We start from the raw sequence: 57,671 nt of genomic DNA, 5'->3' as shown, positions 1-57,671 counted from the left end.
TGATATATAAAAACGCACGAACACTGATCAATCGTTCGGAAGCGATGCCCTTCCGGGCCAGTTCGTGATCATTAAAACTGCGAAAAAGCATCAGGTTAGACTTTCTGACTAACACAAATTCTTCTGCAAAGCTTTCCAATGACCGTTCATTGAACCGGGCGTTGGCCACAAAATCCTCGGGCTCGAACCCGATCAATTCCTTGGTGTCATTCCGTGCGAAACGCAGCGCACGGTAGGCCATGATCCGTTCGGTATCAATGACATGCCCCACAACCTCCTTGATGGTCCATTTCCCCTCCATATAGGCGTATTCGGATTTGCCCGGGGGGATACTTGCCAGAAATTCGGGAAAAGCGGTAATTTGCTCACTGAGCAATTCCATCACGTCGCCCGTGATGGTTTCAATGTAATCGGAATAAATCGCGGGGTATTCATCAGATTTGAGCGGGTTCATACGTTTGACTACTTGGTAATACGATTCTAAATGTGGTTCCTTTATCTATTTCTGACTCCTTCACATAAATGTGCCCTTTGTGGTATTCGATCATCCGTTTGGTGAGGCTCAACCCCAGCCCCCAGCCTCGCTTTCGTGTGGTGAAACCCGGTTGGAAGACCGCATCAAACTGTGCGCGCGGTATCCCTTTTCCGGTATCGCTAATGTCTATAAAAATTTGCTCTTTTGCAATATTTTCTAGAATAACGATGTCTATCCTTCCAGCAGATTCAATCGCATTTGCGGCATTCTTCAGAAGATTTTCAAGTACCCAATCGAATAAAGGCACATTAAGCATGGCTTGCGCTTTCGTTTCGCCGGAGACATTAAACACAATTTTGTCACTGGTTCTAACCTTAAAATAGTTCACAAAATCGACCACCACTTTATACACAGTATAGTTGTGCAATACCGGAGTTGAACCGATTTTCGAGAAACGGTCCGCGACAACTTCCAGGCGTTTGACATCGCTTTCCATTTCTATGAGCAACGGATCTTTCTCGGCGTCAAACTTCGCACGGACCAATTCCAGCCAGGCCATCAGCGATGATATAGGCGTTCCTAGCTGATGGGCGGCCTCCTTTGCCAAACCTACCCACACCAGGTTTTGTTCGGACTTGCGGATGGAATTAAATACGGTATAGGCAATGGCAAGAAAAATCGCGATCAGGGTAAGTTGCACATATGGAAAGACACGGAGCTGGGTGAGTAACAGGGAATCTTTATAATACACGAACCATTGCCCCCCATTGGGCAAGTTGATGATGATGGGCGAATGGCTTTTTTTCATAATCATCAGTTGCCTGTTAAAGTATGTGGGGTCGTATAACAGGTTTTCATCCTGGTCGTCCGACAAGATATTGGTTTTCGTTGAATCCAAATCCCGCCAGTAGATAATACTGTCACGGGCGTCAGCGATGATAGCGGGCATCGACAGACTGTCGCGTACGGCAGAAATAAAGGTGATCATTTCATCATCGAAATCCGGCATGGTGATGATGCTCCGCATACTCATTGCCCATACCTCAGCTTTGGTCCGCTCGGATTTGGAAAGGTTCCTTACCAAATAGTTGGTGTACAGCAACGATGCGGCCGCAATAAGTACTGCGAGAATCAACAAGGCAAATTTCCATCGTTGCTGGTTATATTGATAAGGGTTCATTCGGCCAAAATACATAATTCCTCCAATAATGATATTTTGGCAGTCGTATTTTTTACAGCGGTTCCGTTTTTAAACATTTTGTCGGGCACTTTGGTACGCAACGCAACTGGAAGACTCACTTCACTCATCCTCCCAAGGTTGCTTATGTGCAGCCAAGGCCGCCTTGGCGTGGGATAATGGAAGTCCTGTATTAAACCGAACAACGGGAGTTCACCGAAGGTAATCCTGGTACTTTTTATCTTTCCGCCACAAAAAAACTGGCCAATTTAGCTAAGTTTGCAACATGGATCAAGATAGGAAAGTAAGGGTACGTTTTGCACCGAGTCCCACCGGTGGATTGCACTTAGGTGGTGTACGTACGGCATTGTTCAACTACTTGTTTGCCCGGCACCACAACGGAACGTTTGTATTGCGCATCGAGGATACGGACCAAACGCGGTTTGTCCAAGGTGCCGAGGAATACATTCAGGACTGCCTCCAGTGGTGCGGGATTGAGCCGGATGAGAGTCCGCTTCACGGAGGGGCGTATGGCCCTTATCGGCAAAGCGAACGCAAGGCAAATTATCAAGCCTATGCGGAACAGCTGGTAGCCGACGGCTATGCATATTACGCTTTTGACACCGCGGAAGAATTGGACGCTCAGCGCAAGCTGCATCCCAACTTTAAATACAGCCACGAAAACCGTTCGCAACTGCGCAACTCGCTCAGCCTTCCGGAAACCGAAGTGCAGCGGCTGATCGCCGAAGGGCACCCTTATGTCATCCGCATCAAAATGCCTGTCGGTGAAACCATCGGGTTTGACGACATGATCCGCGGCGTGGTCAGTTTCGACTCATCACTGGTGGACGACAAAGTGCTGTTAAAAGCCGATGGCATGCCCACTTACCACCTTGCGGTAGTCGTGGATGATTACCTAATGGGTATCACCCATGCATTCCGGGGCGAAGAATGGCTGCCTTCTGCTCCGGTGCACATCCTGCTCTGGGAATACCTGGGCTGGCGGAACAGCATGCCCCATTGGGCTCACCTGCCCCTGATCCTTAAACCGGATGGCAATGGCAAACTGAGCAAGCGTGACGGTGACCGATTAGGATTCCCGGTGTATGCCATGAATTGGCAAGACCCCAAAACCGGCGATCTCACCCGGGGGTTTCGGGAAATGGGGTTCCTTCCCGAGGCATTCGTCAACATGTTGGCGTTGTTAGGCTGGAATGACGGAAGTGATCAGGAGCTTTTTTCACTTGATGAATTGATTGCTAAGTTTTCGGTGGACCGCATCAGCAAAGCAGGCGCAAAATTTGATTTTGAAAAAGCGAAATGGTTCAACCACGAATGGATCAAACAAAGCAAGGACGAAGCACTCCTTCCCGAACTCCGTAATGTGTTGGCTGAGCAGGGCGTTCTGGACGTTGACCCCACATACCTTGCCGAGGTGCTGCCGCTGGTGAAAGAACGCCTGACGTTTCTTTCCGATTTCTGGGAACAGGCTTCCTATTTTTTCAAACGGCCTGAAGGCTATGATTTAGCGGCCGTACAACCTAAGTGGACGGCTGAAAAAACCGATTTCTTCGCAGACATGATTACCAAGCTGGAGAATTTCGATCCTTGGCACAGCGCTGAATTGGAGAGCTTTTACAAATTGGCTATCCAAGCTTCCGGCATGAAGGTGGGCGAATTGATGCTACCGTTCCGCATCATGCTCGTCGGAGGGAAATTTGGCCCCCACGTCTTTGACATTGCCGCGCTCTTAGGCCGCGAAGAAACGATAGCAAGGATGAAAAGCGGGCTGGAGGCGTTTATTACCCCAGCAGCTCTCTGATGTCTTCCTGCGTGAGCGATTTGATAAAGCTTTCTTCGGTGGTGATGAGCGTATCGGCAATGCTTTTCTTACGGTTCTGCAGTGCCAGTATTTTTTCCTCGACCGTGTCTTTGGTGATAAATTTGTAGATAAACACGTTGCGCGTTTGACCGATGCGGTGCGTACGGTCGATAGCCTGTTGTTCAACAGCGGGATTCCACCAAGGATCCAGTATGAACACATAGTCTGCCTCCACCAAGTTAAGTCCCACCCCACCGGCTTTGATCGAAATCAGAAACAGCCGCGTATCTTGATTTTCACGGAATTGTTTAACCACTTCCTCCCGGTTTTTGGTCGCCCCGTCAAGATAGGCATAGCCAACGTTGTGTTTGTCGAAGTATTGCTTAAAAATAACCAGTTGTTTGACAAATTGCGAAAACACAAGCACCTTATTGCCCCGCTGAAGTACCGTTTCAAGGGTATGGATGACACTCTCGAATTTCCCGGACTCGCCCCGGAATGCGCTGTCTACCATTCGTGGGTGATTGGCCAATTGGCGCAACTTGGTAAGTCCTTGTAACAACGCAATTTGTGGAGTTCTGGCTTTCTCGTCGCCTAAATTTTCTAATATCGCATTCCGGTATTCCGATTTCACGCGTTCATATTGTTCAGCTTGTTGTTCACCCATGGTACAATAGAATACCTGTTCCGATTTAGGCGGGAGCTCCGTAGCCACTTGACTTTTGGTCCGCCGCAGAACAAAGGGCTTAATGATCGCCTGTAACCGTCGCGCCTTTTCTTCGTCTTTCTTTTTTTCGATAGGCTGCACAAATTCCTGCTGGAAATAGTGGTAACTACCCAATAGCCCTGGGTTAAGGAAAGCCATCTGCGACCATAGATCGGCCACCGAATTTTCCACCGGCGTACCGCTCAGCACCAAACGGTGCTTGCTTTTTAGGCTTTTTACGGCCTTGAACGATTTTGAAGCCGGATTCTTGATGATCTGGCTTTCGTCGAGAATAACATAATTGAAGTAAAAGGCACTCAATAACTCCTCGTCACTGCGGGCGATGCCATAGGTGGTAATTACCAAGTCGTAGGGCTCAAAGGCCGCCGGTTCTTTTGCCCTATTGATACCGGTATGCACCAAGATTCGCAACTCAGGCACGAATTTGTCCGCTTCGTTCTGCCAGTTATAAATCAATGAGGTAGGCATGATGATGAGCGAGGTCATCGGTCCTTCACCCTGCACTGCCAGCTCCTTTTGCTTTTGCAGAAATGCCAGGGTCTGAATGGTTTTTCCGAGTCCCATATCATCGGCCAAACAGCCGCCAAACCGGTATTGCTGAAGAAAATGAAACCAATTGTACCCCGCCTTCTGATAGGGCCGTAACGAGCCGTTAAACTGCCGGGGAGCTTCGATTTCATCGATGGCCTCAAAATGTGTCAATTGCTCCAACTTGCGGCCTATCGTCAATGCCGTGTGTTCCGAAATGTCACTGAGCAGGCCTACATGGTACTTACTGAGCCGGATTGACTTTTTATCTTCAGAAAACTGGAACAAGTGATTGTACTGCGCGAACCACTCTTCGGGAATCACCGCTATTTCTCCATTGGGCAGCACAAACTCCTTGATGTTATTTAATATGTGGTTGCGCAATTGGATAAAAGGTACTTCATAATTTCCAAAACGAGCGACGGCTTGCACGTCAAACCAATCATTGCTTTCCTTGACCGCGAGATCAAGCTCCGTACGTCCGAAGAAGAAACGTTTGTGTGGATCTTCCTGAACAATTTCGTAGCCCAATTGGCTAAGTTCGTCGTTCTTTTCACGAAGCCAATCCATTACAGATATCCGCTCATCGCCATTCACGACCGGTTCGAGGTTACTGAAGAGCGTACTGGTTTTATGCAACCCTCTATCCAGAAGCTCCTGCATGCGCTTTTCCTCCCACTGCAGAGACCGTTTGATCCGATGAAACGTATACTGATCCGAGGCCTCATCGTAGTGCATTCTTACCGTCACCTTATTTTCCCCACCGGACGCAAAAAGGTACGGACCGTAGCGAAAATTCAGCTGGAGTTGCGAGGTACCGTTTTCAACATACAACAATTTGATAACCGGCACGGCATCGTGTTGGTGTGTCTCAATCGAAAAGCCTTCGGCATAGACGTGATGCTTCTCGATCAGTCCACGTACGAAGGTTTCAAAATATTTCCGTTCTGTCGCCCGCGCAACCGCTATGTAGCGCTTTTGCAAAAAGGGTGATAACTTCTTTCCCTCAAGCGGTTGATCAAAATGATAAAGCACATGTTCCAACAGCAGCCAAGCCTGCTGATTGACGATTACCTGGGCATCTTTGTACATAAATTCGATGCGCTGCCCGCCATATTTGATGGTAGGGAAATAGCGGGTTTCCTCACCGTTGCGCCGAAAATGAAACAGGACAGACGCAGGCTCGGGAGCGATCTCGATCCGTTGGTCGGCCGCATACCCATCTTTGCTCATCAAAAACAAAGGCTTTTTCTTCAACAATTCCAAGGCTTGCAGTAGCCGTCGTTCAATTTTCGGCCGGATGAACTCGTAAAATTTAGGGTCAAAGATCTTGGAGAAAAAATCAGCAGGTCGAACCGGCTTTTTATGATACCGCTTGATAATATTTGTCTGCTCGATTTCTTCCAGCAGTTTAATCAATTTGTAATCCACATCGTCCAATACCGCTGCATACTCGGTTGCCGTATGGCTGAAAATGCGCCGATGTGTCAGGGAATACCCGCCGTTGGGATTGAGCTGCACAATATGGGGCTCAATTAAGCATCCCAGATAGGGGTGCTCACAAAGGGAATAGACCAATTCATACGGTTGTGTAGTATCGACTTGCTGCATTTAGAGGGTAGTATCCTAAAAAAATAAAGGTGCTAAAGATACGAAATCTTCGGACAATTACGGTGCGTTTAGCAAGACCTATGCCAGTTACGATGCGTTTGCAGCTCAAGGGCACCCTGCACTTCCCGTTACCTTGGCACGTATGAACGATTTATTCGGGTTTGGATTTCAACCACTGAAAGCAGTACACTACAAATCTCCCTGAATGACAGAATATAGCGAGGGATACATCATCGGGCCAACGACGCCTGTGCAATCCGTATTTCGGTATACTCCACGTCGGCGCCCAACATTGCTTTGAGAACAGATGACGGTTTGCCGGGATTTTTACGCAACACCTCCTGGACAGATTCCAGTTTGGCCATATCCATTAACTGATGGGCCTCTACCCCCTGACCAATGAAATCAATGAGGTGTCCGATGATGGTATTTTTAGTCAAGCCACGTTCCGTTGCAATGTCATCGATGGATTTTCCGGCCTGAAACAAGTCAAAACTAATGCGCTTGGTCGCGCCCTTGACGGGCTTCTGCTTGCCGGTATTCCCAGGAAGTACCTCGTCGGCTGCGATTTCGATGGTATGCATACGTTCAGCTTTGCCCATCACCTCCTGCAAAGCATCGCCTTTGGCGAGTGCCTCTGAAATCATCAGGCATTGGGTCAATTGCTCTCTTTTCCGTTTGAAGTCGATATGCAACGCTTTTAACTCCTCCACGTATTTCTTTGTTCGCTTTTTTATCGCCCATGCAGCCATGTGCGCATCCAGCGCAACAATCAATTCTTCTTCAATCCGCGGCAGAAACCACTCCACAGCCCTCGCTGTACGCTCATGAATTCTGGCATAGTCGCTTTCCCCGTCTGTATTCAACAGCCCATTTAACTGGTTGCGAAATTTATCGGCCACTTCCCGCTGCGCCCGACAGGCGATCGTCAATGCCTGAAGAAACTGGTAGGCGGTCGCTTGGTCGGCAATGTTTCGGCTTTCCAGATCGGTCATTATGCCTTGGCTGGCCTCTACCAACCGATCCCACTTAAAACCCTGAAGCAAAATATGTCCCAAGTAGTTCCGTTGGGAGGCCTCCAGGATTTTGGACATATCTTCCTCGGCAGGCGTCGCTTTTGAAAAGTCGGCCACCTGTCGATCTGTGCGAATGCTGTGCGGCGGGATCCGCGAATAAAGCACCAATCCATCCAATTTTCGCAATCGGCTTAACGCTACATAGACCTGACCAGCGGCAAAAGAGGCGCCAGCGTCAACGATGGCCTTATCAAAAGTAAGTCCCTGGCTTTTGTGGATCGTGATGGCCCACGCTAACCGGAGCGGGAATTGGGCGAAGGTACCCAATACCTCTTCTTCGACTCTATCTTGTGCTTTATCGTAGCGATACCGGATGTTTTCCCATTCCTCGCGTTTTACTTCCACCGCTTCGCTTCCATCTTTAAACTCGACGATCAGCCGATCTCCTGTGGAATCCATGTGTTTCACATAACCGATCTTTCCATTGTAATACCGTCGTTCATCGCCGCTGTCATTGCGGATAAACATCACCTGGGCACCGATCTTTAGTGTCAGCTCCATCTCTGCGGGATACAGTGTTTCTGGAAAATCTTTCGAAATCTTTGCCTCCAGCGTTATCACTTGTCCCCGCAGCGCATCCAGTTCCCGCCTATTGATCGCATCCGCCCGGTGATTATGCGTGGTAAGGGTAACGTAAGGGTCGTCCTTTGCCGGCACAAAATCCGGCCGGTAATAAGTATTCAACAGGTCAAGCTGCTCGGAAGTACAGCAATTGTTGCGGATATCATTAAGTATATCGATGAATGTCTGTTCGCTCTGCCGGTAGATTTTTTTAAGCTCTAACAACACAGGCGGATGCTCGCGCAGCACCTTGGCGTGGAAAAAGAACGGGCTTGGATAATAGCGGCTCATGATCTCCCACTCCTGCTCCTTGACGACCGGCGGCAACTGGTACATATCGCCGATAAACAACACCTGCAGGCCGCCGAACGGGCGAGCATCGCGTCGTACGGATTTCAGGATTGCGTCAATAGCATCCAGGGTGTCGGCGCGTAGCATAGAAACTTCATCGATGACCAATAGGTCAATTTCCTGCAATAAGGCACGTCTTTGCTTCGTCAGTTTTACTTTGCCAAAGAGGCGACGGCGATTGTAAATATGGCTATCGTGGTCATTCCACGCCAATTCGTAATCTTCAATGTACATGCCGAATGGCAGCCAAAAGAGCGAGTGAAGGGTAGTTCCTCCCGCATTCATCGCAGCCACACCGGTGGGTGCGGCGACTGCCATCCTTTTATAGCTGTGCTGTTGAATGTATTTCAGAAAGGTGGTTTTTCCCGTTCCGGCTTTGCCTGTTAGGAAGAGGTTGCGGTTGGTATGGTTCACAAACGATACCGCCTGCATAAAAGCCGCGTTTTGTACATCTAGTGATGCCATAGTGGTATTGAAGGTTTAAATTTAAATGCCAGCTGGCAAGGTAAACGACAAATATACTCAAAAATAAGGCGAATCAAAATCATTCGCTCTTTTACCCTGAGGTTCTTCAAATTTCCCCATTTAGATTCATTTTAAATTAGTACTTTTGGAACTTGATAGTAAATGAGCGAGCAATGTCCCAGCATAAATCCATTAATCAACTGCAAAACGGAGAAACCGCTACAATCGTAGGATACCGGTCGGATGAAGTGCCCATTAAAATCTATGAAATGGGACTATTGCCCGGGGTGACGTTGACCAAGAAGCAACAACTTCCCTTCAATGGCCCGGTATACCTCCGTATCCAAGACAATCCCAATGCGATTGCCTTGCGGAAATCCGAAGCAGATCTTATCATAATCGAATCGTTACTATAGAGCATGACGGAAATCAAAATTGCCTTGGTGGGCAACCCCAATGTTGGAAAATCGACAGTATTCAATCGGCTGACCGGATTGCGGCAGAAGGTAGGCAACTACCCGGGGATCACCGTAGAAAAGAAAACAGGCAGTTTCACTCATCAACATACCCGCTATCATGTCATTGACTTACCCGGTGCGTATGGCATCCACCCATCGTCTTTGGATGAAGAAATCGTTTACGACGTACTGATCGACAAAACGAATCCCAATCATCCGGAGCTGGTCGTGGTGATCGGAGATCCGTTCAATCTGAAACGGGCGGTTTTTCTGTACCAGCAGGTTCGCGAAATGGGATTGCCTGCCCTTTTTGTGGTCAATATGATTGATGAAGCCGAGCGGTCAGGAACATCCATCGACGTGGAAAGACTCGAAAAGGTGTTATCGACAAAAGTGGTGCTCACCGACGCGCGCTCAGGTAAGGGCATCGATCAATTGAAAGATGCGCTGACCTTTAAGCCCAATGGGTATGCCCCTTCATTTGTAATCCCGGAAGAATTTACCGCCGCCACTCAATATGTGAAGGAACATACCGGACCGTCCAATGCGTATATCGCCTGGCTGTACTTGTCACAGAAACAGAATAAACACCTAACAGACAACCAGGTTAACGAAATAAGGAACGCGCGGCAGACACACGGCCTAAACTATCACCGTCTCCAGATCCAGGAAACCCTGGCTAGACACACGTCGCTCGAGAAACAACTGGCCGGCGTTGTCAAAGACCCCGCAAAGAAAAAGCAGTATGCAACCGAGCGCGCAGATCACCTGCTTACTCATCCGATTTGGGGGTACGTGATCTTTTTCGCATTGCTGCTGTTGATTTTCCAGGCCATATATACCTGGTCAGGACCCTTTATGGACGCCATAGACAATGCCTTTGCATGGCTGGCTTCCAGCGCAGGCGAATGGTTGCCGGCAGGTCCGATCAACGGACTGATTACCGACGGCATCATTGCAGGTATCGGAGGCATCGTTATTTTCATTCCGCAGATTGCTATTCTCTTTGTCTTTATCTCGTTGATGGAAGAATCGGGGTATATGAGCCGTGTAGTATACCTCATGGACCGTTGGCTCCGTCCTTTCGGGCTCAGCGGCAAGAGCGCGGTTCCGTTAATGTCGGGCGCAGCCTGTGCCATTCCGGCCGTGATGTCTGCAAGAACCATTGAAAACGACAAAGAGCGACTGATTACAATCTTAGTGACGCCTTTCATGACGTGTTCCGCCCGCTTACCGATCTACATTGTCATCATCGGATTGGTCATTCCGCAGCAAAAGGTAATCGGTCTCGACTTGCAGGGGCTGGTTTTATTCGGTATGTATGCATTGGGTATTGTAGCCGCTTTAGGAAGCGCATGGGTACTTAAACAACTGATGAAATCGAAGTACAAAAGCTACCTGATTTTGGAAATGCCCACTTATAAATATCCCGTAGTACGTAACGTGTTGCTAAATGTATGGGATAAAACCAAAGGGTTCGTACTCGGTGCAGGGAAAATCATTCTTGCCATCAGCATCATACTCTGGGTGTTGGGCTCGTTTGGCGTAAGCGAACGATTTACGAATGCCGAAGAAATTGTGCGGGCTGAAAATCCGGGCATCGATGAAACCGCGTTTGAAAACGAAGTGCAATCCCAGAAACTTGAATATTCCTTCCTGGGCACTATTGGCCGCGTGATTGAACCTGTAATTGAACCGCTGGGCTACGATTGGAAGATGGGTATCGGATTGGTTTCTTCGTTTGCTGCCCGTGAAGTTTTCGTGAGTACCATGGCTACAGTGTATAGTTTGGGCGGTACAGACGATGAGCTGACCATCCGTGAACGCATGGCCGCAGAAATTAATCCCAATACCGGCAAACCGGCATATAATTTCGCCTCGGGCATATCGCTGCTTCTGTTTTACGCGTTTGCTATGCAATGCATGAGTACCATAGCGATTGTCAGAAAAGAAACAAATTCCTGGAAATGGACGCTTATTCAGCTGGCATTTATGACCGGTTTTGCGTATATTGCCGCTTTAGTGGCCTACCAACTGTTGAAGTAATATGGATGCAATTACCATTCAGTACATCGTTATAGGTGCGCTCTTCTTGATCGCCGCTGCATTTTTGATCAGGCGGACCCGTCGGTCGTTCGGGAACAAGGGCGGTTGTTCGAAGGGCTGCGGATGTGAGTTTACCGAAACCAGCATGAGCTACCGCTCCAAAAAAGCCTGAGTAGCCTACCATGGCCGGCTTCATCGCCTTAAAGGGCAGTTTTGTTAATGAAAAACCAAAAAAAGCAATATATTAGCCGCTTTAAAAGATAAGCCAATGACTTACCAAGTAAAGGAAGAATTATTCAAAGAGATAGAGGGAATTCTGACCAACCAGGGATTCCAGGTGGTAAAACAAGACCAAACCCGTCCCTGGGGTGGCTTTTTTGTGATCGAGGAATCTCAGGCACAACAGTTTGCGAACACCTATTTTAACGGACTGGATGTGCAGGAGCTTAAGATATCCGGAAAGCTCAGCCCAAAAATCCTTGTCGTCGCACCTGGAAAACGTCTTTCCTGGCAATACCATCATCGCCGTGCTGAAATCTGGCAGGTAGTGCGTGGCGTGGTAGGTGTGGTAACCAGCGATACCGATGAAGAACACGAATTGCAGATTTTGAATCCCGGAGATGTGATTCGTCTCAACCAAGGCGAGCGTCACCGCTTGGTAGGGCTCGATGAATGGGGCGTGCTCGCCGAAATCTGGCAGCATACCGATGCGGAAAATCCGTCGGATGAAGATGATATCGTAAGGGTGCAGGATGATTTCGGAAGATAGCGACGCTACCGAAGGTTATTAATCCTACCTATCCGGGCGTACATTTCGACTACCGCAGCTTGATCGAGTAACCATTTACGGGATCCGTGTTTAACACCCTTCCAGTCTTGGCCGAACAGTCCATCCGCTGATCTAGCGTGTTTCCAGGCATAATCGAGGCTCGCCGAAAATGCGTCCAGATAGGATCTGTTGCCGTCTACGCCGAAAAGTTCCACATACCCCCGGAGCATCACGGCAATGAACCAATTGTTGCTTCGCTTTAACAATCGGTACGATTTTCCATCCGTATCTGTAAAATCTTCGAAAAAGAAGTGGTACCCGCTTTCCGCCATTCGCTGGGCATCGGAAAGGTAATCCGGATTTCCTGTGATGCGGTATAGCAGTACAGCTGCCTGCAGCATTTGTCCGCTGTTGTATGGATACTTACGTTTATTGATCTTACCATCAAGGTTCACATGGTCCCAATACAGGCCATCGTCTGGATCTTGCAGCCACTTCTTTGTCCAAGCATACCATTCCTTGCCTTGCTCAAGATACACGCTGTCAGTGGTTGCCTCAAACAAACGCAACCCGAAAACGGCAGCAGGGGCATTGGAGCAGGTGTTTTTCGATTCCTTTTTCTGCTCACACCAGTAAACGCCGCCACCTAATAAGGCGTCCTGGCCACTGGTCACAAATGCCCAAATTTCTTTCGCTTTATCGAGGTATTCAGGACGGCCGGTGCAGAGGTATAGTTCGGTAAAATCGATCCCTAACCAGATGTTGTCGTCATAAAACCGGTCCGAATGCCCATTTGAACGGATATAGGACGCATAGCCCGCGGGCTTCCGGCTATCGTCGTAATATTCCTGCAATCCGGGCAGTATCTGGTTATCGATCCAATGGAGATAAGCCGTATCACCCGTACTGTTCAAAAGTGCGGTAGCGGCGGAAAGTGTTCCGGAAAACGGCCATAAATAGGCGTAGGGATTTGTCGACGAACTTCCTCCGTCTGCCAAATAATCTGCTTGGTACGTATCGTCATAGGGATAATTTTCGCGAAGCAAAGCGGTTTTGCTTGCTGAATACTTCGCATAAATCGTATCAAATACAACCTTTGCACGACGGAGCTGAACATTATCAACAGCGCCGTGTTCCTGACCGATCCCTTGTATCGGTAGAAGTAGGATTACCAGAATCGCACATATACGCATTATAGATTTCCCTTTTTCATTTCATCCATCGCGTAATTCGCCGCTCTTGCGGTAAATGCCATGTATGTCAGTGTCGGATTCTGCGTGGATGTGGAAGTCATGCAGGCCCCGTCCGTGACGAACACATTCTGGCAGGCGTGCAACTGGTGCCATTTATTCAATAGGGATGTCTTCGGATCGTGTCCCATACGCACCCCACCCATTTCATGAATATCATTGCCCGGTCTCCGGTTGTCATCGCGGGTCTGAATATTGGTAAAACCCGCCCTTTCGTACATTTCGGTCATTTGCTCGTAGTAATCTTGCCGCATCTTCCGATCGTTTTCGTCATAATCAATCGAAATACGCAACAAAGGCACACCCCAAGCATCTTTTTGTTCGGTATCCAAGCTTACGAAATTTTCCTCTTTGGGTATGGTCTCTGCCATCATATGCGAATGCACACGCCACGGCCCGAGTTCCGCATTCAGTATACCGTCTTTTAACGCGGTACCTACACCCGACGTATCGCGTATTTCTGAACGGCTTGCCCCAAAACCGGCAGCCCAGCCACGCAGGAAATCCGTTTCCTGCCGATATACATTACGGAAGCGTGGAATGTACCCGCCGCCGGCCGGATTACGTCCATCGGTACGATATTGCCGCAAGCCATCATATTCGGCCCCAATGGTAGCTGTATAGTTGTGGAATGCCACATATTTACCCATCAGGTCGTTATCGTTGCCTAACCCTTGCGGAAACCGGTTGGAAATGGAATTGAGCAAGATCAGATTCGTATTCAACGTCGAAGCGTTTACAAAAATGACCCTGGCGAAAAACTCCATTTCTTCTTTGGTGTTTGCATCAATTACTTTAACGCCCGTTGCTTTGCCTTTGGTTTCATCATAGATAATGGAATGCACCACCGAATGCGGCCGCAACGTGAGGTTACCCGTTTTCTGCGCCCAAGGGATGGTTACGGCATTGGCACTGTAATAGCCGCCGAAGGGGCATCCTCGTCGGCAAAGGATGCGATTCTGGCACTGCACCCGCCCCTGTTGGAGATGGATTGGATTAGGTTTTGAAATGTGTGCGCATCGTGCGCTGATCACATGGCGGTTTTTATAGTGTTGTCTGACCGACTTGCTGAAATGATCTTCCACAGCATTGAGTGGATAGCCCGGCAGGTGGTCTCCATCCGGCAATTCGGGAATCCCATCGTTGTTGCCGGATACGCCAATGAAACGCTCGACGTAACTGTACCAGGGATCGATATCTTTATACCGGATGGGCCAGTCCACCGAAAACCCGTCGCGCGCAGGCCCTTCAAAATCGAAATTACTCCATCGCTGCACCTGCCGAGCCCACAGTAATGATTTTCCGCCCACTTGATAACCCCGTATCCAATCAAAATCCTTCACCTGGATATACGGATGCTCGTCGTCTTTTACAAAGAAATGCGCTGAATCTTCCTTGTAGTTATAGCAACGGTTTGCAATGGGATTTTTCTGCCTGTCTTCGTACGGCATTTCCAGTCGGTGTTCAAATTCGTAGGGATACATGTTGGTGGTGGGATAATCCTTCACGTGTTCCACATTGCGCCCACGTTCCAACAGCAAGGTCTTTAGTCCTTTTTCCGTAAATTCTTTGGCCGCCCAACTGCCACTGGCACCCGAGCCGATCACAATGGCATCAAATGTTCGTTCCTTAATACTATCTATTGCCAGGTTTGCCATAAATGTATCGTCGTTTGTTTAGTTTCTGTGTCATTATACCGGGGCATAACCATTATACCGGCCCGGTATGAGTTCATATTTCACCAAGTTGGTCATGACGTACTGGGAATTCAAATACCCCTGTATAGCCCGGCGTTTGGTAGTCGAGAAAAATTGCTTTAAATCTTCGTCTACGTTGTCGTCGATTTTACTGAGCAATGCTGTGCGACGATCCGCATCAGCAACAGTAAATTCGGCACCCAGTTCTTTCCGAGACCAACTTGAGAATGCTGACAACCCTTTTGTAAACTGTTCTTGTTCTTCAGGGGTATGGCAATCATCGACCATCTTTAAAACAAAAAGATGCAACAATAATTCCTTGCCTCCGGGCGTATCGGTGGCGGGGATAAGTGTCTCGGTCAATTCGGCCAGCAATTGTTCATCGCTCTCGGTGATCGAGAGATTCGTCAGATCAATACTGGCCTTTCCAGATTCCCGGAAACAGGCCGGAAGTACCAACGTACCTCCGGCGATGTATAAGAGTGTGCGAAGCGCGGCCCTGCGGTTCATCGTCATTGTGTCTGATTTTAATCTCCAATATTACGAAAACTATTTATCAATGTAAAGTTACAACCGGCAGGTTACGGCAATGGGTTTGGAGCAGCTGGATGGTTCCGTTGGGCCATTCAACGCCAGCAGTAGTCACCTACAGGTTGTTCCCGGGCATGTACAACGATCTACCAGGGCCAATCCCACATAGAAAAGGTGGATAATAGGTGGAAGATACGTGGACAATAGGTGGGAAGTACGTGGCATTATCCGGTGTTCGCTCCCAATATAGAAGCATACGATTTCGCGCTGAATCCCATTCCTCCAATCGCAGCAGTACTTCCTCAGGCTTTTTTAATAAAACCTCATCTTTCTCTCATGGGGCTTAGCCTATGTTTATTTTCTTCCGATGCCCGCCTTTAGTTTATTAAAAAGTGCCAGTTGCTCTTTCATACCAGCGACTCTGTCAGGGACTTCGTGACTAGCTTCAAGCAGTATCCAGCCATTGTAATTGATTCCGGCAAATAAATTGAACAGTTCCTGATGGGGATAATTATCAATATTAAATCCGCGTACATGGACGGTATCACCTATCCATTTCTTCACCATGTTAAAGTTCTCTTCAAGCCCAGGTGCCGATAAATCCTGCATATTACTGTTCCAGCATATCTTCACATTGGGTTCCGTCACCTGATCGAAGATCGCTTTCATATTTGTAAGCTCAGCTGTTATGGGGCCGTGGACTTCAACCCGGATCAATTGTCCGTAATCCTGCGCAAATTTTCCTACCTCGTCAAGCGATGCCGCGATCTGGGCAATTGTCTTCTCGCGGGGAACCTCCGCGGGCAACGTATTGGGCTTTACCTTGATGCCCGTAGCGCCGATGTCCTTGCAAAGCTTGATGTATTCTTTGGTCTGCGCTATATTTTCACGCAGTTTAGCGGGATCAGGGCTATGGTATTCAAAATTAGATCCGTAGCCCACACAGGTTACGGGGCTATCGGCAAAGCGCTTCTTCACTTCTGCACGCTGAGCGGCATTCAGATTGGTTTCGACGCCGTGCGCATGCTGGGTGCGAAGTTCCACGCCCAAAAGGCCGGTTTTTTCGCAATTGGCGATCAAGGTAGGGAGGTCCCAGTCTTTTCCCCATTGGTAGGTAACTAAACCAAAACGCATACCGCGCTTTTTCATCATGGCCCAGAGGGAAGCTGGATCCATGACGGACATGCCGACACCTGCCAGTAAACTTCTTTGTATGAAACGACGCCTGGATAAATGAGTTTCCATAATCAATAAGATTTAAAATCAGCTAGTATACTTCTTAGATCGAATGCAGTGCCATTCTTCCAAGATGCCACAATAGTATCAAATCAAAATCATAATGTAGCGTATTCATCCAATAAAATATACGCAAACGTTACCGGAACGATTTCTCGATGACTGACTGCGTTTGTTAGCAAATACAAACTAAAAAAGCTGCCTTAAAGGGCAGCTTCAATGAAAACCAATTCAATTGACTTTCTTTTAGATGAGCTTTACGTTCACCGCATTGGGGCCTTTTTTGCCCTTCGCGATCTCGAAAGACACGTCGTCTTTCTCGCGGATTTGGTCAATCAGACCCGATACGTGTACGAAAACATCCTCACCGCCACCAATCGGAGTGATGAAGCCGAAACCCTTGGTCTCATTGAAGAATTTTACTACGCCTTCTTGCATTGTGGTATAAAAATAAATTAAATAATAGCGAAGCTACGCATTATTTATGCCAAAACAGCTTATGGATATAAAAATTCTTTTAATGTATTCAGCAGGTTGTGCTAATGCGGTCCTTTGTTGGCCGTATCCGTCGCTCGATTGTCAGAGCCCGGCATTACGCCGCGAATCCGATCCGCAGGTAAAGGTTTGCCGGTTTCCCGATCAAACCAATCAGCCGTAAGACGATCGGGTGTCGAATCATCAGTTTCTTTCCGCCAACGCTCCATAATCATGCGATGTTGTTCCAATTCGTCCACATACCGGGGAAGCGCAGCAATATTAATTAATTGATCCGGATCCGACCGATAGTCATACAGCTCCTCCCGCGGACGGGGTGTCACAAATACATCCGCCTGAGCGGCTGTAAGGACACCCGCATTCTTTGCTTCTGCTAGCTCAATAAAAGAAGGACTGCCGACCGCATCTGCTGGTCCTTGGTTAGCCAATCCGGGGCGCATATTCACCACGTACAGAAAATCGCGGGTCCGGACCATTCGCTCCAATGCTTCGTAGTCGTGCCAATTATGCTCCGCGAAAACATACTCACGGACTTCCAGATCGGGCTGATTGAAAATCCCTGAAAAAGATACTCCCTGAAAACTCTCGCCTATGTCTACATCCGCCAGTTTCAAGAGAGTGGGCGCAATATCAATCGTACTCAGCAAACTTTCGCTTACAGCGCCTCGGTATGAAATCCCCGCCGGCCATTTCACAACAAACGGGGTTTTCACACCACTGTCATATAGCCGCGTCTTGGCGCGTGGAAAGGGGCTCCCATTGTCCGAAAGGACGATAATGATTGTATTATCCGAAACCCCTTGCCGCTCCAATTCTGCTTCTACCTGGCCTATGGAGCGATCGAATCGACTGATTTCATCATAATAAGCCGCTAAGTCCGATCTAGTTAAGTCTGAATCGACCAGATAAGGAGGAACGGCGACTTGATCGGGCGTATGCCTGCCACTCAGGTCGTTCGGACCCCATGGCCGATGGGCATCATATGAAGCAAACCACATTAAAAAAGGCGCATCTTTGGGGCGGTCCCGCAAGGTTTTCACCCAAAGCGCCTCTCCTCCATCCCCGTTCAATTTATTATGCTCCTGTACCAAATTAAATCCTCTTTTTGCAGGTTCCCCCATGTGCCATTTGCCTGCGTGGGCAGTATAGTAACCCGCAGTATGCAACAACTCGGCAAACGTGGGGATAGCTGCAGGCAATGGTGTATGCAGTTCTGCTGCCCCGGTATTGTGCGGATACCGCCCTGATAAAATACTGCACCGACTGGGACTGCATGAGCTCGTGGTGACATAGGCATTGGTAAAACGTATGCCTTCCGCCGCCATACGATCGATGTGTGGCGTCTGAACAAATGGGTTACCATAACAGCCGATGTCGTTTGCCCCGATGTCATCTGCCAGAAAAAGGATGATGTTTGGACGCTGGGATTGCCCCAAACCTTTCATATCCATCCCTAATAAACCGAGGAGCAACAGTCCTATTCTAAATGTAATCATGTGATTGAATGCCATATCCGTAACGTTACGTAGCTTAATGCTCTTTGGAACCGGTCTCCGCATCCAGATCCCATAAACATCATTAACCGTACGGTAAAACGTATACTAATTAATAGAAAAAAACCCACAATTTATACTATCTATGAGCATGAATTATGCGTTTTCTCTGCTTGACGTGATAAAGTTGGAAAAAGGATATGGAATTTCTCTTCCTGTAGCATCCGTGTGGCACAATGCGTCCTTGTTCTGTGTAGTGGACGCAATTTTAGTTAAGTTTGCACAGGCACATCACAAGACATTAATTTCTATCAGCATGATTCGCAGCATTTTTTCCTTTGTTTTGGTTTTTACCGTCACGACTACCATGGCACAAAAATTACCTCCGTTGTCTTCCTTCGAAAAAGAATGGCAACAGATAAATTCCCTCGTCGAAAAAGGACGGCCACAGTCGGCGGCCGAAATTGCCAAGAAAATATTGGCGTCCGCGCAACAACAAGCAGATGGCCCGAATGCCATCAAAGCGCAACTCTTTTTGATGGGCGTGGATGAAACCATACAAAGTGATGCTACGACGCAGAATATTTTGACGATTGACTCGCTTATTCAGACAAGTCAAGGCGCGGAAAAATCGCTATGGCAAAGTATCAATGGCGAATTGTACTGGCGATATTACCAGCATAACCGATGGACGATACTGAATCGGACCCCATTGGCTGGAGATCCGCCCGCTGATATCGCCACGTGGGATGCCGCCACCTTAATCCGCAAAGCGAGTGAGCTGTATCAAGCTTCTATTCTGGATCGTGAAGCGCTGCAAAAGATTCCGGTAGCACGTTATGCACCCATCCTGAGTGCAGGAGAAAACACCCGCCACTTGCGGCCTACGCTATACGACTTCCTTGCTTTCCGTGCCCTCGAATTCTTCCAAAACGATGAAAAGGACGTAATTAAACCGGCCTATCAATTCCAGATTGACGGGACCCTGTGGTTTGAACCTGCGGATCGGCTGGCTGACGTGAAGGTAAATCCGGCTCATCCGGAGGCTCTGCATTTCCGCGCGCTGCACACCTATCAGCAGCTACTGGCTTTTCATCTCCACGACCCCAAGCCGGACGCTTTGATTGATGCAGACCTTCAACGGCTCGCGTTTGTGCATCGATATTCCGTGCATCCCGAAAAAGATAGTTTGTATCTACATGCCTTACACGCTTTGGAAAAGTTGTATCCAGATGCACCTGCAAGCGCACAGGTTACCTACCAGATTATCCAGTTCTTGTACGACCACCAGTCGACCGATCCAACGAAAAAAACGGACCTTCCCGCGCTAAAAAACCGGCTGGATGCCCTTGTTGCACGCTTTCCGGACACCGAAGGGGCTGCAAACGCTTCGCGCTTGGCACAACAGCTCACCGATCCATCGCTCGCCCTGCAGACCGAAGAAGTGGTACTGCCGGAAGAGAACAGCAAGGCGCTGATTACCTACCGGAATGTATCCAAGGTATATATCCGACTGTATACTAATGCTTTGCAAATAAATCCACAGCAAAATCGGCTAACGGATGAGCAACGTGCCCAACTACTCCAGACAAAACCCATCCGGTCGTGGCAACAAGCACTGCCATCGGCAGAAGACCTTTATGAGCACCGTGCAGAATTAAAGATCGATCCCTTACCGGTGGGATCCTATATACTAGTTGCATCAGCAACATCGGATTTTCAGCTTACTAAAAACATTGTTCATGCCACACCTTTTCAGGTGTCAACCGTCAGTGTGGCGGGTTACGACACCAAAGATGGCCGATGGCTATTTGCATTGCACCGTAAATCGGGGATGCCATTGCGCGGGGCGACCGTTAGTTATTGGGGCAACCAATGGGATGGTCGAAAAAGGGAGTATAAATACACGAAATTGCGCCAAACCAAAACGGATGAGGATGGCAAAACGCTAATCGATTTTTCCGAAATAAGCCGCATGAGCGTTGTCCACCACGGAGATTCCTTACAGCTGCCCAGCTATTACTATTCGTTCCACAAGGGTGATAAACAACCCGACACCAGCAATCGTCTCTTTTTCTTTACGGATCGCTCCCTTTACCGGCCGGGTCAAACCATCCATTTTAAGGGCATTCTGGTGCAACAGAACCTTAAAAACAAAACCAATCGGGTACTACCGAATGAACAAACCAAAGTAACGCTGTATGATGCAAATAATCAGGAGGTAACGTCAATCGAATTGACTTCCAACGAGTACGGTTCGTTCTCCGGCACATTCACCGCCCCAGACGGTGGCCTTACTGGCCAGATGCGGCTGGGCAATGACTTGGGGGCCGCTTACTTTTCCGTCGAGGAATATAAACGGCCGAAGTTCCGGGTGCGGTTTGACTCACTGAAGATGAATGTGGCTCTCAATGAAGAGGTGACGATCAAGGGCAATGCGCAGGCTTATGCTGGAAATAACATCGATGGCGCGGAAGTCCGCTACCGCGTGGTGAGACGTGCCCGCTTTCCGTATTTCTGGGCATTTTACCGTTGGGGACAACCTCATTCACCGGAGATGGAAGTCGCCAATGGGACCCTTACTACCGATGCAGACGGCACGTTCGAGGTATCCTTTCAGACCCTGCCTGATAAACAACTCAATCCGGATTCCTGGCCGGTATTTACCTATACGGTTTACGCAGATGTTACTGATATCAACGGTGAGACGCAAAGCGGATCGCAGGATGTCAATGCGGGCTATCGTTCGTTGCAGATCACGGCATCGATCGAGGAACACATTAATTTAACGCAACCGCAGAAGTTGATCGTCAGCACCCAAAACCTCGACGGTGTCGCTACGCCTACGGACGTATCCATATCCGTCCGCCCGCTGCGTTTTCCGGGAAAACTTTACCGGAAACGGCTGTGGGAAAAACCCGACCAGTATCTCCTGTCGGAGACGGAATTCCGGGCAGCATTCCCGGACGACGAATATGCGGATGAATCGGACTACCTCCAATGGCCCCAAGAGAACGCTGTCTGGAACACCTCCATCAATACAGCGACCACCAACGAGGTGGCCCTGCCAGCCGGTCTCTGGAAACACGAGGGGTGGCACCTGATTGAGCTGAAAACAACAGATCCACAAGGCAACGAAATCATCGACAAAAAATATACCTACGCCGTTGATGTCACCGCAAAAACAAGACCGCAGAAGCCCTTTCTCGTATACGCCGATAAAACGTCGCTGGAGCCGGATCAGTCGTTAGATATGGTGATTAAAACCGGGGCCGATAGCACCTATGTCTTGGAAACCAACACCGACATCAACCCTGAATTTACCGCATTTACTGAATGGCGGCGGATCGAGCGGCATCTGACCGAGAAAGACCGAGGAGGCCTCGAGTTCTCCTGGTTGTATGTACATAACAACCGGGTGTATCAGACCTCCCAACGCATTACAGTTCCCTGGTCCAACCGGGATCTCCAATTGGAATGGGCCACCCACCGGGATAAATTGCTTCCGGGTGAGACCGAAGAATGGCATTTGACGATCAAGGGGAATAAAAAAGAGGCCGTTGCCGCAGAGCTGCTGGCAGGTCTTTACGATGCATCCCTGGATGCACTTAAGGCTCATAATTGGCAATGGGATCGTTTCCTGGACGATTACTCGATTTACGGCTATTGGAATGCCCATCAAGGATTTGAGCGATCCACCGGAAGCAACTGGCTTAGCAATCTACAGGAACGGAATGTTCTCTCATTTGTGAAACGATACGATGCCCTGGATGGGCTGACCCGGTTGATCTATCCGGAGGACAAGCAATTCATGATCCGCGGCCTTGCTGGCCGTTTTGGGGGGGTGGCCGCCCCGCAGGCGCGTGCACGCAACGCCGATGCCGTTATGGAAGAAATGGTTGTGGTTGGTTACGGAACGCAGGAAAAGCAAAGTTTAACGGGATCGGTGACCGCAGTCTCCGAATCCGCCCAGGACGCAGCTGGAGAACCGGGAATGGAAGAGGCCGAAATAACCCCGCCCTTACGAACCAACCTGCAAGAGACCGCATTCTTCCTTCCGCATCTCCAAACGGACGCCGAGGGCAATGTGACCTTCAAATTTACACTGCCCGAAGCACTCACCGAATGGAAGTTCATGGCGCTCGCACATACCACCGATTGGAAAACGGGATACTTGCAAGGCCAAATAAAAACACAGAAAGACCTGATGGTCATGCCAAACCTGCCGCGCTTTTTGCGTCAGGGGGATAATATCCGCATCAGCAGTAAAATAAGCAACATCAGTACGGGCGACTTACAGGGAGTGGCGAACCTGCAACTGCTGGATGCGGAGACGCTCCAGCCTGTGGCTGGTTTCGGAGACAAGCCGGTCGAACGGAAATTTACCGCCGGCGCCAATCAAAGTACCACGGTCGACTGGGTGATCCATGTCCCCGACAATCATTTTGCGCCGATCGTGGTCCGTATCACCGCCAAAGCGGGCAACTTCACCGATGGGGAGGAAAATACACTGCCCGTCATTACCAACCGGATGCTGGTAACTGAAACGCTGCCGCTCCCCGTACGGGGCAATGAAACCAAAACATTTACTCTCGAAAAGTTGACTGAACAATCAAGCAACACGTTGGTAAACCACGCGTTGACCGTCGAGTTTACTGGAAATCCGGCCTGGTATGCCGTACAGGCATTGCCCTACCTGATGGAATACCCCTATGAATGTGCCGAACAGGTATTCAACCGCTTTTATGCGAATGCCCTGGCTGCGCACATCGTGGGGCAATCGCCCAAAGTGAAAGCCATCTTTGACCAATGGGCAACCGGCGACACTGCGGCATTGCTGTCCAACTTGGAGAAAAATCAGGAACTGAAGGCAGCATTATTGGAAGAAACGCCCTGGGTGATGGAAGCCAAGAATGAATCCGAACAAAAACACCGGATTGCCAAATTATTTGAAAGTCATAAGCTCGCCCAGGGATTGCAACAGAACCTAGCCAAACTGGCCGAGATGCAACAGCCCGAAGGCAGCTTCCCTTGGTTCCATGGTATGATGAGCAACCGATACATCACGCAATACATTGCTACCGGTATCGCGCGCCTACGCCATCTGGGCATTGAGGCCGCCTCCTCAGAGGCAGCAACGCAGATATTGACCAGGGCGATGGGCTATCTTGATCAGCAGATTAAAGAAGACTACGATGCCTTGCTGAAAAACAAAGCGAAACTGGACGATCAACACATCAGTTACCCACAAGTTCAATATCTTTATTTACGTAGCTTTCTCGACCACCCGCTTCCTGAGGAAAGCCAAACGGCATACACGTACTATTTCTCACAAGCCACATCGTTCTGGTCCAAATTCAACCCGTATCTAAAAGGTCAGATCGCGCTTGCATTGCACCGGGGGAATAATCGCACCGACGCCCATGAAATTATGGTCTCTCTCCGCGAGACCGCCATCCGGAACGACGAGATAGGTATGTATTGGAAATCCATGCCCCGTGGCTATTGGTGGTACGAAGCACCGATTGAAGCGCAAGCGCTGCTGATTGAAGCCTTTACGGAAGTGGCCGACGATGCCCAAACGGTGGACGACCTCAAGGTATGGTTGATCAAACAAAAACAAACCCAATATTGGAATACGACAAAAGCCACCTCCGACGCCATCTATGCCTTACTCCTGCGCGGCAGCGATTGGTTGGTTAACGAGCCTACCGTAACCATCGCACTGGGTGGCGAAACGATTCGCTCTACCGAGATAAAAACCGAGGCGGGGACGGGGTATTTCAAAAAACGTTACGAGGGAGACGCGGTCACGGCCGACATGGGTAACATCTCCGTCAATGTGGACCAAACTCAAAATGAAGGCGTTGCATGGGGCGCCGTATATTGGCAATACTTTGAGGACCTCGATAAAATTACCGGATCGGAAACACCGCTTAATTTGCGCAAGCAGCTTTTTATCCAGCGAAACACCAGCAACGGACCGGTATTGGAGGAGATTACGGCCGCTAATCCGCTGAAAGTGGGCGACAAGGTAACTGTCCGTATCGAACTGCGCGTAGACCGGGATATGGAATATGTGCACCTGAAAGATATGCGGGCAGCCTGTTTTGAACCTATCAACGTACTGAGCGGCTACCGTTACCAAGGTGGGTTGGGTTACTATGAGAGCACGCGCGACGTGGCAACTAACTTCTTTTTCGACCACTTGCGTAAAGGGACTTATGTGTTTGAATACCCAGTATTTGTATCACAGGCAGGCGATTTTTCAAATGGCATCAGTACCATCCAGTGCATGTATGCGCCGGAATTCAGCAGCCATAGCAAAGGAATCCGGGTCGAGGTTAAAGAGTAAATAAACAGCGCAATGGCCGTAGATACTGCGAAACGATTCGATCGAATTGTTAACATATACATCCAGTTGCAGTCCAAACGTATTGTAAAAGCGCAGGAACTCGCCGACCGATTCGGCGTGAGCCTGCGCACCATTTACCGTGACATCCGTAGCCTGGAGCAAGCGGGCGTACCTATTTTCGGTGAAGCGGGGTCGGGATACAGCATCGTAGATGGATACCGCTTGCCACCGGTCTTGTTTACGAAGGAGGAGGCGTTGAGCTTCGTCGGCGCCCAAAAGCTGATGGGAAAATTTATGGACCGCAAGCTGCAAGAGCATTACGAAGCGGCGCTATATAAAATCAAAGCGGTGCTGCGGATGACTGAAAAGGACTGGCTGACCAATATTGAGTCTAAAATTGTCATGGCCAAACCCGGTTATGAGATTTTCAACGCCAACGTCCCTCATGCCTTAAGTACGCTTTTTGAAAGCATCGCTCAACGGATGAAGGTAGTTCTTGCTTACAAGGGCCTACGTGACGAAGCGCCTCAACAACGGGTAATTGAGCCGGTAGGAATGTTTCACGAAATGAACTATTGGTACATCTATGCGTATTGTCATACACGCCACGCCTATCGGCAGTTCCGTGCCGACCGCATTGCCCAGCTGCGGCTGCTAGACGAGCCGTTTGCGCATGAGCATCCGCCATTAGGCCAATTCATGGAGGAACGGGAGCTCGCCCGCAATCAAACTCCCAAAACAAAGGTCCGCATCCGCGTAATGAAAGACCTAGCAAGCTACCTGAAATGGCAGCGTGGTTACCACGGTTTTGTATCCGAACGCGATTGCGGCCCCTATGTAGAAATGGATTTCGAAACGCAGGACGCTCACGACGAGTTTCCCCGCTGGCTGCTTATGTTTGCCGATCGTATGCAGGTTGTCGAACCGGAAAGCCTGCGCCAACGCATCGCTGAAATCCTGAAAGCCGCGGCCGCCAACTTTAACTGAGCCGCGGCCGCTACCGTCTATTTACCGCTCCTTATCGCTCCCAGAAAAATGGGGGTTGGATGCCTAATGCACGGAGATATACATACCCCTGTGCACGATGGTGAATTTCATTATCGATGAAATACAGGATGTTCTCAATGATCGGGAAATTGAACTGGCCGAAGAGGTTGAACGTTTCGTGAAAGTCCGTCTCCGGAATCTGGTTGAAAAGCGCATCAATACGCGGTGTGGCTTCATCCCACCGACGCAACAACGCTTCCTTCGTGGTAATATCGGGCTGATTTTCTTCGTAAGCGCTTTCCGCACGGCTTACGATGCCCTCTAAACCTGGCACGGCGATGGACAGCATCTCTTTTGCCAAATCGGCGAACGGTCGCATCTCGCCTACCGAAAAAGCAAACAATTTGTCTTCAGGAAATACCTCAATTACCCGGCGGGTCAGTCTTCGGTGCCCCTGCCAATGATTTAATAACTCCGCTTTGCTCAAAATTTGTGTAGTGCTCATAACATGATGTTTTTGATCCATACCACAAAGAACCCACCCGTAGATGACAACAGTTTGTCAGCACGTCATCAAGAAAATCAACAAAATTCCGTATAATTGCGTGACTTTATACGGTAGACATCAACGACTCGTATTGTAAGAAATGACCACATATAACGAAGATAGTATCCGATCGCTCGACTGGAAAGAACACATCCGCTTACGTCCGGGAATGTACATTGGCAAACTGGGCGATGGCTCTGCCTATGACGATGGCATTTACGTACTGCTGAAGGAAGTGGTGGACAACTCCATAGACGAGTTTGTAATGGGCGCCGGAAAAACCATCGAAATCACCGTAAATGAACAAAAGGTATCCGTGCGTGATTATGGCCGCGGAATTCCGATTGGTTCTGTGGTAGACGTGGTCTCCAAGATCAATACCGGCGGAAAATACGATAGCAAAGCTTTTCAGAAATCCGTCGGCCTTAATGGGGTGGGTACGAAAGCAGTGAACGCACTTTCGACCTCTTTCACGGTGCAGTCATACCGCGATGGCAAGACGCGTATCGCCGAATTCAGTAAAGGCGAACTGGTAAAGGATGAAGAAAAAACGACCACACAACGGAACGGCACAGCTGTGACGTTTTATCCGGATGACAGCATTTTCCGCCATTATCATTACCGGTTGGAGTTTGTGGAAAACATGATCTGGAATTATGTGTTTCTCAATTCGGGCCTGACCATCAATTTTAACGGGCAGAAATTTGTTTCGGAGAATGGCCTTAAAGATCTTCTGGAACGTAATATTGACGCTGAATCGATGCGCTATCCCATCATTCATTTGAAGGGGGATGACATCGAGGTGGCCATTACCCATGGCCAGCAATACGGCGAGGAGTATTACTCGTTTGTGAATGGCCAGCACACCACCCAGGGGGGCACGCATCAGGCAGCATTCCGGGAGGCGGTGGTTAAAACCGTACGTGAGTTTTATAAAAAGGACTTCGATGCCTCCGATATCCGTGCTTCGATTATCGGAGCAATCGCGATCAAAGTACAGGAGCCGGTCTTTGAGTCTCAAACCAAGACCAAATTAGGATCCCAGAATATCGGACCGGAAGGCCCCACGGTACGGACATTTATCAACGATTTTGTAAAGAAAGCCCTTGACGATTACCTGCACAAATATCCGGATACCGCCGACGCCCTGCAGAAACGCATCCTACAATCCGAGCGGGAACGCAAGGACATTGCAGGCATAAAAAAACTGGCCAACGAACGAGCAAAGAAAGCCTCGTTACATAACCGAAAGCTGCGCGACTGCAAAATCCATTACGGGGAAAACCATGAATTGGCGCAGCAAACCACCTTATTCATCACCGAAGGGGATTCCGCCAGCGGCTCCATCACCAAGTCGCGGGACGTCCAGACACAGGCCGTATTCAGCTTGAAGGGCAAGCCCTTGAATGCTTTCGGCCTCACCAAAAAAGTGGTGTATGAAAATGAGGAATTCAATCTGTTGCAGCACGCACTCAACATTGAAGACGGACTCGATGGATTGCGGTACAACAACATTGTTATCGCTACCGATGCCGACGTCGACGGGATGCACATCCGGCTGCTGCTCATGACGTTCTTCCTCCAATTCTTCCCGGACCTGGTCAAAGCCGGTCATGTATCGATCTTACAGACGCCTTTATTCCGGGTTCGCAACAAAAAAGAAACCATTTACTGCTACAGCGATGAGGAACGCCAACGGGCCATCCTTAAGTTGGGAAACAAACCGGAAATTACCCGATTCAAAGGGCTTGGGGAAATCTCGCCGGAAGAATTTGGTTTGTTCATCGGCAAAGACATGCGGCTCGACCCCGTCATTCTCTCGAAAGACCAAAAAATCATCCAGCTATTGGAGTACTACATGGGCAAGAATACACCGGATAGACAAAAACACATCGTCAATAACCTACGCATCGAAGTAGACATTGCCGAAGAACCGAAATTAGCAGAAGAGGAGCTCGTAGCCTGACGACAAGCAAATGACAAACCAGACCCTTATCCTTATTCAATGCCGTGACGCGGTTGGCTTGGTGGCCACCATTTCGAATACCGTTGCAAATCATAACCTTAACATCGTCACCATGCGGGAATATGTCGATGAAGCGGCCAACCGCTTTTATGTACGCATCGTATGTGCCGGTAAAGCGGAAGATAGCGACCGGCTCACGGCTGACCTTACCGTTGCACTGCCCGACGGAGCGACCGTCGTGGTAAATCCACCCCAACAAAAACGGCTGGCCATCCTGGTGACGAAAGAACATCACTGCCTGGGCGACATCATCGTCCGCCACTTTTTCAACACGCTGGATGCGGAAGTCTGCTGCGTCGTGGGCAATTACGATACGTTACGTGGCTTTACCGAGCGATTCGACATTCCGTTCCACTACATCAGTCACGAGGGCAAGTCAAAAGAACAGTTTGAAATCGAACTGGCAGCAACAATTGATGGGTATCAGCCCGACTATTTGGTCCTTGCCAAATTCATGCGCATTCTTTCTCCGGATTTTGTTGGCCGTTATCCGGGGCAGATCGTTAACATTCATCACTCATTCCTCCCCGCTTTCGTCGGTGCCAATCCTTATAAACAGGCGCATGCCCGGGGTGTCAAACTGATCGGCGCAACGGCGCATTTCGTGACCGACGAGCTGGACCAAGGTCCGATCATCGCGCAGGATATTAAACCAGTGAACCATAGTTTTACCGTAAGAGATATGGTCAAAGCAGGAAAAGAGGTGGAAAAATCGGTGCTTACCAAGGCACTGAGAATGGTGATAGAAGATCGGGTAATCATTACCGGGAACCGGACCGTGGTGTTTGAATAGGAAGAAAATCCTCCTGGGCCGGGGTAAACGAATCGATCAGCACCCCTTTTTCCAAACATAAGCACCCATGGAGAATATCAGGCGGAATCAAGCAGGTGTCCCCGGATTCTACTATAACCGTCCGGTCCCCGATTGTGTATTCGAAACGCCCCGCTGCCACGTAGCTGATTTGCGTGTGGGGGTGTTTGTGCTGCATGCCGATACTTCCGGTTTCAAAGCGTACTTTGACTACCATCAGTGCATCGGAATAAGACATCACCTTACGGCTTACGCCCCCACCCAGCGCGTCCCATCCGATTTCGCTATCGTGTGCGAACAAATCCATTAAAATTTTCTGAATTTTCCGAAAACCCCCAGCGGCAGTTTGCTTCCCGCGGCAGCTTGCAAATAAAGCTCCCCTGTTTCCAGATTCCGGACATCCGGCATTGCCGATCTAACCAGGTTTTCGACGATTACGGAAGAAAAACCCAACGAATAGGTATTGAGAATCAAGAAGTGTTCCCTTGGATCCAACAACTGCACCACATCGCGCATCATCTCCCCTATGTGGTCTTCCAGTTTCCACTTCTCTCCTTTTGGTCCATGCCCATACGCCGGCGGATCAAGGATAATTCCTTGGTAGCGATTTCCCCGCTTGAGTTCGCGTCTGACAAATTTAAGCGCGTCTTCCACTACCCAGCGGATATCGGCAAGTCCCGACAATTCTTGATTTTCATTGGCCCAGGTAACCACCTGCTTAATGGAATCCACATGCGTGACATCGGCACCTGCCGCCCTCGCAACCAACGAAGCACCGCCCGTATAGGCAAAAAGATTTAACACTTTGGGTTGTTTCACTGAAAACGACTTGATCGTCTGCGAGATGTAATCCCAATTCACGGCTTGCTCGGGAAACACTCCTACATGTTTAAACGACGTAAGCCCCAAGCGGAACTGAATGGATACGTCGGGATTGCGGTAGGCGACCTGCCAACGGTCGGGTAGCCTGGCGTTCTTTTTTATCCAATCCCCGCTGGTCGCAGAACGCCCGCGGAAACGGATATCGTGTCGTTTGCCCCACTCCGACTCGGACAGCCCCTTCGGCCATACCGCCTGTGGTTCGGGGCGGATGAGTACCACCTTTCCAAAACGTTCCAGTTTTTCGAAATCTCCGCAGTCGATGAGCTCGTAATCTTCCCAGTGCTGAGGGGTAAGTAGTTGAATACCGTTTACCAAATTGACTTACTTTTATTGCGGCAAAGATAGGAGATATAGACAGCTTCACCCAGTGAATGCCAAAAGATTTCATGGTCAGCGATTTTTTACGACCATTCTTTGCGTGACTTCAAACCTAAAACCGCTCCTTCGCCGATTTCATAAATGGACTCGCGAAAACGAAGTTGTTCAGCTCTTCAACATCCGTATGCGCAATTTCCTTGTTAGATCCTTCCCACCATTTCTGGCCTTTGTAAAGAAAAAGAATGTACTCCCCGATGCCCATCACCGAATTCATATCGTGGGTCACCACCACCGTGGTGCATTGATACTCCTCGGTCAATTCAGCAATCAGTTCGTCGATCAGAATTGATGTTTCGGGATCAAGGCCCGAATTGGGTTCATCGACAAACAGATACTTCGGACTCATACTGATGGCGCGTGCTATCCCCACGCGCTTTTTCATACCGCCGGACAATTCGGCAGGATACAGCTTGTTGCGCCCGGCCAGATTTACACGCTCTAAGCAGAAGTTTGCCCGGTCTATTTTTTCGCTGCGGCTCATATCGCTAAACATTTCCAACGGAAAGGTAATATTTTGCTCCACGGTCATCGAATCAAACAACGCCGAATTTTGAAAAAGCATTCCGATTTCTTTCCGGATGGGAATCCGCGCCTCAAAATCCATCCGGGTAAAATCCTCTCCATTATACAGTACCTTACCCTCCTCCGGAGCGTGCAGCCCCACCATACATTTTAATAATGTGCTTTTCCCCGAACCGGAACCTCCGATGATGAGACTGATTTTGCCAGGTTCAAATTTGGCATCTATGCCTCTTAGTACATGGTTTTCGCCAAAAGATTTATGGATTTGTTGAACTTCGATCATATGAAGGACGTAAAATGGTTAAAGCATCATTGCTGTGACAATGTAGTCGGCTACCAAAATAGAAATGCAGCTGATGACCACGCCGCGGGTGCTGGCTTGACCAACCTCCAACGCTCCTCCCCGAACATAAAAGCCTTTGAATGCTGAAACGGATGTAATAATAAATCCGAAGACGAACGCTTTAACCAGGGCAACAGCTACCGTATAGCCAATGAACCCGTCCGTAATGCCATTGATATAATCTGCTGGCGTGACCGCGCCCGAAAGTGCACCTCCCATAAGCCCGCCCACCAAAGCCAGAAAAATAGATAGGATAACGAGCACCGGTATCATGGTGATCCCGGCCAATATCTTGGGAAGGATTAGGTAACCCGGTGCGTTGATGCCCATGATTTCAAGGGCATCAATTTGTTCGGTAACACGCATGGATCCGATTTGGGAGGAAATCGATGAACCGACCTTTCCTGCCAGTACCAGTGCGGTAATCGTGGGGCTTAACTCCAATATACTGGAATCCCGGTTGATCTGTCCAATAACAGAGGTAGGAATTAAGTCGGAAACCAATTGAAAGGCAATCTGCATGGTCATTACAGCACCGACAAATGTGGAAATAATGGCAATCAGCCCTAAAGAACCTACCCCGATTTCATTCATTTCGTGAATGATTTCCTTCCAATAAATTTTCCATTTTTCCGGCCGCCTAAAAACTGATTTCAGCAGCAGCAAATATTGTCCGAAATAGGTAAAAAACATAAACTTGTCAAAATATCACGGCCATTGTTCCGGCTAAATATACACGTTTTACGGATATGAAACGAAAATAAGCCATCCATTGTTTGACGGTGTCGCTGATAAACTTCTTAACTTTGACATTCAAACAACATCACGACATGCGACCTCTTATCAATCAGACTGCGCTGATTACGGGTGCAACCAAAGGAATGGGACATGCCATTGCTGAAAAACTTGCCGAATGTGGCTGCAATTTACTGCTATCCGCCCGCAGCAGTGAAACACTGGAAACGTTAAAGCACCAACTGGAAAACCGCTATCCCGGTATTGCTGTGCAGTACTTCGCTTGCGACTTTGGGGACAGTAGACAACTGACCAGGCTGATTCATTGGATAGAAGAACAGTTTCCGGGTCTAGATATCCTTGTCAATAATGTAGGCATATTCAGACCGGTATCCCTATTAAATGAGTCCGATGAAGACTTCGACCTCCAAATGCGTGTCAATTACCACACCCCTCATCGGCTATCCCGGTCAATTGCCCGTAATATGTGCAAGAATGGCAAAGGCCACATCTTCAATATCAGCTCCATTGCCAGTCGGGAACCGGTTTCATCGGCGGGCACCTATACTGTAACAAAATACGCCGTAAGGGGTCTAACCCAAGTATTGCGGGATGAAGTAAGGCCACATGGCGTAAAGGTGACAGAAATCATACCCGGCTCTACATTGACGTCTTCCTGGGAAGGCACATCGGTTTCTGCCGATCAGTTCATACTACCGGCCGACATCGCAACAGCGGTTGCCGCGTGTCTACAACTGAGTGCAGGTGCCCACGTGGACGAAATCGTGATAAAACCTCAATATGGTAACAGCTAAAAATGGATGGATCATGGAAAAGAAACTTCAACGGATTCCCTACGAGGGAGCGGTGGCCGGTGTTTGCGCCGGATTGGGGGCCTATTTCCGGATAGACAAAACCTGGGTGCGGGTGGCATTCGTCCTCAGTGTTTTCTTTTCGGGGTATATGGGTATCGGGCTGTTGGGACCGATTGTTTATATAGTTTTGTGGATCGTGCTCCCCGTCAAAGCCTTCTCATTGCCACAAGATCCATTCGATGTTGACTACCGCACGAAAGCGGATCAAGAATTCACGGCTTACACCCACTATACGCCGCCGCGTCCCGCCGAGCAACGGATCTCAAAAGATCGGTATATAGCCGGACTAATATTGCTGCTGGTGGGGATATTTTTCCTGTTGCACCAACTGGACGTATTTTATTGGCGGGATTTCGCCCGTTACTGGCCTGTGTTAATCATCGTGATGGGATTAGCTAGTATTTTCGGAGCTTTCAACGACAAACGGCCGACGGTCCGTAGTGAAAAGGCTCACCGCGACAGTCGAGAAGCTGAACAGCCGACAGATGACAACGACGAAACGCATTCATACACTAAATAGCCAGGGTCATGAATAAAGAAAAATTAAGCTGGGGACTCATCCTATTGTTTATAGGTGGCGTCCTGTTATTGGACAACCTAGACGTCATCAATTTCTACTGGCGATCTGTATTCAGCATGTGGCCGGTTATCCTCATCGTGATCGGTGTAAATCTCCTGGTACCACGCCGGGGCGTCGGAAATGCAGTGTCCGTTATCGTCACTATCGCTGCCCTGGCGTTTCTTGCCTACCGCGGCATGTTTCCACCGCACAACAATTGGTGGATGTTTGACAACAACACCCGACGCAGCGAAACCGAACGGTCGCCGATGGAACAAAGACGGCCGGGCAACTCAAAGGGTACGTTTACCCACGAATACGACAGTGCGATTACCACGGCGAATCTTTCGATCAAGGGCGGAGCCGTCGAATACGAGATCGAAGGCATCACCGATAAGCTTTTCAGTGCAGAAGCGGCAAGCACTATCGGTACCCACTACCTGGAAACCACCTCGGATGGTTCCAATGCCAATCTTTCCTTCCGTATGAGGGATCAAAAAAAGGGCAATTGGAATTTAGATGACGACGAAAACTGGGCTAAAATCAGTCTCAATCCTCATCCTGTATGGCATATCAACCTGGATATGGGCGCGGGATCTGCAGAATTTGATCTGACCAAGTACAAGGTTGCCGGTCTTAGTTTTAATGGCGGAGCCGCGTCATTCGAAGCGAAAATGGGTATGCCCTTGGAAGAAACGGTCATCACCGCCGAATCAGGTGTCGCTAGTGTAGAGATCGAAGTGCCAAAAGCAGCCGCTTGTAGAATTGTCGTTAAATCCGGTCTCTCCTCTCGAGATTTCCCGGGCTTTACCAAGCAAAGCGACGGTTCATACGTGACCGAAGGTTACGACAACGCTGGCAACCGGTTTACTATTAACCTCCAAGGCGGGCTCACCTCCTTTACGGTAAGACGGTACGACTAGTGAATCCTTCAGATCGATATGAAGTGGTGGTCCAAGGGAAACCGCAGGGGCCCTTTTCACTGGATGAACTGCGTGCGATGAAGCTCCGTCCCACGGACTTTGTTAAGCCCGTAGGTCATCCGGAATTCAAAGAGCTACGGGAAATCGAGACGTTAAGCAAGGCATTAAACATTGCTCATCAATCCACCCAACCGCAATACTTCGCCTCGATGGATATGCGGCTGCTATCTACGGCCATTGATTATTTCTTCGCATTTTGCGGCTATGCGGTCTTGGCAGCTATCTACCTTGGCGGCACAGCAAACACTCCGACACGTATTCCTACACTCCTTATGGGTCTGGCGCTCGTTCCCATTTTTAAGTTCGTTGCCTGTGTTATCCTGGAAGGTTCTCGGAAACAGGCATCCTTCGGTAAAATACTCATCGGCGTGAAGGTAACCGACGAGCAGGGAAAGCCCATTGGTTACGGCAAAGCGGCCACCCGTAACCTGGCCAAACTGGTCGGCGTCATAACGCTAGGCATCGGCTTCCTCTCAGGCTTCTTCGATCGGCGGCAACAATGCCTGCACGACAAAATAGCAGGCACCCTTGTGATCAAAGATCGGTTGATCTGAATATATAAATCATTATCCATAACTTTGTAACCGGATATGGATACAAAAATCGGAAACATCTTACCAGGAGGCTATTGTCGTTCATTAACGGAATATTCAAGATGGCTTACCCGTGAGGTAGCCATTGGTGACGTACCTTTGGGAGGCAACAATCCCATTCGTATCCAAAGCATGACTACCGTGGATACCATGGATACTCAAGGCTCTGTGGAACAGACCATCCGGATGGTGGAAGCGGGTTGCGAATACGTACGCATTACCGCACCCAGCATCAAAGAAGCCCATAATCTAGCGGAAATTAAAAAGGAACTCCGTAAAAGGGGTTATAACGTTCCTTTGGTTGCCGATATCCATTTTACACCCAATGCAGCGGAAGTAGCCGCGCGGATCGTTGAAAAAGTACGCATTAATCCCGGCAATTATGCCGACAAAAAGAAATTCGATCAACTCCGTTATACTGAGGCGGAATATAGCGCCGAATTGGAACGAATTTACGGCAAGTTTGCACCGCTGGTGAAAATTTGCAAGGAGTACGGCACAGCCATGCGCATCGGCACGAATCACGGCTCTCTTTCGGATCGCATTATGAGCCATTATGGCGACACGCCGGAAGGCATGGTCGAATCCGCGATGGAATTTATCCGCATCTGCGAGGACCTCAAGTATTACAACCTGGTTATTTCCATGAAATCCAGCAATCCTCAGGTGATGGTCCGAGCATACCGGCTTTTGGTGGAAAAAATGGTAGCTGAAGGCATGAACTATCCCTTGCACCTCGGCGTTACCGAAGCGGGAGACGGTGAGGATGGGCGTATCAAATCAGCCGTAGGTATTGGCACCCTACTTGAAGACGGATTGGGCGACACGGTCCGTGTGTCGCTGACCGAAGAGCCTGAATTCGAAGCTCCCGTAGCCATCGCGTTGGTTAACAGGTATACCAAACGCCGACACGAAACCGCGCTTCAACAATCTGGGAATGCCAACCCGGCATTGCCCTTGGCTCAGCCCGTGATCAGACCCTATGCATCTGCCGAAACGAATGCCTTCATCGGCGGCTCGTTGGTACCTCGGGTTGTCATCGACCTTTCACGGACCGCATTGAGGGATCCGGCCATCCTCTCGGAAGTAGGGTATAAATACGATTGGATGCTTGACAAATATCACATGGGCGAACAGTCGGTGGATTTTGTTTACTTTGCCGACAAACTTCCTTCATTTACCATGCCCGGGAACCTCAAGCAGTTGTACAATTACCGGACTTGGAAAACGATTACAAATAAATCCAATATTCATCCGGTATACACTTTAGCCGAATTTATTGAAGCCGATTTACGGGATCCCCATCTTAATTTGGTACGAACCAGCTACGCCGATGTCAACACGCCTGAGTTCGAGGCCCTGCCGTTAGACAAAACCATTGTCTTCTTACTTGAAACCAACGAAATACATGGAATGGCTGATCAACGCCTATTTTTTTCGGCGTTGACTGAATTGGGAGTAGACAATCCCGTTATCATCCATCGGCACTATTCCGCTGAAGAATTTTCTGCGATTCCAGGCAATTTGATGGACCCAGAGGAACCTTTATCCAAACTGCAACTTTACGCTGCGACGGATATGGGGGCATTGTTGGTGGATGGAATGGGCAGTGGCATATGGATCGATTCCCCTGCTACGCCGATCGATAAATTGGTATCTGCTTCATTCGGAATTTTACAGGCTACCCGCTCGCGGATTTCTAAAACGGAATACATCTCTTGCCCAAGCTGTGGCCGCACGCTCTTTGATTTGCAAGAGACCACGCAAATGATACGCAGTCGAACAAACCACCTGAAAGGACTTAAAATCGGAATCATGGGATGCATTGTCAATGGTCCGGGAGAAATGGCTGACGCCGATTATGGCTATGTAGGTGCGGGTCCCGACAAAATTACCCTTTACCGCGGCAAAGAAATCGTTAAACGCAATGTCCCATCGGCAAGTGCCTTGGATGAGCTTATCGAAATCATACGGGAAGACGGTCGTTGGTCGGAACCGGAATAAGAAGGGAATATAAAGATACGGGATTAGTTTAGTTCCTGCTGCGGCGACCGCTACAGCCTACAATACCGAGATACGCTTAACGACAGTTTCTGTACCCGCTGATACACGGATAAAATAGAATCCGTTGGTCAATTTACTGCTGGTATCAAAAACGTGGCTTTGCGGACCCGCGTCAAGTTCTTGATTCAACAAGGTCATGACTTCATTGCCCAATGCGTCCATTACTTTAATGGATACCGAATTTCGTTTACTAAGTCGATAAGAAAGACTGATTTGATCGACCACCGGGTTCGGAAATACCTTCACGCTACTCAATAATTTTTCATTATCTGCAGGATTATTATTACCGATACGAAATGGAAAGAAATTACGAAACGAGGAAAACAATGATCGCTGGGCACGTTTCTCCGAATCAGAAAGCAACAGTGTGCTGGATTGGGGTTCACCCTGTTTCACCACACGGGTAGTATCCGTTGCAGCCGCTGTAGACTGCTGCATAGCACGAGCCTCTCCGGCGAGAACCGGGCCGCTTACTATGAGGATAACAACGATGTGGTGTAAAAACTTTCTCATATATTCCTGATTCGAATATGGTGAATGACGTGATTTAATTTAAGTTTAATCATCACCATGTTTAATCGTACCTTACAAAGGTAGGATAAAAGCGTCTAAACTGTGTAAACAAATGTAGAAGTTTTTTATTAATTTAACAATTTTTAACACGTTCTGACGTTTGCTGGTTCAGCGCACTATACCATGCCCGACGGCTAAACACCCGACATTCATCCATCGGTATTTTTCAATTTGGAATGCCGGTAACCATACCCAAAATAAACCACTAAGCCCATCAGTAGCCATACCAGAAAAATAAACCAGTTGCTCGCCCCCAATTGTGACATCAAATACAGGTTGACAAGAATTCCCGCAACCGGCAGCAAAGAGAACCGATACCTATACCCCATGACACAAAGCACCATCCAGACTAACCAAAACACGATGATCAACAATTTGTGCTCAAAAATTTCTGCCACCGATAACCCGTGCCATTCCGCAATCGTCTCCTGACCATACTGATAAACACCCCATATTGCGATCAAAAAACCGAGGGTGATCAAATATTTCCCATTAATATAAGGCACTCTAAAACTAGATTGCTCCGAAATACCTGTATAATCCATATAAAGCACACCAGCGCACACTAAAATAAATGCGAAAAATGTACCGACGCTTGTAAGATCCACAAAAAAATCCATCTTGAAAAATAAGGCCGGTATAGCCACGAGAATACCCGTTACAATCGTCGCAAAAGATGGGGTTTTGTACTTCGGATGTATAGTGGCGAAGCGTTTCCAAAGTAAACCGTCACGGCTCATCGTCATCCATATCCTCGGCTGAGCTAACTGAAAAACCAGCAATGCGGAGGTTATCGCAACCACCGACGTGACGGACACTATTCCGGCCATGTAGTCCAAGCCGACGTATTCAAAAACGTAGGCTAACGGATCCTTGACATTCATCTCCTTATAGTTTACCATACCTGTCAAGACCAAGGTAATTAACACGTACAAAACCGCGCAAATTAGTAGACATAAAATCATGGCTCTCGGTAAATCTCGTTGCGGGTTTTTGCATTCTTCGGCCGTAGTAGATATCGAATCAAACCCAATAAAGGCAAAAAACACCGCAGCCACGCCGCTCAATACGCCTTCGACACCATTCGGCGCGAAAGGCACCCAGTTTTCCGGTTTGACAAAAAACGCACCGCCGAAAATGACAAATAAAATAACACCGATTTTTATAGCCACCATCACGTTGCTTGCTGTACGTGATTCTTTAATGCCAATATAAACCAGCCAAGTCACTAAAAAGGTAATCAGGCCCGCAGGCAGATCAAATATAACAGGAAAATCACCTATTTTCGGTGCCTGTTCATAGGCAGCGACAGCTTCCCGCTCGATACCGGATAGCGAATCAAGCCCTTGGGTTTGCAGCTTTGCGTAAGCTTCAGTCGCATAAGCGGGCGCCATGGTAAGCCAGCCGGGAAGATGAATACCGAAACCTTTAAGCATGCTGACAAAGTATTGCGACCACGAAATGGCTACGACCATATTCGATACGGCATACTCCAAAATAAGCGCCCAACCAATAATCCAGGCAAACAATTCGCCGAACGCTACATAGGCATACGTGTAGGCACTTCCCGAAACGGGTACGGTACTGGCAAATTGTGCGTAGGATAACGCAGTAAACACACAAGCAACCGCGACAAAAACAAATAGCAATGAGACCGCTGGCCCACCATTAAAACTGGCTAGCCCGATCGTACTGAAAATCCCGGCACCTACGATAGCCGCTATTCCCAGCGAAACCAGATCGCGGACACCCAACACCTTCGCCAATCCTCCACTCCCGTCTGATTGTGACGCCCGGATAATTTGGTCTACCTTTTTTTTGCGGAAAAGTCTATTCGCCATATATCGGTATCATCAGGATCGATTCGATCGGTCAAACTTAGGGAAAAATACCGAAAGCTCAGACAGACTTAGGAAAGTTTGGACGCTACTTCCTCAAAAATATGCGGAAATTCACCCGTTAAATTTGCGGCGTAATCACTGACGATTTCCGTTATCCCGCTGTATTGATCACGATCCAGCTGGACATTCCAAAGGCGGCGGCAGATTCCGATCATTGCATGGGTAATCTGCCCGAAATCGCGGTAGCCGGCTACGTATTGCGCACGCATAAAGCTATTGAAATACTTGAAGAAGAATGCCGTATCCGAAACTCCACACAATTTCAGGAACCGGTCGGTCGCTTCTCGATCCGCCGCAGCTAAATACTCATAAAAATCGGATTCGTGCACCCAATTATAATGGAGCAGCAGGTGATCAAGAAGCAGTTCCAAAGCGATATGCGACAGGAACGAGGGACGGATCTCCGTGGCTTCCACAATAGGCGCAAGCAGCGTTCTCAACCGATGCGTATGGTCGTAAAAAAACGAAGAACTGTGAAAGCAGCGATCGGTCTCTACATGCCTCATCCAGCCTTGATAAATGCTCTGAAGTTTAGGGTTATTGCCAAAGCGGTCTTCGTGTTTTTGAGGTAAAACATTCACATTCCGATCCGCATTCTTGATGAGATCCGGCAATACACACCCTAAGACCAACTCGGGATTATGGCGATACCGTTCGAAATAATAATGTGAAAGGAAATTCATTCCGGCTTTCTAATTATTGAGCACTTATTGTGCCAAGATAACGATTTTCGCTGATATTCTGCTATCTTTGCCGCCGTATTAATCAGGCAATTGAATAGCACAAACAACCATGGGTTTTGTTGATGAATTACGTTGGCGGGGCATGTTGCACGATATTATGCCCGGTACCGAGGAGGAACTGCAAAAAGAAAAAATATCGGGTTACATCGGTTTTGATCCTACAGGTGACTCGTTGCACGTTGGCCATCTTACGCAATTGATGACCTTAATTCATTTCCAGAAAGCGGGGCACCGGCCGGTTGCGCTGGTAGGCGGAGCAACAGGCATGGTCGGAGATCCGTCGGGAAAATCTGCGGAACGGAATTTGCTCGACGAAGACACATTGAACCATAACATTGCTTGCCTGAAAAAACAGTTGGCCAAGTTCCTCGACTTTTCAGATCCCGAACAGGGGGCGATCATGGTAAATAATTACGATTGGTTCAAACGCTTTCATTTTCTCGATTTTATACGTGAGGTGGGAAAACACATCACGGTCAATTACATGATGGCTAAGGATTCCGTAAAAAAGCGCCTTGAAGGAGAAAACGGGTTGTCCTTTACCGAGTTTTCCTATCAATTGATACAGGGATATGATTTTTACTATCTCTGGAAGCATCAGGGTTGTATCCTCCAAATGGGGGGATCCGATCAATGGGGTAATATTGTCACGGGCACTGAGCTCATCCGTCGCAAAGACGGAGGCACCGCCTACGCGCTCACTACCAAATTGATTAAAAAAGCAGATGGAAACAAATTCGGGAAAACCGAAAGCGGGGCAGTGTGGCTCGACCCTAACAAGACATCTCCCTATCGTTATTATCAGTTTTGGTTAAACGCGAGTGACGACGATGCGAAAAACTGGATTAAAATTTTCACGCTGAAATCCGAGGAGGAAATCAACGCCCTGATCGCTGAGCACGACGCGGCCCCTCACCTACGAATCATCCAAAAAGCTCTTGCTAAAGATATCACCATCCGCACACATTCCGAAGCGGATTACGAGACGGCGATAAAAACGTCTGAATTCCTGTTTGGCAATGGGTCATTGGAGTTCTTGACAGGCATGTCCCATGCGGCCGTATTGGATGTGTTTGATGGGATACCACAGTTCCCTATTGCCAAGGATCAGTTGGCCGACGGAATCGATATTTTGGAGCTTCTCGCAGTTTCTTCTGCGGTTTTCCCTTCCAAAGGAGAAGCCCGTAAAATGATCCAGGGCGGTGGTGTATCGATCAATAAAATTAAAATCAGCGATAGTAATCAGCGATTATCACTCGCAAATTTGGTCAACGACCGGTATTTGATAGTCCAACGAGGCAAGAAAAACTATTTTTTGCTGATTACAATGTAGTGCAAAGCGTGCGACCCTGGCGACCCAAACCTCGAACGAAGGAGCGATGGGAACCGTTTAGTTCGGGCAGTCGCTTGGACACCGCATAAAAAAACCGCTCCCGGGGAGGGAGCGGCATCCGTCTTTCGACGGATTCAATCAACCTAAACTTTATGGAGAAAATCGTTAATGAACAATCATATCATGGCCAAAATCCAGCTCGGCATTTCCCTCGTTGTCAAACATCCCCCTGATCCATACGGTGTAGATTCTGCCGCTTTCGGGTTTAAACTTAAAGGAGTGCACCCGGGCACCGCCGCTGTGCTCAAAGACACTGAAAACGTAGGTCTGGCCGGCATCAACAGCCGAAAAATCTTTAACCTCCTTAAATGCAATATCGCTAGCAATTAACGTATCCGCACTTTCGACCCCGAAATCCAGCGCCGGCGCATCCGGACTCAGATTAATAAAGCGGATCTTAGCTTTACCTGCCGCCGGTTCAGACAAGTCATCTTCGGTAACCATCAATTCGATGTCATCCTCAAGTCCCACTACGTATATGGAATAAAATTGTCCGGGCGTAAACTGTACATTACCTTTTGCCAAAAGCCCCCCGCTTGTGATGTTTCCGCCTTCAAACACTCTCACCTCCCGCGTACCCGGCCACGCCTGCTTGTACGGCAAGGTATCGCGGTAAGCAAAATCCTCAACCTCCCGGGTTTGTAAGTCGTAGTTGAGCCAACTTTCATTCAAACCGATGTCCAAATGTTCCGATCCGGGAACGGCGTTCAATGCCCGTACCGCAGAAACGTGATATACACCGTCCTCATCTTTCAAACAACCACTTAGTGTTACCAATCCAATAGCAAAAATCATAGAGGTAACCACCCATCTATTTTTTTTTGTTTTGCCAAATCGTCTCATTCAACTTCGTAAATCTAAATGCCTTTCCGCTTACTGAACAGATAACGGACATCATAAACAGAATGCTACAACCTCCGTAAAAAATCCGTAAGTTTGTCTCAAACATAACGTATCGTTTAGATGTCGGGAAAAGGAAACTCATTCAGAAAAAACATACAGCACGATACGGAAGGCAAACCGTCTTTACGCAAAAAAAGTGAGCGTAAGCCGAGATCCAATGCGCCATCCGGTAGTGCACTGGGAAGTAAATTGATAAAAATAATAGGTCTGTTCCTGCTAATCTTATCGGTGTATTTTCTTATCGCATTTATTTCTTACTTATTTACTTGGAAAGAGGATCAAAGCTATGTTTCAGCGGCCAACGGCGGATGGAATACACTGTTCAAAACCCGTGAAGAGTTTGCCTTGGCAGGCATTGAACCGCCGGTAGTACAAAACTGGATGGGAAAATTTGGGGCATTGCTTGCCCATCAGTTTATCTATAAGTGGTTTGGCATCGCGTCCTTTATTTTTGTCGGTATCCTGTTCATCATCGGATACAGGTTATTATTTAAAATAAAAATTCTTTCTATTTGGAAGACCTTGGGATATGCAACTTTTATTATCATCTTTTTATCGGTTGCACTTGGGTTTATCCACGGATTCATAACTGATTATCCCCACTTTCTGGAAGGAGAATTCGGATTTTGGTCCAATAAACTGCTTGGCGCACAAATCGGTGTACCGGGTGTGGGTGGCTTGTTGATTTTCACCCTATTGACAGTGCTGATCGTGTTCTTCAATTTCGACTTCAAGTTCGGCAATAAAAGCCAGCAGCCGGCCACTTCCCAACCCTTGGGAAGAGAATCGGCCAACGTATCTCGCGATGAAGAACGGTATATTCATGAATCGGAGTATCGGATTGATCCGGTGGAATTCCGGCTGAATAGAAACAAGGAGCTGGTCGAAGATGAAACCCAGGCTTCCAACCAGATGAAAACGCCCGCGAATCCGATTAACGACACCGAAAAAATCCAGCAGAATCTAACCGTACCTCCGAAAGCGAAGTCGGAAGAAGCGAAGTCGGAAGTAGTGAAAGACGGATTCGATTTTTCAATCGAAACATCGGGGGAGAAACCTAAAAACGAGTTGATCACTCCACCACTGACCGTATCTCCCATAAAGGAAGAAAAACCGAGCACAGCCGATGAATTGGTGGAAAAGGTAGGCCAGTACGATCCCAAATTGGACCTATCCAGTTACCAATACCCAACGCTGGATTTACTGCGTGATTACGGTTCAGGCAAAATCACCGTCAACAACCACGAGTTGGAGGCAAATAAAGATAAAATCGTCGACACCCTGGGCAATTATAACATTGAAATTGCCAAAATTAAAGCTACGATCGGACCAACAGTCACGCTTTACGAAATTATTCCAAAACCTGGTGTCCGCATTTCCAAAATCAAAAATTTGGAAGACGATATTGCACTGAGTTTAGCGGCATTAGGTATCCGTATCATTGCGCCCATGCCGGGTAAGGGAACCATAGGGATCGAAGTGCCCAATAGCCATCCCGAAATGGTTTCAATGCGATCGGTTTTGGCCACTGAAAAATTTCAACACACGGATATGGATCTGCCGATTGCGCTCGGAAGGACCATATCCAACGAGGTTTATATTGCGGATCTTGCAAAAATGCCCCACTTGCTGGTAGCTGGGGCCACCGGGCAGGGCAAGTCGGTCGGCATCAATGCGATCCTTACATCCTTGCTTTACAAGAAACACCCCGCAGAGCTTAAATTTGTATTAGTAGACCCAAAAAAGGTCGAGTTATCGCTATTTAAGAAAGTTGAACGCCACTTTCTGGCAAAATTGCCCGGGGAAGAGGACGCGATCATCACCGATACGAAAAAGGTAATCAACACACTCAATTCCCTTTGCATCGAAATGGATGCTCGCTATGACCTGCTAAAAAATGCGCAAGTGCGAAACCTGAAAGAGTATAATGCCAAATTCATCAACCGGCGGCTCAATCCTGAAGAAGGGCATCGTTATCTGCCATTTATCGTACTCATCGTCGACGAGTTTGCCGATCTGATGATGACGGCGGGGAAGGAAGTGGAAACCCCCATTGCGCGGCTGGCACAGTTGGCCCGTGCCGTAGGTATCCATTTGGTCATCGCCACACAACGCCCATCCGTAAACATCATTACCGGCACCATCAAAGCCAATTTCCCCGCCCGTCTGGCATTCAGGGTATTATCAAAAGTAGATTCTCGTACCATCCTCGATTCAGGCGGAGCCGATCAGCTAATCGGACGTGGCGACATGTTGCTGGCTACCGGAAGCGATCTGATTCGGATCCAATGTGCATTTGTGGACACCCCTGAAGTGGAAGAAATATCCGATTTTATTGGTGGCCAACGCGGTTATCCATCCGCCATGTTATTGCCGGAATATGTTGGCGAAGATGGGGAAGGAGGCATCGAAGATTTCGATATGCGGGATCGCGACTCCATGTTTGAAGACGCAGCCCGCCTCGTTGTACTGCATCAACAAGGCTCTACCTCGCTTATCCAGCGTAAACTAAAACTCGGATACAACCGCGCCGGTCGGATTATTGACCAATTGGAAGCCGCGGGCATTGTGGGGCCATTCGAGGGTAGCAAAGCACGGGAAGTGCTCTTTCCTGACGAATATTCATTGGAACAGTTTTTGGATGGGTTAAAGAAAGATGCATAAAAGATGAAAACAGCAATTATCTGCTCGTCGCTGCTGCTATCCTTCTCCGTATTTGTCACACAGGCTTATGCACAGACAGATGCCGCTGCAAAGTCCAAACTGAACAAAGTGACTCAAACGTATCAGGGATACAAAACGCTTCGGGCGAACTTTACCCTGACCGTTCAACAGCCCCAGCAAGCAAGCAACTATACGGAATCCGGCACGCTCTCCATGGAAGTCGCTACCGGCAAATATCGCATAACGACTGACCGTCAAGACATAATCAGCGATGGGAAAACGCAATGGATGGTCCTTAAGGAAGAACAGGAAGTGCAGGTAACGGAAGTCGACAATTCGTCGGAAACAATATCTCCGTCGACTATCTTTTCGTTTTATACCAAAGGATACAAGTATGTGTCTGCTCCTGACGAACGCTCCGGCGGAACTCCGTTGACGGTAGTCGAACTGTCGCCCGAAGACACGCAAACCCCCTATTTCAAAATTAAGCTACGCATCAACCAGTCTTCCAATCTGATACATGACGTAACCATATTTGACAAAAGTGGGGTTAAATACACTTACGTTCTAAAAAATACAACGGCTAATCCCTCGATCGCTGCCGATGCTTTTACATTTAAGCAAACGAATTATCCCGGCATGGAAATCGTGGACCTCAGGTAGTAAGTCGTCTTACAACCCATGGGAAGCTGGCGCATCGTAGTCGGCCGCGTCAGCCAATAACGTTTTCGTTCGATAGCCGTGCCGGTTCGGATGTTCAATGATTTCTTTTACTGAAATCAGTTTGTATACATAGCTGCCCGTTTCACGGTTGAGCTTCAAACGGAAATAGTTGTCTTCATTTTGGCGATCAATCGCGCGTAGCAAGTTGCCCTCGCCGATATTAAACGCTGCTGCTACCAGTGTCCAACTATTAAACTCCCTATATAATGCTTTTAGGTACCTCGCAGCCGCAATCGTCGATTTCTCGATGTTTTGGCGTTCGTCCGCAAGGCTATCCACCCGCAATCCAAACGCCTTTGCCGTATTGGGCATAAACTGCCAATACCCCGAAGCTCCTCGGTGTGACGTCGTACCACTTCTGAAGCCGCTTTCCACCAAGGGGATGTATTTGAAATCCTCTGGAACTCCGTGCTGGCGTAAGATGGCGGCTACCCTCGGTAAAGCCCTCAATGCCTTATGATGCAAGAGGTGGGATCGTCGCTTCGCATACGAGTATTCTTTTAGGTGTTTCAGCATCTTCTTCTCAATGCGCTTGTCGCCCAATGGCAAGGTTTCATCCGCAAAATTAAGCGATGCAAAATACGAGGTGTTGCGGATATTTGAGATATCTTCTAGCAACAGTTCTCCTTGGGATAGAGAGTCATGCGGCAGTGCGTTGGGTGTTTCTGTATTGGCTACCAAATTGTATGAATACAATTTTGAAAGCAACACCAGTAATAAAACCGCACTGCAACAGAGCAGTTGTTTTTTTATCATTCAGTACCTTTTCTGTAACGCATGGCAAAGCAATAAATAAGGCCGTGCATTACTTGATCCAAAAAGTTGACTGCAAAAGTAAAAATTATGATGTTAATATACAAACAGTTACATAAGATCCCTTGGTTTTTTAACATTAATTAACGCAATCCAGACTGCTAATTTTATGTAAAAAACAAGGGCTATCGCCTGTAAAACCATATTTTTGACTACCTTTGCAGTTCACATTTTTTTAGGGTAAAATCATGCCATTTAGTAACAAAAGGAACAGTCGTGACGACAAATCCAAACGCCCCGGCAAATCAACTTCAGGTTTTTCAAAGCAAAGCGACCACAAACACCGGAGCCATAATACATCCAAAAACGATGGCAGGGACGCAGCAAGAAAATCAACCGATTACCGGGATCGGCGATCAGACGGAGAGCAAAAGCCCTTCAATCCCAATCGTGAAAAAGCGTATGGAAAAAGTGGAGAAAAACGTTCATACAACAGCGAGAGGCCGCCATACAAAGGTGAAAAACGTCCGTTTGGCACTCGCCCGTACGATCCGTCAAAGAAAAAGCGCGAACGGACTGAGTTTGTCCCTAAGACATTTAAGCCGAATCCTGAAGACGATGGTCTGATCCGGCTCAACCGATACATCGCGAACGCCGGTGTGTGTTCGAGACGAAAGGCGGATGAATTGATTGAGGCAGGCGTCATTACCGTAAACGGGGAGGTTGTCACCGAATTGGGTGTAAAGGTCGATCCATCCAAGGACGAAGTACGTTACAATGGTGAACGCCTTAAACGCGAGAAAATGGTATATGTACTTCTTAATAAACCCAAGGATTACATTACCACCACCGATGACCCGCAAGAACGGCGCACGGTTATGCATTTGGTAGCTAAGGCATCAAAGGAACGGATTTATCCAGTAGGGCGATTAGACCGCAATACAACTGGGTTGCTGTTGCTTACCAACGATGGCAATCTAGCCGAAAAACTTTCGCATCCACGCAATAACATCGTCAAAATATATAACGTGGAACTGGACAAAAACCTTACACAAGGTGACCTCAATAAAATCGCCTTCGGTGTAGAATTGGAAGATGGTCCAATTAAACCAGATGCCGTAAGCTATGTGCAAGGCGGAAGCAAACGAGAAATAGGAATCCAGATCCATAGTGGTAAAAACCGGATTGTAAGGCGCATTTTTGAGCATCTGGGCTATGATGTGATCAAATTGGATCGGGTAGTTTATGCCAATCTTACCAAAAAAGACCTTCCCCGCGGTCGCTGGCGATATTTGGAAGAAAAAGAAATCATCCAGCTCAAGCACTTCATTAAATAACTTTCAATTTCCAATTTTCCATTAGAAAATGACTGACCCGAAATCACTGACTTCCGTCTCCGAATTCCACAGGACATTCAAACATCCCATACTCGAAAAGCCCACTATTCCCGACGAGGAACGGTGTCGACTGCGGATATCGCTGATCGCTGAAGAATTAAAAGAGCTCGAAGAGGCGATCGCGAACAAAGACATCGTCGAGGTTGCCGATGCACTTTGCGACATTCAGTATGTTTTATCCGGGGCCGTATTGGAATTCGGTCTAGCTGATAAATTCAGCGCGTTATTTGATGAGGTACAGCGGTCCAATATGAGCAAAGCTTGTAAAACACAGGAGGAGGCAGAAGAAACCGTTCGCTATTACACCGAAGAGCGAAATACCCCGTGTTTTTACGAAAAGCAGGACGGTTTATTTTTGGTTTATCGCACTGAAGACCGTAAAACGCTTAAATCCGTCCGGTATTCTCCGGCAGATTTACGGGCAATTATTGAGGAGTGAACTTAGATCCTTGGTAAGCGCCTCTTCGCTCCAATTCCTTATCAATATATGTCTGGATCGCTGACTTTCCTTTACCCCAATTCGGGGCAATGAGCAAATCCTGATCGGCGAGTCCGAAGAGGCGCTGTATGACGATATCAGGTCGCAACAGCGGGATAAACTCGCAAAGGAAATCGGCATATTCCTCCAAGCTGAACACGTGAAACGGATTCCGCTTATATTGGACTCCCATAATGGACCCCTCGACAATATGGAGATGATGCAACTTCACAAATTTAATCTGCGGGAAGCGATTAATCTCATTGGCATATCGCAACATCATTTCCTGCGTCTCCCAAGGGAACCCGAAGATGGTATGCACACATATATCCAACGGGCTATTCTTCACCAATCCAAGCGCAGTTTCCAATTCCTCGTGTGAGCACCCTCGGTTAATCCGGTTGAGCGTGTCGTTATAAATCGATTCCATCCCCATTTCCAGGTCTACGTCGTAACGGTCAGCGTAGCTTTCAAGTAGGGCGACCTTCTCGAAGTCGATGCAATCCGGCCGCGTCCCGACGGACAATCCGACCACATGTTCGGGCGCGACCTGTAATGCCTCGTCGTACATGGCCTTCAGGTAATGTGCGGGCGCATATGTGTTAGTATTTGGCTGAAAATAAATCACAAATTTTTCCGCTCCGTAACCCTTTACCGCTCGTTGGATCCCTTCCTCAACCTGTTCGCGTATCGTAGGCAATTTACGCGCAGAATCGGGGGTAAACGAATCCACGTTACAATAGGCACAACCTCCGTACCCTTTGCTTCCATCCCGGTTCGGGCAGGTAAAATTGCCGTCCACAATGATTTTGAACACCCGCTTACCATCGTATTTAGCACGTAAATACGCACCATAATGGTTATAAGGTTTCTGTCCGATGTCAAGTAAGGTGCCCATAATGATCGCAAAGATACGAGATAGATTCGAGATATGTGGCTTGAGATATGGACTCGAGATGTTGGATATAAAAACAAAAAACCGTCAGGCACATACGTACCCGACGGTCTTTATGAATTTATCGGTGATTGCCGACTTCTATTACTGACTACTGACCACCGGTCACTACCTAATCTTCCTCTTTCGAAGCAATCAGCTGATCGTACTCTTCTTGCGAGCCTACGATGATGCGTTCGTAGTCGCGTAGACCGGTTCCAGATGGAATTAAGTGTCCAACGATCACGTTTTCCTTCAAGCCCAGCAGATCGTCGCGCTTTCCGGCGATGGCAGCTTCGTTGAGGACCTTCGTGGTCTCCTGGAAGGACGCCGCAGAAATAAACGATTTTGTACCCAAAGACGCACGGGTAATCCCTTGCAGCAATGGGCTGGAAGTAGCCGGGATAGCATCACGAACCTCCACCAGCTTCAAATCGCGGCGTTTCAGGCCAGAATTGACATCCCGTAATTTTCGCAATGACACAATCTGACCCGGCTTCAACTCGTTGGAATCCCCTGCATCCACGACCACCTTTTTATCATAGATGGCATCGTTTTCCTCCATGAAATCCCATTTGTTGACAGCTTCTTTTTCCAGGAAGCGAGTATCACCCGGATCTTCAATCTCCACTTTCTGCATCATTTGATGCACGATGGTCTCGAAGTGCTTATCGTTGATCTTCACGCCCTGTAGGCGATAAACTTCCTGTATACCGTTTACAAGATATTCCTGTACGGCCGAAGGTCCTTTGATAGCCAGAATGTCGGCCGGAGAAATGGATCCATCGGAGAGCGGCATACCTGCTTTCACGAAGTCATTATCCTGCACAAGAATGTGCTTAGACAGTGGCACCAAGTACTTTTTGATTTGTCCGTCCCGTGATTCAATGGAAATCTCACGGTTACCGCGCTTCACACCACCCAAGCTTACCACGCCATCAATTTCTGTCACAACAGCTGGATTTGAAGGGTTACGGGCTTCAAACAACTCCGTAACACGCGGCAGACCACCGGTAATGTCTCTCGTTTTACCTGTCGAACGCGGTATCTTGGCAAGAATAACACCTTCTTTTACCGTAATGTTATCGTTAACCGAAACGTGAGCTCCCACAGGAATATTATAGGTACGGATTACCGCCCCTTTGCTATCTAAGATTTTGATGGCAGGGTTCTTCGTCTTGTCGCGGGTATCGATGATCACTTTTTCACGGTGCCCGGTCTGTTCATCAGATTCCTCGCGGAATGTTACACCTTCGATAATGGATTCAAATTCTACCTTGCCACCAAATTCCGAAATAATCACGGCGTTGTACGGGTCCCAAGAGCATATGCGCTGTCCCCTTGTCACCTTATCACCCGCATTGACATATAGATAGGAACCATACGGGATATTGTTCGTCATCAACACTTTCCGGGATTCCGGATCAATGATCCGCACCTCACCGGAACGGCCAATCACCACCTGGTCAGGTCCTTCCTCCCCTTCATGGGGCACAGACCGGATGTTCTCAAGTTCAATGATACCGTCAAATTTGGCCGATATCTGCGATTCAGCAGCAATGTTGGATGCAGTACCACCCACGTGGAATGTACGAAGCGTAAGCTGCGTACCTGGCTCACCGATGGATTGGGCTGCGATAACACCGACGGCCTCACCTTTTTGCACCCGCTTGCCGGTAGCTAGGTTCCGGCCGTAGCAAAGTGCGCAGACACCTCGTTTGCTTTCGCAGGTCAACACCGAACGGATTTCAAGGCCTTCGACGGCCGAAGCTTCGATTTTTGCCGCTACTTCCTCATCGATATCCTGATCGGCAGCCACCAATAAATCGCCACTTAGCGGATCATATACATCGTGCAGGGATACACGTCCGAGAATCCGGTCATATAAAGGCTCGATGATATCCTCGTTATCTTTCAGTGCCGTTGTATACACACCCCGCAAACCGCCGCAATCTTCGTCGACCACAATCATATCCTGAGCTACGTCGTGCAAACGGCGGGTCAGATAACCTGCGTCGGCCGTTTTCAGCGCCGTATCCGCAAGACCTTTACGAGCCCCGTGTGTAGAAATGAAGTACTCCAATACCGACAAACCTTCCTTAAAGTTCGAAAGGATCGGGTTTTCGATAATTTCTCCACCGGAAGAACCAGACTTTTGAGGTTTAGCCATCAATCCCCGCATGCCGCAGAGCTGACGGATTTGTTCTTTTGAACCCCGAGCGCCTGAATCCAACATCATGTACACCGAGTTGAACCCTTGATTATCCGTCGAAAGAATCTCCATCACGTTCGCCGTCAACCGGTTGTTGATGCGCGTCCAGATATCGATAATTTGGTTATACCGTTCGTTATTGGTAATGAAGCCCATGTTATAGTTATTCATTACCTCTTCTACTTCCTTCGTAGCCTGATCAATCAAGTCGGCCTTAGCATCCGGAATGTTCAAATCCTGCAGGTTGAACGAAAGTCCGCCCTTGAACGCCATCTGGAAGCCGAGTTCCTTGATATCGTCGAGGAACTTAGCGGCACGCGCCATACCCGTGATTTTCACTACTTCACCGATAATATCCCTTAGGGATTTCTTGGTCAACAGTTCGTTCACGTATCCGATTTCCTCAGGGACGACCTGGTTGAACAGTACCCGTCCGACCGTGGTCTCGATGATACGTTCCTCGATATTTCCATCTTTACCCCTTACTTTGGTCTTCACCTTGATGAAGGCATGCAGATCGATCCGCTTTTCGTTATGTGCAATAATAACCTCTTCCGCAGAGTAAAAGGTCATGCCTTCCCCTTTCATCACACGGGTTTCGTCAGACTTACGTCCTTTCGTTGTGTAATAAAGCCCCAATACCATGTCTTGCGAAGGTACCGTGATCGGGGTGCCATTTGCTGGGTTGAGAATATTATGCGAAGCAAGCATAAGGATTTGAGCTTCCAAAATGGCCGCATTGCCCAAGGGCAGGTGCACAGCCATCTGGTCACCGTCGAAGTCGGCGTTGAATGCCGTACATACCAACGGGTGCAATTGGATAGCCTTACCTTCCACCAGCGTTGGTTGAAAGGCCTGGATACCCAGTCGGTGCAATGTTGGTGCCCGGTTGAGTAGCACAGGATGGCCTTTCAATACGTTTTCAAGGATATCCCACACGACCGGGTCTTTACGATCTACAATCTTCTTTGCGGACTTCACCGTTTTCACGATACCCCGCTCGATCATCTTTCGGATGATAAACGGCTTATATAGTTCGGCCGCCATGTCTTTCGGCAGACCGCATTCGTGCAATTTCAGGTTTGGACCCACGACAATGACCGAACGCGCTGAATAGTCCACCCGTTTACCCAAAAGGTTCTGACGGAAACGTCCCTGTTTTCCTTTCAGGATATCCGAAAGGGATTTCAGTGCCCGGTTCCCTTCTGTCTTCACAGCATTCACCTTACGGGAATTGTCAAACAGGGAATCTACTGCCTCCTGCAACATCCGCTTTTCGTTACGAAGGATCACTTCAGGTGCCTTGATTTCCATCAACCTCTTTAACCGGTTATTACGGATAATCACCCGACGGTATAAATCATTCAGGTCGGAAGTAGCAAAACGGCCACCTTCCAGCGGCACCAACGGACGGAGTTCCGGCGGAATAATCGGTACGATCTTCACAATCATCCATTCCGGACGGTTCTCGATGCGATCTCTTGACCCACGGAACGCCTCCACTACCTGCAAGCGCTTCAATGCCTCATTCTTGCGTTGCTGAGAAGTTTCGTTAGCTGCTTGATGGCGCAGGTCGTAAGAAAGCTGGTCGAGGTCAAGCCGCTTCAACAGTTCTTCCAACGCTTCAGCGCCCATTCTGGCAATAAACTTCTGCGGATCCGTATCGTCAAGGAACTGATTTTCCTTGGGTAACGTATCCAGAATGTCGAGGTATTCTTCCTCAGTGAGGAAGTCCATATAGTTAATACCGTCCTCCTCCTTCACACCCGCCTGAATGACCACGTAACGCTCGTAATAAATAATCATATCGAGCTTCTTGGTGGGCAGCCCCAGCAGGTAGCCGATTTTGTTTGGCAACGAGCGGAAGTACCAGATATGCGCAACAGGAACTACCAAGCTAATGTGGCCCATGCGTTCCCGGCGTACCTTCTTCTCAGTTACCTCTACACCGCAGCGATCGCAGACGATCCCCTTGTAACGGATGCGCTTGTATTTACCGCAATGGCATTCATAATCTTTCACGGGACCAAAAATGCGCTCGCAAAACAATCCGTCACGTTCGGGCTTATACGTCCGATAATTGATGGTTTCGGGTTTGACCACTTCACCGCTGGAGCGCTCAAGAATGGTTTCCGGAGAAGCCAAGCTGATGGTAATCGAAGTGAAGTTGCTTTTTATTTTATTATCTTTCTTGTAAGACATACTTTCGTTTCTAAAGTTAACGCGATATGCTCAATTAATCCAACGTGATATCCAGTCCTAAGCCGCGCAGCTCGTGTACGAGTACGTTGAAGGATTCAGGCACTGATGGAGTTGGCAGGTTATTGCCTTTCACAATCGACTCATACGTTTTGGCTCGGCCTACCACGTCATCCGATTTGACCGTCAGGATTTCCTGAAGGATGTTCGAAGCACCGAATGCCTCCAATGCCCACACCTCCATCTCACCGAAACGCTGTCCACCGAACTGTGCTTTACCGCCGAGCGGTTGCTGCGTGATAAGCGAGTACGGACCGATAGAACGGGCGTGCATCTTATCGTCCACCATGTGACCCAGCTTCAGCATATAAATCACACCTACCGTAGTCGGTTGATCGAAGCGTTCACCTGTCAATCCGTTGAAAAGGTAAGTCCGGCCCGACTCAGGTAATTCAGCTTTGGCTACCCATTCCTCTACTTCTTCGGTTGAGGCACCGTCAAAAATCGGTGTTGCAAACTTAACGCCTAGCTTTTGACCAGCCCAACCCAGTACCGTCTCATAAATCTGCCCTAGGTTCATCCGTGAAGGCACACCGAGTGGGTTTAGTACGATATCTACCGGCGTACCGTCTTCCAAGAAAGGCATATCTTCGTCACGGACAATCCGTGCAACGATGCCTTTGTTACCGTGACGACCGGCCATCTTATCACCCACTTTCAATTTGCGCTTCTTCGCGATAAATACTTTGGCCATCTGCACAATACCCGAAGGCAGCTCATCCCCTACACTGATCGCGAATTTATCCCGTTTATAAGCACCCAGCTCTTCGTTCAACTTGATGTTATAGAAGTGCAGAGCTTGTTTGATCAATTCGTTTTTATCGTCATCAGTAGTCCATCCGGCCGGATTGATATTGTTGTACTCCAAGTCGGATAGGATTTTTTGCGTAAATTTCGCACCCTTTGGAACCAACAATTCCTTATAGACATTGTAGACACCTTGGGACGTCTTACCGTTGACAATGGCAAACAGTTTATCGACCAGTTTGTCTTTCAATGTTTTCAAGGCTTTTGCATGTTGGGTATCCAGCTGATCAAGCGCCCTTTTCTCTTCCTCCTTGGCCATCTTCTTCGCCCGTGAAAACAGTTTAGTGTCTATCACCACACCGTTGATGGAAGGCGGGGTTTTCAGCGATGCGTCTTTTACGTCACCGGCTTTATCACCGAAAATAGCACGAAGAAGCTTCTCTTCCGGCGATGGATCTGATTCACCCTTGGGTGTGATTTTACCGATCAGGATATCACCTTCACGCACTTCAGCACCAATCCGAATGATACCATTTTCATCCAGGTCTTTGGTAGCTTCTTCCGATACGTTCGGGATATCCGCGGTCAGTTCCTCTTCTCCACGTTTGGTGTCGCGGACCTCCAACTCAAATTCCTCTATATGCAGTGACGTAAAGATATCCTGGCTTACCACACGCTCAGAAATCACAATGGCGTCCTCAAAATTGAATCCCTGCCAGGGCATGAACGCAACTTTCAAGTTTCGCCCCAAAGCTAATTCCCCGTCCTGCGTGGCATAACCTTCGCAAAGAACCTGGCCCTTCTCAACCTTCTGGCCTTTCTTTACGATCGGCTTCAAATTGATACAGGTGCTTTGGTTCGTTTTCTTGAATTTGATAAGCTTATAGGTCTTTATGTCGTCGTCAAATGACACGAGTCGTTCGTCCTCGCTTCGATCATAACGGATTTTGATTTCATTTGCATCTACATATTCCACCACACCATCTGCTTCCGCATTGATAAGGGTACGTGAGTCACGCGCTACGCGGCCTTCCAATCCCGTACCTACAATAGGAGCTTCCGGACGCAGCAACGGCACAGCCTGGCGTTGCATGTTGGATCCCATGAGCGCACGGTTGGCGTCATCGTGTTCCAGGAATGGAATTAACGACGCTGCGATAGAAGTAATCTGGTTGGGCGCAATGTCCATCAAATCCAGCTTTTCAGGTTCAATTACCGGAAAGTCACCCTCGTAACGCGCCTTCACCCTAGGCGTAATAAAATTACCTTTATCATCATACTCCGCGTTGGCCTGAGCGATGGTTTTGCCATCCTCATCCTCCGCAGATAGGTAGACGACCGGCTCTTCTACTACGACCCGTCCTTCTTCTACCCGCCGATATGGCGTCTCGATAAATCCAAGATTGTTAATCTTGGCATGCACGCAGAGTGATGAAATCAATCCGATATTCGGTCCTTCAGGCGTTTCGATTGTACACAGCCTTCCATAGTGGGTATAGTGAACGTCGCGAACCTCAAAGCCCGCACGCTCACGCGACAGACCACCGGGTCCGAGGGCAGACAACCTACGTTTATGGGTAATTTCAGCCAACGGGTTCGTCTGATCCATGAACTGCGACAACTGGTTTGTGCCGAAGAACGAATTGATAACGGATGACAATGTCCGAGCATTGATCAAATCAGTCGGCGTAAACACTTCGTTATCACGAATGTTCATCCGTTCACGAATGGTACGTGCCATACGAGACAATCCAACGCCAAACTGCGAATACAGTTGTTCGCCCACTGTACGCACGCGACGGTTGGACAAGTGGTCGATATCGTCAACTTCGGCTTTCGAATTGATCAAATTAATCAAGTACTTCACAATCGCAATGATATCCTCACGTGTAAGCACTTTAATTTCATCCGGCGTATCTAATTGCAATTTGCGGTTAATTCGGTAACGTCCTACGTCGCCGAGGTCGTATCGCTTATCGGAAAAGAACAATCGTTCTATAATGCCGCGCGCGGTTTCCTCATCAGGCGGTTCTGCATTTCGCAATTGGCGATAAATATGCTCCACAGCCTCTTTTTCCGAGTTAGAAGTATCCTTCTGCAGGGTGTTGTAGATGATGGAATAGTCCGCTGCATTGGCTGTATCTTCTTTGGTAAGGATAATCGATTTTACCCCTGCGTCGATAATGAGGTCGATGTGTTCGTCTTCCAAGATGGTTTCGCGCTCCAACACGACCTCATTACGGTCGATGGACACGACTTCTCCCGTATCCTCGTCGACAAAATCCTCAATCCACTTTTTCAACACCCGTGCGGCCAGTTTACGGCCTACGTATTTTTTAAGCCCCGACTTGCTTACTTTTACCTCATCGGCCAATTCGAACAATTCCAAAATGTCTTTGTCTGAATCGTATCCGATGGCACGTAAAAGGGTAGTGACGGGGAACTTCTTTTTACGATCTATATACGCATACATGACGTTGTTTACGTCTGTAGCGAATTCGATCCATGATCCCTTGAACGGGATGACCCTTGCCGAGTAAAGTTTGGTGCCATTGGTGTGACG

Annotated in this window: 42 protein-coding genes (2 of these 42 only partly in view); 19 read left to right on the top strand and 23 right to left on the bottom strand. The window is 48.3% G+C overall.

The genetic code is table 11. The annotated features are described in order from the left end of the window. A protein-coding gene (locus ACFQRK_RS14670) for a DinB family protein (protein ID WP_379007958.1) crosses the window boundary here: on the bottom strand, window positions 1-454 show its 5' portion. It extends 59 nt beyond the left edge of the window; 454 of the gene's 513 nt are visible here — the first part of the coding sequence; the start codon lies at window positions 452-454; its stop codon lies beyond the left edge, outside the window. Beyond that, window positions 435-1,655: a sensor histidine kinase gene (locus tag ACFQRK_RS14665; protein WP_379007955.1), complete on the bottom strand. Its 1,221-nt coding sequence runs from the start codon at window positions 1,653-1,655 to the stop codon at window positions 435-437. The genes ACFQRK_RS14670 and ACFQRK_RS14665 overlap by 20 nt, the downstream gene beginning before the upstream one ends. 283 nt (window positions 1,656-1,938) lie before the next feature. Here ACFQRK_RS14665 and gltX point away from each other — a divergent pair, with 283 nt between their 5' ends. Further along, entirely contained in the window at window positions 1,939-3,474 is a 1,536-nt protein-coding gene (gltX, locus tag ACFQRK_RS14660; RefSeq protein ID WP_379007953.1) for a glutamate--tRNA ligase, read from the top strand. Here the strand turns inward: gltX and ACFQRK_RS14655 are convergent. After that, window positions 3,455-6,340, bottom strand: coding sequence for a DEAD/DEAH box helicase (locus tag ACFQRK_RS14655; protein WP_379007951.1), 2,886 nt, complete (start codon window positions 6,338-6,340; stop codon window positions 3,455-3,457). The genes gltX and ACFQRK_RS14655 overlap by 20 nt on opposite strands. 230 nt (window positions 6,341-6,570) lie before the next feature. Then, window positions 6,571-8,793, bottom strand: a complete 2,223-nt coding sequence (locus ACFQRK_RS14650; RefSeq protein ID WP_379007950.1) for a helix-turn-helix domain-containing protein — start codon at window positions 8,791-8,793, stop codon at window positions 6,571-6,573. A 173-nt stretch (window positions 8,794-8,966) separates the two neighbouring features. Here ACFQRK_RS14650 and ACFQRK_RS14645 point away from each other — a divergent pair, with 173 nt between their 5' ends. The 4 genes from ACFQRK_RS14645 (at window position 8,967) to ACFQRK_RS14630 (ending at window position 12,066) form a co-directional block, all read left to right on the top strand. Next, complete coding sequence (locus tag ACFQRK_RS14645) at window positions 8,967-9,209, top strand: ferrous iron transport protein A (protein ID WP_379007948.1); 243 nt, start codon at window positions 8,967-8,969, stop codon at window positions 9,207-9,209. Window positions 9,210-9,212: 3 nt separating this feature from the next. Next, a complete protein-coding gene (feoB, locus tag ACFQRK_RS14640; RefSeq protein ID WP_379007946.1) occupies window positions 9,213-11,297 on the top strand; it encodes a ferrous iron transport protein B in 2,085 nt (694 codons plus the stop codon). A 1-nt stretch (window position 11,298) separates the two neighbouring features. Beyond that, window positions 11,299-11,469: a FeoB-associated Cys-rich membrane protein gene (locus ACFQRK_RS14635; RefSeq protein WP_379007944.1), complete on the top strand. Its 171-nt coding sequence runs from the start codon at window positions 11,299-11,301 to the stop codon at window positions 11,467-11,469. A gap of 96 nt (window positions 11,470-11,565) precedes the next feature. Beyond that, a complete protein-coding gene (locus ACFQRK_RS14630; RefSeq protein WP_379007942.1) occupies window positions 11,566-12,066 on the top strand; it encodes a phosphoheptose isomerase in 501 nt (166 codons plus the stop codon). Between the two features lie 5 nt (window positions 12,067-12,071). On the opposite strand, the gene ACFQRK_RS14625 is transcribed toward ACFQRK_RS14630, so the two are convergent. From ACFQRK_RS14625 to ACFQRK_RS14600, 6 genes are all read right to left on the bottom strand, one after another. Further along, window positions 12,072-13,259, bottom strand: coding sequence for a glycoside hydrolase family 76 protein (locus ACFQRK_RS14625; RefSeq protein WP_379007939.1), 1,188 nt, complete (start codon window positions 13,257-13,259; stop codon window positions 12,072-12,074). Next, window positions 13,259-14,974: a GMC oxidoreductase gene (locus ACFQRK_RS14620; protein WP_379007937.1), complete on the bottom strand. Its 1,716-nt coding sequence runs from the start codon at window positions 14,972-14,974 to the stop codon at window positions 13,259-13,261. Before ACFQRK_RS14620 ends, ACFQRK_RS14625 begins: the two co-directional genes overlap by 1 nt. A gap of 33 nt (window positions 14,975-15,007) precedes the next feature. Continuing rightward, window positions 15,008-15,523, bottom strand: a complete 516-nt coding sequence (locus tag ACFQRK_RS14615; RefSeq protein WP_379007935.1) for a gluconate 2-dehydrogenase subunit 3 family protein — start codon at window positions 15,521-15,523, stop codon at window positions 15,008-15,010. Between the two features lie 375 nt (window positions 15,524-15,898). Continuing rightward, window positions 15,899-16,789, bottom strand: a complete 891-nt coding sequence (locus ACFQRK_RS14610; RefSeq protein ID WP_379007933.1) for a sugar phosphate isomerase/epimerase family protein — start codon at window positions 16,787-16,789, stop codon at window positions 15,899-15,901. Between the two features lie 237 nt (window positions 16,790-17,026). Beyond that, window positions 17,027-17,218 carry a cold-shock protein gene (locus ACFQRK_RS14605; protein WP_090627439.1) on the bottom strand — a complete coding sequence of 64 codons (192 nt, stop codon included), beginning with the start codon at window positions 17,216-17,218 and terminating at the stop codon, window positions 17,027-17,029. Window positions 17,219-17,319: 101 nt separating this feature from the next. Next, window positions 17,320-18,786, bottom strand: a complete 1,467-nt coding sequence (locus ACFQRK_RS14600; protein WP_379007930.1) for a sulfatase — start codon at window positions 18,784-18,786, stop codon at window positions 17,320-17,322. A gap of 298 nt (window positions 18,787-19,084) precedes the next feature. Here ACFQRK_RS14600 and ACFQRK_RS14595 point away from each other — a divergent pair, with 298 nt between their 5' ends. Next, on the top strand, window positions 19,085-25,123 hold the full coding sequence (locus ACFQRK_RS14595; protein ID WP_379007928.1) for an alpha-2-macroglobulin: 6,039 nt from the start codon (window positions 19,085-19,087) through the stop codon (window positions 25,121-25,123). A 12-nt stretch (window positions 25,124-25,135) separates the two neighbouring features. Beyond that, window positions 25,136-26,110 carry a helix-turn-helix transcriptional regulator gene (locus tag ACFQRK_RS14590; RefSeq protein WP_379007926.1) on the top strand — a complete coding sequence of 325 codons (975 nt, stop codon included), beginning with the start codon at window positions 25,136-25,138 and terminating at the stop codon, window positions 26,108-26,110. Window positions 26,111-26,141: 31 nt separating this feature from the next. Here the strand turns inward: ACFQRK_RS14590 and ACFQRK_RS14585 are convergent, their stop codons facing one another. Beyond that, window positions 26,142-26,615 carry a DinB family protein gene (locus ACFQRK_RS14585; RefSeq protein WP_379007924.1) on the bottom strand — a complete coding sequence of 158 codons (474 nt, stop codon included), beginning with the start codon at window positions 26,613-26,615 and terminating at the stop codon, window positions 26,142-26,144. A 142-nt stretch (window positions 26,616-26,757) separates the two neighbouring features. Here ACFQRK_RS14585 and ACFQRK_RS14580 point away from each other — a divergent pair, with 142 nt between their 5' ends. Beyond that, complete coding sequence (locus ACFQRK_RS14580) at window positions 26,758-28,623, top strand: DNA topoisomerase IV subunit B (protein ID WP_379007922.1); 1,866 nt, start codon at window positions 26,758-26,760, stop codon at window positions 28,621-28,623. A 10-nt stretch (window positions 28,624-28,633) separates the two neighbouring features. Beyond that, the gene (purU, locus tag ACFQRK_RS14575) at window positions 28,634-29,476 is read left to right on the top strand and encodes a formyltetrahydrofolate deformylase (protein ID WP_379007920.1); all 843 of its coding nucleotides are present in this window, start codon (window positions 28,634-28,636) and stop codon (window positions 29,474-29,476) included. Here the strand turns inward: purU and ACFQRK_RS14570 are convergent. From ACFQRK_RS14570 to ACFQRK_RS14555, 4 genes are all read right to left on the bottom strand, one after another. Continuing rightward, window positions 29,445-29,801 carry a cupin domain-containing protein gene (locus ACFQRK_RS14570; protein ID WP_379007918.1) on the bottom strand — a complete coding sequence of 119 codons (357 nt, stop codon included), beginning with the start codon at window positions 29,799-29,801 and terminating at the stop codon, window positions 29,445-29,447. The genes purU and ACFQRK_RS14570 overlap by 32 nt on opposite strands. Beyond that, the gene (locus ACFQRK_RS14565; RefSeq protein ID WP_379007916.1) at window positions 29,801-30,691 is read right to left on the bottom strand and encodes a class I SAM-dependent methyltransferase; all 891 of its coding nucleotides are present in this window, start codon (window positions 30,689-30,691) and stop codon (window positions 29,801-29,803) included. Before ACFQRK_RS14565 ends, ACFQRK_RS14570 begins: the two co-directional genes overlap by 1 nt. Before the next feature lie 115 nt (window positions 30,692-30,806). After that, window positions 30,807-31,559 (bottom strand): ABC transporter ATP-binding protein, encoded by a 753-nt coding sequence (locus ACFQRK_RS14560; RefSeq protein WP_379007914.1) that lies wholly within the window; start codon window positions 31,557-31,559, stop codon window positions 30,807-30,809. An 18-nt stretch (window positions 31,560-31,577) separates the two neighbouring features. After that, window positions 31,578-32,312, bottom strand: coding sequence for an MlaE family ABC transporter permease (locus tag ACFQRK_RS14555; RefSeq protein WP_379007911.1), 735 nt, complete (start codon window positions 32,310-32,312; stop codon window positions 31,578-31,580). A gap of 137 nt (window positions 32,313-32,449) precedes the next feature. On the opposite strand from ACFQRK_RS14555, the gene ACFQRK_RS14550 reads away from it, so the two are divergent. From ACFQRK_RS14550 to ispG, 5 genes are read left to right on the top strand one after another with little or no spacing between them, the layout of a single operon-like run. After that, complete coding sequence (locus ACFQRK_RS14550; RefSeq protein ID WP_379007909.1) at window positions 32,450-33,169, top strand: SDR family oxidoreductase; 720 nt, start codon at window positions 32,450-32,452, stop codon at window positions 33,167-33,169. Between the two features lie 13 nt (window positions 33,170-33,182). Next, complete coding sequence (locus ACFQRK_RS14545) at window positions 33,183-33,749, top strand: PspC domain-containing protein (protein ID WP_379007908.1); 567 nt, start codon at window positions 33,183-33,185, stop codon at window positions 33,747-33,749. Window positions 33,750-33,757: 8 nt separating this feature from the next. Next, a complete protein-coding gene (locus tag ACFQRK_RS14540) occupies window positions 33,758-34,711 on the top strand; it encodes a LiaI-LiaF-like domain-containing protein (RefSeq protein WP_379007905.1) in 954 nt (317 codons plus the stop codon). After that, complete coding sequence (locus ACFQRK_RS14535; protein WP_379007902.1) at window positions 34,711-35,325, top strand: RDD family protein; 615 nt, start codon at window positions 34,711-34,713, stop codon at window positions 35,323-35,325. Before ACFQRK_RS14540 ends, ACFQRK_RS14535 begins: the two co-directional genes overlap by 1 nt. A 36-nt stretch (window positions 35,326-35,361) precedes the next feature. Then, window positions 35,362-37,368 (top strand): (E)-4-hydroxy-3-methylbut-2-enyl-diphosphate synthase, encoded by a 2,007-nt coding sequence (gene ispG / locus ACFQRK_RS14530; RefSeq protein ID WP_379007901.1) that lies wholly within the window; start codon window positions 35,362-35,364, stop codon window positions 37,366-37,368. A 57-nt stretch (window positions 37,369-37,425) separates the two neighbouring features. On the opposite strand, the gene ACFQRK_RS14525 is transcribed toward ispG, so the two are convergent. The 3 genes from ACFQRK_RS14525 to ACFQRK_RS14515 form a co-directional block, all read right to left on the bottom strand. Further along, a complete protein-coding gene (locus ACFQRK_RS14525; protein ID WP_379007899.1) occupies window positions 37,426-37,941 on the bottom strand; it encodes a T9SS type A sorting domain-containing protein in 516 nt (171 codons plus the stop codon). Between the two features lie 209 nt (window positions 37,942-38,150). After that, window positions 38,151-39,842 (bottom strand): amino acid permease, encoded by a 1,692-nt coding sequence (locus ACFQRK_RS14520; RefSeq protein ID WP_379007897.1) that lies wholly within the window; start codon window positions 39,840-39,842, stop codon window positions 38,151-38,153. 68 nt (window positions 39,843-39,910) lie between these two features. Further along, window positions 39,911-40,585 carry a hypothetical protein gene (locus tag ACFQRK_RS14515; RefSeq protein WP_379007895.1) on the bottom strand — a complete coding sequence of 225 codons (675 nt, stop codon included), beginning with the start codon at window positions 40,583-40,585 and terminating at the stop codon, window positions 39,911-39,913. A gap of 109 nt (window positions 40,586-40,694) precedes the next feature. On the opposite strand from ACFQRK_RS14515, the gene tyrS reads away from it, so the two are divergent. Continuing rightward, a complete protein-coding gene (gene tyrS / locus ACFQRK_RS14510) occupies window positions 40,695-41,978 on the top strand; it encodes a tyrosine--tRNA ligase (protein WP_379007893.1) in 1,284 nt (427 codons plus the stop codon). A gap of 165 nt (window positions 41,979-42,143) precedes the next feature. Here the strand turns inward: tyrS and ACFQRK_RS14505 are convergent, their stop codons facing one another. Then, on the bottom strand, window positions 42,144-42,833 hold the full coding sequence (locus ACFQRK_RS14505) for a DUF4397 domain-containing protein (protein ID WP_379007891.1): 690 nt from the start codon (window positions 42,831-42,833) through the stop codon (window positions 42,144-42,146). Window positions 42,834-43,001: 168 nt separating this feature from the next. On the opposite strand from ACFQRK_RS14505, the gene ACFQRK_RS14500 reads away from it, so the two are divergent. Both ACFQRK_RS14500 and ACFQRK_RS14495 read left to right on the top strand, forming a co-directional pair. Then, entirely contained in the window at window positions 43,002-45,605 is a 2,604-nt protein-coding gene (locus ACFQRK_RS14500) for a DNA translocase FtsK 4TM domain-containing protein (RefSeq protein WP_379007888.1), read from the top strand. Between the two features lie 3 nt (window positions 45,606-45,608). Further along, complete coding sequence (locus ACFQRK_RS14495; RefSeq protein WP_379007886.1) at window positions 45,609-46,268, top strand: outer membrane lipoprotein carrier protein LolA; 660 nt, start codon at window positions 45,609-45,611, stop codon at window positions 46,266-46,268. 9 nt (window positions 46,269-46,277) lie between these two features. Here the strand turns inward: ACFQRK_RS14495 and ACFQRK_RS14490 are convergent, their stop codons facing one another. Beyond that, window positions 46,278-47,084 (bottom strand): lytic transglycosylase domain-containing protein, encoded by an 807-nt coding sequence (locus ACFQRK_RS14490; protein ID WP_379007884.1) that lies wholly within the window; start codon window positions 47,082-47,084, stop codon window positions 46,278-46,280. 245 nt (window positions 47,085-47,329) lie between these two features. Between ACFQRK_RS14490 and ACFQRK_RS14485 the strand changes: the two genes are divergently transcribed. Beyond that, entirely contained in the window at window positions 47,330-48,418 is a 1,089-nt protein-coding gene (locus ACFQRK_RS14485; protein ID WP_379007882.1) for a pseudouridine synthase, read from the top strand. Window positions 48,419-48,446: 28 nt separating this feature from the next. Then, window positions 48,447-48,917 carry a hypothetical protein gene (locus ACFQRK_RS14480; protein WP_379007881.1) on the top strand — a complete coding sequence of 157 codons (471 nt, stop codon included), beginning with the start codon at window positions 48,447-48,449 and terminating at the stop codon, window positions 48,915-48,917. Here ACFQRK_RS14480 and ACFQRK_RS14475 read toward each other — a convergent pair. The 3 genes from ACFQRK_RS14475 to rpoB form a co-directional block, all read right to left on the bottom strand. Continuing rightward, window positions 48,904-49,854 carry a TIGR01212 family radical SAM protein gene (locus ACFQRK_RS14475; protein WP_379007879.1) on the bottom strand — a complete coding sequence of 317 codons (951 nt, stop codon included), beginning with the start codon at window positions 49,852-49,854 and terminating at the stop codon, window positions 48,904-48,906. The genes ACFQRK_RS14480 and ACFQRK_RS14475 overlap by 14 nt on opposite strands. Before the next feature lie 169 nt (window positions 49,855-50,023). After that, window positions 50,024-54,304, bottom strand: a complete 4,281-nt coding sequence (rpoC, locus tag ACFQRK_RS14470) for a DNA-directed RNA polymerase subunit beta' (protein WP_379007877.1) — start codon at window positions 54,302-54,304, stop codon at window positions 50,024-50,026. A gap of 34 nt (window positions 54,305-54,338) precedes the next feature. Continuing rightward, a protein-coding gene (gene rpoB / locus ACFQRK_RS14465; protein WP_379007875.1) for a DNA-directed RNA polymerase subunit beta crosses the window boundary here: on the bottom strand, window positions 54,339-57,671 show its 3' portion. 477 nt of this gene lie beyond the right edge of the window; 3,333 of the gene's 3,810 nt are visible here — the last part of the coding sequence; its start codon lies off the right edge, out of view; its stop codon occupies window positions 54,339-54,341.

Source organism: Parapedobacter sp. GCM10030251, assembly GCF_042666505.1.
In the GTDB taxonomy this organism is placed as follows: Bacteria; Bacteroidota; Bacteroidia; order Sphingobacteriales; family Sphingobacteriaceae; genus Parapedobacter.
The sequence above is the reverse complement of the archived record's forward strand: the minus strand, read 5'-3'. Positions and strand labels throughout refer to the sequence as shown.

Bases quoted from the DNA above. Each gene is read 5' to 3' on its own strand.
- ACFQRK_RS14545 (WP_379007908.1), top strand. From the start codon at position 33,183: ATGGAAAAGAAACTTCAACGGATTCCCTACGAGGGAGCGGTGGCCGGT.
- ACFQRK_RS14490 (WP_379007884.1), bottom strand. From the start codon at position 47,084: ATGATAAAAAAACAACTGCTCTGTTGCAGTGCGGTTTTATTACTGGTG.
- ispG (WP_379007901.1), top strand. From the start codon at position 35,362: ATGGATACAAAAATCGGAAACATCTTACCAGGAGGCTATTGTCGTTCA.
- ACFQRK_RS14500 (WP_379007888.1), top strand. From the start codon at position 43,002: ATGTCGGGAAAAGGAAACTCATTCAGAAAAAACATACAGCACGATACG.
- ACFQRK_RS14475 (WP_379007879.1), bottom strand. From the start codon at position 49,854: ATGGGCACCTTACTTGACATCGGACAGAAACCTTATAACCATTATGGT.
- ACFQRK_RS14520 (WP_379007897.1), bottom strand. From the start codon at position 39,842: ATGGCGAATAGACTTTTCCGCAAAAAAAAGGTAGACCAAATTATCCGG.
- ACFQRK_RS14560 (WP_379007914.1), bottom strand. From the start codon at position 31,559: ATGATCGAAGTTCAACAAATCCATAAATCTTTTGGCGAAAACCATGTA.
- ACFQRK_RS14615 (WP_379007935.1), bottom strand. From the start codon at position 15,523: ATGAACCGCAGGGCCGCGCTTCGCACACTCTTATACATCGCCGGAGGT.
- ACFQRK_RS14605 (WP_090627439.1), bottom strand. From the start codon at position 17,218: ATGCAAGAAGGCGTAGTAAAATTCTTCAATGAGACCAAGGGTTTCGGC.
- ACFQRK_RS14505 (WP_379007891.1), bottom strand. From the start codon at position 42,833: ATGATTTTTGCTATTGGATTGGTAACACTAAGTGGTTGTTTGAAAGAT.
- ACFQRK_RS14525 (WP_379007899.1), bottom strand. From the start codon at position 37,941: ATGAGAAAGTTTTTACACCACATCGTTGTTATCCTCATAGTAAGCGGC.
- gltX (WP_379007953.1), top strand. From the start codon at position 1,939: ATGGATCAAGATAGGAAAGTAAGGGTACGTTTTGCACCGAGTCCCACC.
- ACFQRK_RS14650 (WP_379007950.1), bottom strand. From the start codon at position 8,793: ATGGCATCACTAGATGTACAAAACGCGGCTTTTATGCAGGCGGTATCG.
- ACFQRK_RS14630 (WP_379007942.1), top strand. From the start codon at position 11,566: ATGACTTACCAAGTAAAGGAAGAATTATTCAAAGAGATAGAGGGAATT.
- ACFQRK_RS14550 (WP_379007909.1), top strand. From the start codon at position 32,450: ATGCGACCTCTTATCAATCAGACTGCGCTGATTACGGGTGCAACCAAA.
- tyrS (WP_379007893.1), top strand. From the start codon at position 40,695: ATGGGTTTTGTTGATGAATTACGTTGGCGGGGCATGTTGCACGATATT.
- ACFQRK_RS14570 (WP_379007918.1), bottom strand. From the start codon at position 29,801: ATGGATTTGTTCGCACACGATAGCGAAATCGGATGGGACGCGCTGGGT.
- ACFQRK_RS14515 (WP_379007895.1), bottom strand. From the start codon at position 40,585: ATGAATTTCCTTTCACATTATTATTTCGAACGGTATCGCCATAATCCC.
- ACFQRK_RS14480 (WP_379007881.1), top strand. From the start codon at position 48,447: ATGACTGACCCGAAATCACTGACTTCCGTCTCCGAATTCCACAGGACA.
- ACFQRK_RS14600 (WP_379007930.1), bottom strand. From the start codon at position 18,786: ATGGCATTCAATCACATGATTACATTTAGAATAGGACTGTTGCTCCTC.
- ACFQRK_RS14485 (WP_379007882.1), top strand. From the start codon at position 47,330: ATGCCATTTAGTAACAAAAGGAACAGTCGTGACGACAAATCCAAACGC.
- ACFQRK_RS14555 (WP_379007911.1), bottom strand. From the start codon at position 32,312: ATGTTTTTTACCTATTTCGGACAATATTTGCTGCTGCTGAAATCAGTT.
- ACFQRK_RS14620 (WP_379007937.1), bottom strand. From the start codon at position 14,974: ATGGCAAACCTGGCAATAGATAGTATTAAGGAACGAACATTTGATGCC.
- ACFQRK_RS14645 (WP_379007948.1), top strand. From the start codon at position 8,967: ATGTCCCAGCATAAATCCATTAATCAACTGCAAAACGGAGAAACCGCT.
- ACFQRK_RS14540 (WP_379007905.1), top strand. From the start codon at position 33,758: ATGAATAAAGAAAAATTAAGCTGGGGACTCATCCTATTGTTTATAGGT.
- ACFQRK_RS14595 (WP_379007928.1), top strand. From the start codon at position 19,085: ATGATTCGCAGCATTTTTTCCTTTGTTTTGGTTTTTACCGTCACGACT.
- ACFQRK_RS14580 (WP_379007922.1), top strand. From the start codon at position 26,758: ATGACCACATATAACGAAGATAGTATCCGATCGCTCGACTGGAAAGAA.
- ACFQRK_RS14655 (WP_379007951.1), bottom strand. From the start codon at position 6,340: ATGCAGCAAGTCGATACTACACAACCGTATGAATTGGTCTATTCCCTT.
- ACFQRK_RS14495 (WP_379007886.1), top strand. From the start codon at position 45,609: ATGAAAACAGCAATTATCTGCTCGTCGCTGCTGCTATCCTTCTCCGTA.
- ACFQRK_RS14665 (WP_379007955.1), bottom strand. From the start codon at position 1,655: ATGAACCCTTATCAATATAACCAGCAACGATGGAAATTTGCCTTGTTG.
- rpoC (WP_379007877.1), bottom strand. From the start codon at position 54,304: ATGTCTTACAAGAAAGATAATAAAATAAAAAGCAACTTCACTTCGATT.
- ACFQRK_RS14610 (WP_379007933.1), bottom strand. From the start codon at position 16,789: ATGGAAACTCATTTATCCAGGCGTCGTTTCATACAAAGAAGTTTACTG.
- feoB (WP_379007946.1), top strand. From the start codon at position 9,213: ATGACGGAAATCAAAATTGCCTTGGTGGGCAACCCCAATGTTGGAAAA.
- ACFQRK_RS14590 (WP_379007926.1), top strand. From the start codon at position 25,136: ATGGCCGTAGATACTGCGAAACGATTCGATCGAATTGTTAACATATAC.
- purU (WP_379007920.1), top strand. From the start codon at position 28,634: ATGACAAACCAGACCCTTATCCTTATTCAATGCCGTGACGCGGTTGGC.
- ACFQRK_RS14585 (WP_379007924.1), bottom strand. From the start codon at position 26,615: ATGAGCACTACACAAATTTTGAGCAAAGCGGAGTTATTAAATCATTGG.
- ACFQRK_RS14625 (WP_379007939.1), bottom strand. From the start codon at position 13,259: ATGCGTATATGTGCGATTCTGGTAATCCTACTTCTACCGATACAAGGG.
- ACFQRK_RS14635 (WP_379007944.1), top strand. From the start codon at position 11,299: ATGGATGCAATTACCATTCAGTACATCGTTATAGGTGCGCTCTTCTTG.